Origin of the sequence: Streptococcus oralis (assembly GCF_004127215.1) — a bacterium.
Taxonomy (GTDB): domain Bacteria; phylum Bacillota; class Bacilli; order Lactobacillales; family Streptococcaceae; genus Streptococcus; species Streptococcus oralis_BD.
The window spans coordinates 114,647-157,195 of record NZ_QEWJ01000003.1; the positions used below are offsets into that span (position 1 = coordinate 114,647).

The 42,549-nt window shown below is 41.0% G+C and carries 43 protein-coding genes and 2 pseudogenes (1 of these 45 running past the window's edge); 8 read left to right on the top strand and 37 right to left on the bottom strand.

Going from position 1 to position 42,549, the window contains the following annotated elements; genetic code table 11:
• Positions 1-19, bottom strand: partial view of a homoserine dehydrogenase gene (locus DF216_RS03955; protein WP_125828038.1) — the 5' portion only. It extends 1,268 nt beyond the left edge of the window; the window shows 19 of its 1,287 coding nt (coding positions 1-19); its start codon is at positions 17-19; the stop codon falls past the left edge of the window.
• Between the two features lie 148 nt (positions 20-167).
• Positions 168-908, bottom strand: a complete 741-nt coding sequence (gene mecA, locus DF216_RS03960; RefSeq protein ID WP_084972572.1) for an adaptor protein MecA — start codon at positions 906-908, stop codon at positions 168-170.
• A 122-nt stretch (positions 909-1,030) separates the two neighbouring features.
• Here mecA and DF216_RS03965 point away from each other — a divergent pair, with 122 nt between their 5' ends.
• On the top strand, positions 1,031-2,509 hold the full coding sequence (locus tag DF216_RS03965) for an oligosaccharide flippase family protein (RefSeq protein ID WP_125828039.1): 1,479 nt from the start codon (positions 1,031-1,033) through the stop codon (positions 2,507-2,509).
• A gap of 49 nt (positions 2,510-2,558) precedes the next feature.
• Here DF216_RS03965 and DF216_RS03970 read toward each other — a convergent pair whose 3' ends face one another.
• From DF216_RS03970 to DF216_RS04045, 16 genes are all read right to left on the bottom strand, one after another.
• Positions 2,559-5,084, bottom strand: coding sequence for an MBL fold metallo-hydrolase (locus DF216_RS03970; protein WP_129326051.1), 2,526 nt, complete (start codon positions 5,082-5,084; stop codon positions 2,559-2,561).
• 36 nt (positions 5,085-5,120) lie between these two features.
• A complete protein-coding gene (locus tag DF216_RS03975; RefSeq protein WP_125448559.1) occupies positions 5,121-5,933 on the bottom strand; it encodes a LicD family protein in 813 nt (270 codons plus the stop codon).
• Positions 5,934-5,975: 42 nt separating this feature from the next.
• Positions 5,976-8,150 carry a LicD family protein gene (locus DF216_RS03980; RefSeq protein WP_129326052.1) on the bottom strand — a complete coding sequence of 725 codons (2,175 nt, stop codon included), beginning with the start codon at positions 8,148-8,150 and terminating at the stop codon, positions 5,976-5,978.
• 21 nt (positions 8,151-8,171) lie between these two features.
• A complete protein-coding gene (locus DF216_RS03985; RefSeq protein WP_129326053.1) occupies positions 8,172-9,143 on the bottom strand; it encodes a glycosyltransferase family 2 protein in 972 nt (323 codons plus the stop codon).
• Positions 9,140-9,976: a LicD family protein gene (locus tag DF216_RS03990; protein ID WP_125828043.1), complete on the bottom strand. Its 837-nt coding sequence runs from the start codon at positions 9,974-9,976 to the stop codon at positions 9,140-9,142. The genes DF216_RS03985 and DF216_RS03990 overlap by 4 nt, the downstream gene beginning before the upstream one ends.
• Before the next feature lie 146 nt (positions 9,977-10,122).
• On the bottom strand, positions 10,123-11,397 hold the full coding sequence (locus DF216_RS03995; RefSeq protein WP_125828044.1) for an LCP family protein: 1,275 nt from the start codon (positions 11,395-11,397) through the stop codon (positions 10,123-10,125).
• On the bottom strand, positions 11,394-12,242 hold the full coding sequence (pheA, locus tag DF216_RS04000) for a prephenate dehydratase (protein WP_125828045.1): 849 nt from the start codon (positions 12,240-12,242) through the stop codon (positions 11,394-11,396). The genes DF216_RS03995 and pheA overlap by 4 nt, the downstream gene beginning before the upstream one ends.
• A complete protein-coding gene (locus DF216_RS04005; protein WP_125828046.1) occupies positions 12,239-12,715 on the bottom strand; it encodes a shikimate kinase in 477 nt (158 codons plus the stop codon). Before DF216_RS04005 ends, pheA begins: the two co-directional genes overlap by 4 nt.
• The gene (gene aroA / locus DF216_RS04010; RefSeq protein WP_129326054.1) at positions 12,708-13,991 is read right to left on the bottom strand and encodes a 3-phosphoshikimate 1-carboxyvinyltransferase; all 1,284 of its coding nucleotides are present in this window, start codon (positions 13,989-13,991) and stop codon (positions 12,708-12,710) included. The genes DF216_RS04005 and aroA overlap by 8 nt, the downstream gene beginning before the upstream one ends.
• Positions 13,992-14,081: 90 nt before the next feature.
• A complete protein-coding gene (locus DF216_RS04015; RefSeq protein ID WP_084972583.1) occupies positions 14,082-14,420 on the bottom strand; it encodes a YlbF/YmcA family competence regulator in 339 nt (112 codons plus the stop codon).
• A 10-nt stretch (positions 14,421-14,430) separates the two neighbouring features.
• Complete coding sequence (locus DF216_RS04020; protein WP_125828048.1) at positions 14,431-15,534, bottom strand: prephenate dehydrogenase; 1,104 nt, start codon at positions 15,532-15,534, stop codon at positions 14,431-14,433.
• Between the two features lie 9 nt (positions 15,535-15,543).
• Entirely contained in the window at positions 15,544-16,710 is a 1,167-nt protein-coding gene (gene aroC, locus DF216_RS04025) for a chorismate synthase (RefSeq protein WP_125828049.1), read from the bottom strand.
• Positions 16,711-16,719: 9 nt separating this feature from the next.
• Positions 16,720-17,787: a 3-dehydroquinate synthase gene (gene aroB, locus DF216_RS04030; protein ID WP_125453416.1), complete on the bottom strand. Its 1,068-nt coding sequence runs from the start codon at positions 17,785-17,787 to the stop codon at positions 16,720-16,722.
• An 18-nt stretch (positions 17,788-17,805) separates the two neighbouring features.
• Entirely contained in the window at positions 17,806-18,660 is an 855-nt protein-coding gene (locus DF216_RS04035) for a shikimate dehydrogenase (protein ID WP_125453415.1), read from the bottom strand.
• On the bottom strand, positions 18,650-19,327 hold the full coding sequence (gene aroD, locus DF216_RS04040) for a type I 3-dehydroquinate dehydratase (protein ID WP_000767776.1): 678 nt from the start codon (positions 19,325-19,327) through the stop codon (positions 18,650-18,652). Before aroD ends, DF216_RS04035 begins: the two co-directional genes overlap by 11 nt.
• The gene (locus DF216_RS04045) at positions 19,324-20,487 is read right to left on the bottom strand and encodes a class I SAM-dependent rRNA methyltransferase (protein ID WP_164978998.1); all 1,164 of its coding nucleotides are present in this window, start codon (positions 20,485-20,487) and stop codon (positions 19,324-19,326) included. The genes aroD and DF216_RS04045 overlap by 4 nt, the downstream gene beginning before the upstream one ends.
• A gap of 272 nt (positions 20,488-20,759) precedes the next feature.
• Here DF216_RS04045 and DF216_RS04050 point away from each other — a divergent pair, with 272 nt between their 5' ends.
• On the top strand, positions 20,760-22,214 hold the full coding sequence (locus DF216_RS04050; RefSeq protein ID WP_129326055.1) for an alpha-amylase: 1,455 nt from the start codon (positions 20,760-20,762) through the stop codon (positions 22,212-22,214).
• A 51-nt stretch (positions 22,215-22,265) separates the two neighbouring features.
• Here DF216_RS04050 and DF216_RS11145 read toward each other — a convergent pair.
• Positions 22,266-22,421, bottom strand: a pseudogene (locus DF216_RS11145) (IS30 family transposase); the annotation flags it as partial.
• A 214-nt stretch (positions 22,422-22,635) separates the two neighbouring features.
• Positions 22,636-22,884, bottom strand: a pseudogene (tnpA, locus tag DF216_RS04060) (IS200/IS605 family transposase); the annotation flags it as partial.
• Between the two features lie 163 nt (positions 22,885-23,047).
• On the opposite strand from tnpA, the gene rlmB reads away from it, so the two are divergent.
• Positions 23,048-23,776 carry a 23S rRNA (guanosine(2251)-2'-O)-methyltransferase RlmB gene (gene rlmB / locus DF216_RS04065; RefSeq protein WP_084972590.1) on the top strand — a complete coding sequence of 243 codons (729 nt, stop codon included), beginning with the start codon at positions 23,048-23,050 and terminating at the stop codon, positions 23,774-23,776.
• A gap of 38 nt (positions 23,777-23,814) precedes the next feature.
• Here rlmB and trxB read toward each other — a convergent pair whose 3' ends face one another.
• From trxB to DF216_RS04100, 7 genes are all read right to left on the bottom strand, one after another.
• Positions 23,815-24,726, bottom strand: a complete 912-nt coding sequence (gene trxB, locus DF216_RS04070; protein ID WP_129326056.1) for a thioredoxin-disulfide reductase — start codon at positions 24,724-24,726, stop codon at positions 23,815-23,817.
• A gap of 65 nt (positions 24,727-24,791) precedes the next feature.
• Complete coding sequence (locus tag DF216_RS04075; RefSeq protein WP_129326057.1) at positions 24,792-25,016, bottom strand: DUF4059 family protein; 225 nt, start codon at positions 25,014-25,016, stop codon at positions 24,792-24,794.
• Between the two features lie 77 nt (positions 25,017-25,093).
• Positions 25,094-25,837 (bottom strand): amino acid ABC transporter ATP-binding protein, encoded by a 744-nt coding sequence (locus DF216_RS04080; RefSeq protein ID WP_129326058.1) that lies wholly within the window; start codon positions 25,835-25,837, stop codon positions 25,094-25,096.
• Positions 25,837-26,637 carry an amino acid ABC transporter permease gene (locus tag DF216_RS04085; protein ID WP_125395389.1) on the bottom strand — a complete coding sequence of 267 codons (801 nt, stop codon included), beginning with the start codon at positions 26,635-26,637 and terminating at the stop codon, positions 25,837-25,839. The genes DF216_RS04080 and DF216_RS04085 overlap by 1 nt, the downstream gene beginning before the upstream one ends.
• 156 nt (positions 26,638-26,793) lie before the next feature.
• Entirely contained in the window at positions 26,794-27,150 is a 357-nt protein-coding gene (locus DF216_RS04090) for an arsenate reductase family protein (protein WP_129326059.1), read from the bottom strand.
• A gap of 12 nt (positions 27,151-27,162) precedes the next feature.
• Positions 27,163-27,678: a methylated-DNA--[protein]-cysteine S-methyltransferase gene (locus DF216_RS04095; protein WP_129326060.1), complete on the bottom strand. Its 516-nt coding sequence runs from the start codon at positions 27,676-27,678 to the stop codon at positions 27,163-27,165.
• Positions 27,675-28,169 carry a GNAT family N-acetyltransferase gene (locus DF216_RS04100; protein ID WP_125828058.1) on the bottom strand — a complete coding sequence of 165 codons (495 nt, stop codon included), beginning with the start codon at positions 28,167-28,169 and terminating at the stop codon, positions 27,675-27,677. Before DF216_RS04100 ends, DF216_RS04095 begins: the two co-directional genes overlap by 4 nt.
• Before the next feature lie 134 nt (positions 28,170-28,303).
• On the opposite strand from DF216_RS04100, the gene DF216_RS04105 reads away from it, so the two are divergent.
• Entirely contained in the window at positions 28,304-28,750 is a 447-nt protein-coding gene (locus DF216_RS04105; protein ID WP_001084369.1) for a DUF1836 domain-containing protein, read from the top strand.
• Positions 28,747-29,394: a PAQR family membrane homeostasis protein TrhA gene (gene trhA / locus DF216_RS04110; RefSeq protein ID WP_129326061.1), complete on the top strand. Its 648-nt coding sequence runs from the start codon at positions 28,747-28,749 to the stop codon at positions 29,392-29,394. The genes DF216_RS04105 and trhA overlap by 4 nt, the downstream gene beginning before the upstream one ends.
• A gap of 19 nt (positions 29,395-29,413) precedes the next feature.
• Here trhA and pdxT read toward each other — a convergent pair whose 3' ends face one another.
• The 3 genes from pdxT to nox all read right to left on the bottom strand — a co-directional run bounded on the left by pdxT (position 29,414) and on the right by nox (position 32,400).
• Entirely contained in the window at positions 29,414-29,995 is a 582-nt protein-coding gene (gene pdxT, locus DF216_RS04115) for a pyridoxal 5'-phosphate synthase glutaminase subunit PdxT (RefSeq protein ID WP_129326062.1), read from the bottom strand.
• Entirely contained in the window at positions 29,996-30,871 is an 876-nt protein-coding gene (pdxS, locus tag DF216_RS04120; protein WP_129326063.1) for a pyridoxal 5'-phosphate synthase lyase subunit PdxS, read from the bottom strand. It lies immediately after the preceding gene.
• A gap of 149 nt (positions 30,872-31,020) precedes the next feature.
• Positions 31,021-32,400 (bottom strand): H2O-forming NADH oxidase, encoded by a 1,380-nt coding sequence (gene nox / locus DF216_RS04125; protein WP_129326064.1) that lies wholly within the window; start codon positions 32,398-32,400, stop codon positions 31,021-31,023.
• A gap of 310 nt (positions 32,401-32,710) precedes the next feature.
• On the opposite strand from nox, the gene DF216_RS04130 reads away from it, so the two are divergent.
• The 3 genes from DF216_RS04130 to DF216_RS04140 are packed head-to-tail and all read left to right on the top strand — an operon-like array spanning position 32,711 to position 35,526.
• On the top strand, positions 32,711-33,640 hold the full coding sequence (locus DF216_RS04130; RefSeq protein WP_129326065.1) for an FAD:protein FMN transferase: 930 nt from the start codon (positions 32,711-32,713) through the stop codon (positions 33,638-33,640).
• An 18-nt stretch (positions 33,641-33,658) separates the two neighbouring features.
• Positions 33,659-34,264 carry an NADPH-dependent FMN reductase gene (locus DF216_RS04135; protein WP_129326066.1) on the top strand — a complete coding sequence of 202 codons (606 nt, stop codon included), beginning with the start codon at positions 33,659-33,661 and terminating at the stop codon, positions 34,262-34,264.
• Between the two features lie 17 nt (positions 34,265-34,281).
• Positions 34,282-35,526 carry an NAD(P)H-dependent oxidoreductase gene (locus DF216_RS04140; protein ID WP_129326067.1) on the top strand — a complete coding sequence of 415 codons (1,245 nt, stop codon included), beginning with the start codon at positions 34,282-34,284 and terminating at the stop codon, positions 35,524-35,526.
• Between the two features lie 85 nt (positions 35,527-35,611).
• Here DF216_RS04140 and DF216_RS04145 read toward each other — a convergent pair whose 3' ends face one another.
• The 7 genes from DF216_RS04145 to DF216_RS04175 form a co-directional block, all read right to left on the bottom strand.
• Positions 35,612-35,869, bottom strand: a complete 258-nt coding sequence (locus DF216_RS04145; RefSeq protein ID WP_000371291.1) for a DUF896 family protein — start codon at positions 35,867-35,869, stop codon at positions 35,612-35,614.
• Between the two features lie 41 nt (positions 35,870-35,910).
• Entirely contained in the window at positions 35,911-37,947 is a 2,037-nt protein-coding gene (glyS, locus tag DF216_RS04150; protein WP_129326068.1) for a glycine--tRNA ligase subunit beta, read from the bottom strand.
• A 211-nt stretch (positions 37,948-38,158) separates the two neighbouring features.
• Positions 38,159-39,076, bottom strand: a complete 918-nt coding sequence (gene glyQ / locus DF216_RS04155) for a glycine--tRNA ligase subunit alpha (RefSeq protein ID WP_000038736.1) — start codon at positions 39,074-39,076, stop codon at positions 38,159-38,161.
• 35 nt (positions 39,077-39,111) lie between these two features.
• Positions 39,112-39,483: a GFA family protein gene (locus DF216_RS04160; protein WP_044754191.1), complete on the bottom strand. Its 372-nt coding sequence runs from the start codon at positions 39,481-39,483 to the stop codon at positions 39,112-39,114.
• Positions 39,484-39,751: 268 nt separating this feature from the next.
• On the bottom strand, positions 39,752-40,594 hold the full coding sequence (locus DF216_RS04165) for an aldo/keto reductase (protein WP_125828065.1): 843 nt from the start codon (positions 40,592-40,594) through the stop codon (positions 39,752-39,754).
• Between the two features lie 79 nt (positions 40,595-40,673).
• A complete protein-coding gene (gene pgdA, locus DF216_RS04170) occupies positions 40,674-42,065 on the bottom strand; it encodes a peptidoglycan-N-acetylglucosamine deacetylase PgdA (protein WP_125828066.1) in 1,392 nt (463 codons plus the stop codon).
• Between the two features lie 121 nt (positions 42,066-42,186).
• A partial coding sequence (locus DF216_RS04175) for an IS3 family transposase (protein ID WP_164978999.1) occupies positions 42,187-42,549 on the bottom strand: 363 nt, incomplete at its 5' end.

A 42,549-nucleotide genomic window follows, 5' to 3' on the forward strand; every position in this document is an offset into this window, starting at 1 on the left:
AAGCAATTTTAACTGTCATGTTTGTCTCCTAGAAATTTTCTGATATAGCCATTATAACAGAATTTTGTGAAAATTCCTAATATAGTAAATCACTATTTCAGTCTGGTAAAGAAAAAACGAATCCCATGATTCGTCTTTCCTGATAAATGAAAATTGATTTCTAAAAACTATGAATGAATTTTTTGCAGACCGATAACTGCATCGTGGTTGATCAAGATTTGCCCATACTCTTGCAAGACTGAGCGACTGATGTCACTATCATCTGCAAATTCACGCATACGAGCCAAGAGCCAGGCTGGGTATGGACTAGGATGATTTTCAATATCGACTAAAATTGTCAAATAATAGTGTCCGTTCATCTTGTAGAGTTCAGATGTTTCCATCTGGTAGTTAACCGTCTTTGCAAAAGCAACTAGGTCAGAAAGGCTTGCAAAACGCAAGATATAGTAGATATAAGGTTCCTTCTTGCTCTCAGTCTCCTTGTTCGCTTGCTCCAGTTCCTCTTCCTTAGCCTCGACTTGCTCTAGGGATTGAATAGCCTCAATATCATCCTTGGTCTTTTCTGCGATACTCTTTTCCAAGGTTTTGAGAAATTCATCTGGTGACATTTGGGCTAATTCTTCCATGTCAGGTAGATCCGCCAAATCTTCAAAATCTAGGTTTTGGTCAATCTTGGACTTGGTTACAAAGACGTCCACCTTATCTGGTTTTGGCGTCACACGGAAACTCAGCATGCCACTATCCAAGAAATTGTCTGGCATCTCTAATTCATCTAAAATAGCATAGAAAAATTCTTCGGTTTTTTCCTGAGGAACGAGAAAATCTGCAATCTCCATTCCCCGATCCATCAAATCATCTAAAGTCATCGTGATTTTCAGTGTCGTATCACTAATTTGTTTCATCTTCATATCTAGTAACCTCATACTTTCAGTCTATCTATTATACTAGATTTTTACGATTTTATCAAAAGAATAAAGCTGGAATGTGATATAATACTAGAGATGATTTTAGATTTAAGAAAGAAAGTTCAATGAAAAATATAAAAGTTAATGCATTGGCCAGCTTGCTGGTCAATATTCTCAATATCGTTTTTCCCCTGATAACCAACCCTTATCTGACTCGGATTCTCAGCAAATCCAACTACGGTTATTTCAATACCGCCAATACCTGGGCTAGCTTTGTCGTTCCACTAGCAGCCTTTGGAATATACAACTACGGGATTCGTGCTATCAGTAAGGTTAAGGACGACAAGAATAAAATCAACTACGTCTTTTCTAAGTTGTTTTATATCTCGGTTTTCACCTCTCTCCTGACGACTGGTATCTACTTCCTCTTTATCTTCTTTGACACCAGCATTGAGAACCTGAAAGTCCTTTACTACATCCTGGGAGCTCAGGCACTCTTCCAATTCCTCAATATCGAATGGATGAATGAGGCTTATGAAAACTATGCCTTCATCCTTTACAAGACATTGATTATTCGGATTACCATGCTGGTCGCCATCTTTGCCTTTGTCAAAACTGCTGATGATATTGTCCCCTACGCTATCGTCATGACTGCGACAACTATCCTCAACTATCTCCTTAGTTTTCTTTGGATCAAGAGAGAAGTTTCCTTTGTCAAAATTGGTTTCATCGAGTTAGCTAAGGCTTCTAAACCACTCTTTACTATGCTTCTCTTGGCAAATGCCAATATGCTCTATACCTTGCTTGATAGAATGTTTATCACCAAGGGACCTGATGAAAACTATATTTCTTATTATACAATTGCCTATAGCATCGTCATGCTAATTGCTGGTGTCTTAAGTGGAGCTATCAGTGTCAGCATTCCACGTCTCGGCTACTACCTCGGGAAAAAAGATTACAATTCTTATAATCATCTTGTAAATCAAGCGGCATCATTATTCTATTTTCTCATGATTCCAACTAGTTTTGGGATTATGATTTTGGGAAAGTACGCAACGGTTATCTACTCTTCTGAAAAGTATCTTGAGGCAGGTATCGTGACCAGTGTCTTCGCCTTTCGAACCATTATCTGGGCTATTGAATTGATTCTTGGTAAGCAAATTATCTTTATCAATGACCACGAGAACCGCTTGACCACTTTCTACTTTGCTGGTGGTGGAGCAAATCTCCTATTAAATAGCATCTTGTATTTCAATAATATTTTTGCCCCTGAGTATTATATTGCTACTACCATTATTGCAGAAGCCATCGTTGTTCTCTTAGAAATTCATTTTATTAGGAAACACCAACTGATTAGTTTAAAAGAAATTTTTGTGACCTTAATACGTTATGGTCTCATATCCCTTGGATTTATCCCAATCTTCTATATTTTCAAGATGATTTTCCAAATCAGTTCCTATACAGTGAACCTCAGTATGATTTTCATGGTTCTCTCTACCATAGCTACTTGTGGAATCTACTATCTCTTAACACTCTTTCTCACTAAGGATAAAACACTTCACTATGCACTGAACCTAATATTAGCTAAGATTAAAAGAAACTAAAAGAACACCCTACTGATAAACGAGCGTTTACTAGTAGGGTGTTTCTTATTTATTCTTTTTCTTTCTTGTCAGAAGCATTCGCTTCTAAATTTGAATCTTGTTTAGGTTGTTCAACAATAGAGGAATTAGCTTCTTGTTTCTTTTCTGACTGATCTGCTTCGTCATTGACAGCAGCAACAGCCTGTCTCCAAATGCCTTCCTCGTTTACCTTATAACCATCCGGTGTGGTGGCATTTTTCAACAAGGAACCATCTGTTTGGAAATAGTACCAATTACCGTCAAGCCGTTTCCAACCAGTCTGCATAGCTCCTGATTCATCAAAGTAATAATGATCACCATTTACTTTATGAAGGCCAACCAACATGATGCCATCTTCATGATTGAGATAATACCAGACTCCTTTATCCTTTATCCAACCTGTCTTCATAGCTCCACTTGCTTCAAAGTAACGATAATGATTATCAAACCATTTCCAGCCTGTTTGCATAGCTCCTGATGCACTAAAGTAATACTGCTTACCATCTACTTGTTGGAAACCGACCAACATGGTACCTTCCTGATCTTCAAGATAATACCATGTTCCTTGTTCTTTCAGCCAACCGGTCTTCATAGCCCCTGAGTCAGCGTAGTAATGCCAGTGTTTATCAAGCCACTGCCAGCCTGTTTGCATGGCACCGCTGGTATTCAAATAGTAACGAGAACCATTGATTTCTTTTTTTCCGGTTTGCATAATACCATCTTGGCTTAGGTAATACCATTTCTCATTATCCTTAATCCAGCCTGTTTTCATAGCGCCTGAGTTCGCATAGTAATACCAATTATTCTCTAGCCATTTCCAGCCTGTTTGCATAGCACCACTAGCATTCAAATAGTAACGAACACCATTGATTTCTTGTTTTCCAGTGAGCATGATACCATCTTTATTCAGATAATACCAAGTATCTTGATCCTTGATCCAGCCTGTTTGCATGGCGCCTGAGTTCGCAAAATAGTTCCAGTGACCATCAATAAAGGCCCAACTCGTTTGCATGACGCCTTCTTGATTAAAGTAGTAAGTGGTTCCGTTGATGTTCTTTTTACCGACAGTCCGAAGACCATCTTCGTCATAGAAATACCAATCTGAGGAAATCTTTTGCCAAGTTGAAGGCTTACCAGCTGTTTGTAGTGCTCCACTGTCTGCAAAGAACATCTTCTTTCCATTAAAGACTTGATGTCCTGTTAGCATCTTCCCATCTGCTGCAAAGAGATATTTATTCCCTCCAATTTCAGAGAGTTCACTAAATCGTCTAGCACCATTTGATTGGATATAATACCAAAAGCCATTCAGCTTGAACCAACCACCTGTTTGCATTTTACCATTTGAGTTGAGATAGTAATCATTCCCCTTAGCATTTTCTCCCCAATCATCATTAAGGTGAAGCCAACGGCCTGCCTGCATTTGCCCTTTTCCATTAAAGAAGTAAGTGGCTCCGTCAATCTCTCTCCAACCGATAGCCATTTCCCCATCACGTAAACGATATTTCCAGTAACCACCTTCTTGATACCATTTTTCGTCAACTACGGGGATGTCTGGGAAGAGATTAGAAACATTAGCAAATCCTTTATCGCTAATATCAAAAACAGTTGCATCCTGAGTTTGACTAGAAGCTCTGAGAACTTGAATATTTTTCTTTTGGAGATATTCTCTGGTTGAAGCAACATTAATGTCACCTCCAGTTGTTTGAATAATCATCTTTGGCGATAGGTTTTCAAGAAAATTAATCGTATTTGAAATTGTCGCATCATAATGATGGTTCCATTTCATCATATCAACCTTACCAATAACAGGACCTAACTTATCTTCTGCTCCTTCTGCGTTATCCAAATCTCCACCAAGATAGATTCTCTTTCCTGCCACAGTCACCACTGAAACGATTGAGTTTGAGTTATCATCTCGAACTTTTTTCAGGTTACCGTCAGCATCATATTCATTTTTATAATTATAGAGTTGGATATCCATATCACCTAATTTAAAGTGACTATCCTCATCTGTAATATTCTGAATCAGAGTAACTCCTCGTTTTTGTGCGGCTCTCAAAGCATTATCGTAATTAAAAAGATTATCCCAGAGTCCCCAGTGTGAGGTAATCCGTTCATCTGAATATTTTTTCAAATAAAACTTATCAACCTGGTAACGATTAAGTATTTCGTCCGCTCCACCAATATGGTCACTATGTACATGGGTTCCCAAAATAAAATCTAATTTTTTAACACCAATCTGATCAAGATGGCGAATCAAACGGTCTTCCAAGACTTGATAATTTCTCATGGAAATTCCCCAGCGGCTTGGATAGCGTGGGTCACTCCCATCAGGAAAGTCATAATCTTCCCCCATATCAATCAAGGCATAATGACCATTGCTTTCCAGAAGGATAGCATCACTCCCGGATTTTGCTTTAGTATTTATGAAATGGATACGATTACCTGAACCAGCAGTAATGGTGTCTGCATCAACTTGTTGCGATAAACCAATCAACACAAAAAGGAAAGCAAATAAACTATAACTGACTGATTTAACTAATCTTTTATTCTTCATCTTGAACACTCCTTTCTCGATGAAAACAATCTCTTACTAATCAATCCAATAATTCTTATCAGTTCCTGGAACCTGTTGTTCAACAGGTGGTGGAGTCATATAATCTGATCCAAATTCGTAGACAAGAATTTCATGGTATTTTCTCGGAACTTTCACTACGATGTTTTCGTATGGCATATCAATCAGATCATAGAGCCATTCTTTTTTGATTCCCTCTGGAAAACTTGGATCAAATATCGTACAGGTAAGATCTGTAGCTTGATTTACACTATATTTCAAAGCAAGATTCTCTAATTTTTGATTCCAAGTTTGTGGAGAACTTAGGCGAAAAATAGCCGATCCAATATAGCGAGGCAGATTTTTTACCCCCCCATTTTCTAATTTAATTCCTTTGAAATTCAAAGAAGAAAGGCGGACAAAGTGTTTATAGAGCTTCATTTTCTTACAATCACTTTCCTCCGTCACGACACCATCGTATGGAAAAATGTCAACGCAAGTTCCCAATACGACTGTCGGGTCCAGAAGATTGGCATCTCTACGTGTTCTAATGTCATGAACACGCATATAACTGTAAGGATAGCCTTTTGTTTCTCTAAATGAAATCAATTTATAGTAAGGATGATTCTCATTTTTTAAAACCTTATAAAGCTTTTCAAATTCATCACGCGCCAAGGAAATATCCGTATCATCATCCCAAGGGATAAATCCTTTATGGCGAACAGCTCCTAGTAAGGTTCCAAAATCAATAAAATATTTAATCTGATGCTGTTCACATAGTTCATGTAGATACTTTAAAATATCCAACTCCACTTGTTTTATTTCTTCAAGACTTAAAACTCTCTCAGACATACTTTCTATTCTCCTAATTTTGACTAATTTTTTAAACGATTTTTAACTGCGATTTGCTTGCTTAGAACTTTTAGTGATTTTCCACAGTTTGAAATCATGGTGAGATACTCTCTGTTCAAGAGGGGGCAATTGCATGTAATCCCCATAGTCAGAGGTCAAAATTTCATGGTAGTGTTTTGGAATCATAAACTCCTTACCTTCAAATGTTCCCACAATCACTTGTTCTAACCACTCACGTTTCCAAACTGGCTTATTCATATCCTTGTAAATCAAATAGTCAACTTGCTCATAGTCAGCAACTGCTCTAGATTTAGCAAGCTCATCAATTTGCTCAACATACTTATTCGTATTTGTAAAATAGAAAATGACAACAGAGATATAACGGATCAAAGAATTTAGTAGACTTTTCGTGTTGGTAATTCCTTTAAAAGTGTAACAACTCAATTGACGTTTCTTTATGAGTTTCGTCATCTTGTTTTTAAAGTCCGCATCATCTTCATAACCATCTACAGGGAAAATATCCACATAGATTCCCATATTTGAATCAATTCGTACATCTTCTTCTAGCAAGTAGGTATGGTTATCCTGCACTTTCATAAAAGGATAGACATAGTTGAGATTATTTTTATAAGACATGACTTCATAACGTTCATCAGGATGAGCGATGAGGTAATCTTGTAGTTTCTCATAGTCTTCTCTTAGCATGCAAATATCCATATCATCGTCCCAAGGGATAAAACCTTTATGGCGAACCGCACCAATTAGACTTCCATATGCTAGGAAATACTTGACACCAATTTTCTGACAAACCTCATGAATGTACTCCATGATTCCAAGTTCCATCTCTTGAATTTCACTGACATCTGTTACTTCTTGATACCGAACTCCTTCATCCCGTTTGCAAACCACTAGTCCATAACCAATTGCTAACCAGAAGATGATATTAATAAAGTTGGTTGAATACATAATCTGACTCTCAAATAATTGACCAAACAAGATACCAAAGAAAAGGATCATAATCAATTTATCAGTATTTTTCTTGGAAACAATCAAATACGTTAAAAAGCGCTTGATGACATAAGCCAGTATAAGAAGGAAGGATACCAAGCCTAGAACTCCCGAACTGACAAATATAGTCACAAAAATGTTATGGAAATTCCCACCGATAAGGGAGTTTTGAATCTCGAATTTACTGAAATATTCTGTATAGTAATCTGGAACATTCCGTACACCATAACCAAAAATTGGTTTGGCACTGCCCATCTTGATGGCGTTTTTCCAAATATAGGTTCTACCACTTGGTGTTGTTTCAATCAGATGGAGTTCACCATTCTTCTTGGTAACAGACGAATCTGTCTCAGCGTAGGACTGTCCTTTGTTTAAGTCAAAAACAGTCGCAGTTTCAGATGCGATATAGATTGAGGTCGCATAGCTTAATCCAATGTTGGTTGCAGTAATAAGCAAACCAGCAACTATAAAAGTGAGGAATCGTTTAACGATACTTCCTCTAGTAGCAAAGAAACTATAGAGTCCAATCATGAGAAGTAAAGAAAGTAAGGCTCCTCGACTTTGCATCGTAGCGAAGTAAACGAATTGAATCACATTGTTCAGTTTTAGATAAACAGAATATTTACTTCCTTTATGGATCAAATACATAGCCAAAATAATGCTAATGTATGAAAATATCGCACTAGCATTAGGATTAACAATCCCCCACAGACGTCCATTCATGACACCATAGTAATAAGATTGCTCGCCAATCTTAAATAGGATAAGGACTCTACTTACCAATAAACCAAACGCAAAAATTGCTGAAGAAAAAGATACAATTTGAACCGTATAGGCAATCCAGTCAAATAATTTTTTAAGTTGCCCTGATTGTAACATGGTAAATAATAAAACATAGGTTACCATGAAGAGGATTTCAATCACATTTCCAATCAAATGTCCGGAACGATTGAAAATAGCAGATAGCAGATGGCTTCCAGCTAAGAGTCCAAATAAGGATAGAAATTTGCGATCTACTGTAATCTGTTTCCACTTAAACAACAGTGTGTAGCAAATATAAAGTACAACAATCGCTGACAATCCCTTATAGATTGGATTTGCTGCCTTATAAACTAGTGAACTCATACTTAAAATCGAAATGAAAACAAATAGATATGAAATCCATAATTTTGATTTTTCAAAGTATTCATCCATTTTTGAAAAATTCATTTTCAACTCCTTCTCATAATATTAGTTTCTTAACCCAACAATTTTCTTATACATCCATGGAGAAAATACAAGTGATAGAACTGCTATCTTGCGAAATGTAGTGAAATAAGCATCCTTCCAAATTTCGTGTCGATGCTGAACAATCCAAGACCTCAACTCAGCTTTCTCCTTTTGATACTGTTCAGATGAAGTAAAGATAATTTTATCGTAAACTGTGATATATGACCAACGTTCTCTATTTTTTAATTCAGGTTTTAAATCAGGAAAGGCTTGTGATACTTTAGCGATTATGTGCTTATAAACTTCTATCGTGTCAAATACATGCTGATTAACAGATGTTGTCGCACTTCCCTCACGATGATCATAATAATAAATTGGTTTGTCAATAAATACGCTACTGCATCTTGTCTTTAGTAGCAATTCAGTTAAGAACAAGGCATCTTCAGCTAGGTGATAATCTGTATTAAACTTTTCATCCGCTAACAGATCTCTCTTAAACAGTTTTGCGACAGGAAAAAATGACGTCCTAGTGGTCATCAGTAATTCCTTCATGGTTTCTTCTGTTGACCAGATTTCTTTTCTTCCAGAATGAGGAGGTAAATCTGTCACAATTCCATTTTTAATATGGTGCAGAGGAGCGATTGTAAATCCTACGGTCTCCTCATCATCAACTGCACCAATCAAGGTTTCCAGATAGTCTTTCGTAACGAAATCATCGCTATCAATAAAGGTGATCCAAGCACCCGTCGCTAGCTGAATTCCTGTATTTCTCGCATTTGAAACTCCAGCATTTTCGATATGATAAACCTTGATATTCTCATACTGAGATGCTAAGTAATCACAGATCTTTCCGCTGAAGTCGGTAGAACCATCATTGATTAGGATTAACTCAAAATAGGCATACGTCTGTTGAAGAATCGACTCCACACATCGCTCCAGATAGGCTTCTACATTGTAGACCGGAACGATAACGCTTATTTTTTCTCCCATCATGCTCCGTATTCTCCCTTGTACTCTGTGTAACTCTTGTCCATGTCTGCTATGATGGCATCATGATGCGGTACTTGCTTATCCGCTGGTGGTGGCGTCATATAATCCCCAAAAGCAGTGCTGAGATAGGCATCATAGCCGACTGGGATGGGCATCTCAGTATCTTCAAATGGCAAGAAGAGATTGTCTTCAAAGGATGCGATTGGGTACTTGTTTCGCATGTAGCCAGGACCTGAGCATAATTCCGTAATGCCATCGCTCTCAGCTAGACTGTACTTGGTCATTTCTTTCTCAGCTTTTTTCCAAATGCGATAACGTAGACCTTTGGGAGTCAAACCGAGTAAAATGCGACTCCCCCATTTCATGATAGCACCATGCTTTTCTGGAATAGTTTGGGCGCAAAAGAGTGAATAAATCAAGGCCCAGCGGACTTGTTTCTTACGTTCAGCTGGATTTTTCGGATAATAATCTAAAGGTAAAATATCCAAGGCTAAACCGTGTGGCAAATCCAAATCCTGCTGATAAGGCTTGATACAGGTCGTTTCCTTATCTCGAATGGTAATAAAAAGGTTCCGATCGACAAAATCCTTCTTGCTTTTTGAAAGAAAATAACGCTCATCTGCATAACGAGGCCATAATTCTGCCAACTTTTCATAGTCCTTGCGAGGCATAAAAAAATCTAAGTCATCATCCCAAGGAATGAAACCCTTATTACGAAGGGCACCGATAGCTCCTCCACCACAGAGATAGCACAACAAATCATGTTCTTTACAAAATGCGACGAAATATTCAGCCATTTCCAGACTACGAGCCTGAATCGCTTTCAAATCACTCATGTCTCTCCTCTTCTGTCCAATAACGAGTTATATCGTTTTATTATACCATAAAAAAGCCTTAAAAATCCATCAGATACCGTAAAAATCAAAGCTTCATCTACTCTTTTTATTAGTGAATAAAGCTTTGATTTTTATTTATATACATCTTATCTCATTCCCATTTGGGCGAGTTTAGTCCGGTATTTGTTTTGGTCGACAAGTAGACCTTGTCCTCCGTAGACATCATAAGCGTCTACCCAATCGCCAAGTTCTGGCACCGTCAACCTTTCAATACCATTCTGTGCGCCTTCGATAACTGACAAACCATTGGTCAATAAGAAGCTATACGGTAGATTGGTTGAAGTCATTCCAAAGACCTTTCCAAGCGCCTCTGAACCTGTAAAGAGTTTGGTCGGGTCTTTGATTTGCTCAAGAACAGCTGACATGACCTGCTGTTGACGTTTGGTACGGCCATAGTCTCCTTCATCATCATCACGGAAGCGGGCGTAGTTAAGCAAGGTTGAGCCATTCATTTGTTGCTTGCCAGCACGAATCGTTTGAGTTGGCGACTCTGTTTCTGTTGCATGAAGATCATCTCCAACTGCAACTTCTGTCAGAGACTGACCATTCAATGTTGAGAATTGAGCATCGATGGCCACCCCATCAGGAAATAGAGTATCAATAGCAGTTGCAAAGGCCTGAAAATCCACTAGAGCATAATACTTAATGTTCAAATCAAAGTTATCTTTTAAAACCTTGCGAACCATTTCTGCTCCTTTTTGTCCCTCCTGCTCCCCAAGTTCATAGGCTACGTTGAGTTTGTTATCCCTCTGCTTCTTTCCATTCACAATCTGGCTGTAGCCATCAATATAGACTAGGTTGTCACGCATGAAGCTGACTAGCTTGATCTTCTTATCTGATCCGCTAACGTTTAGTACCATGATCGTGTCAGTACGGGTCTCTGCACTATTTTGACCGATACGGCCATCTGTTCCCATGACTAGGATGTTCACACCATCTTTGGTATCCTGACCATTAAAGACCTCTACTTGAGCTGCCTTGGCGTCAGCTGGCTTATTGCTAGTAGTTGCCGACTGGAAACCTCTAAGGAACATAATAATCATGCCCGCAGCCACACAGGTTATCAACAGTAAAAGCCAAATTAGAACTCGTTTAAAAAATCTTCTTGGTTTCTTCTTTTTTACTTCTGGAAGAGAGGAAAATTTCTGATGTCTATTCGAGCGACTTTGATTGGAATATTGTGGAATTCCAATGTCCTTCCCTAGATTTTTTTCCCTTTCATTAGAGGGTAATTCGCCGTCCATTTTTCTTTTCAGATAGTCAAATTCTCTCTTTTCTCTGTCATTTAGGTAATGAATATTCTTAAAAAGGTAGTCATAACGTAACTGCTCATGATGACTTAAAGGGCTTTCTTTGCTCATAGGCTCTCCTTTCCTAAATCTCTAATGGTGAAAATAGGGTAGGTTCCCAATATCTTGTACTGGATCCCAATTGTTTCGAGTTCTTGTCTGGCAAAATGAACCAGCTCTTTGGCACCATAATCCACATCAATAATGAAAAAATATTCTCCCAAGGCTGTTTTCAAAGGACGGCTTTCTATCTTGGTTAAGTCAATACCTCGCCAAGCAAAGGTTGAAAGAGCCTTGTAGAGGGCACCAGGAAGGTTGTCTGGTAAGGTTAGGGCTAGACTCATTTTTTCATTTTGTGATTGCAGAGGGATAGTGGGAATCTCGGACCCTAAAACCCAAAAACGAGTGAAATTGGCTTCCATTTCTTGGATATTTTCTGCTATCAACTCCAAACCATATTCTTCAGCCGAACTTTTAGGAGCAATGGCTGCATAAGGCTGGTCTGGGTGTTCAGCAATAAAGCAGGCTGCATAGGCTGTACTTGCCGTCACTTCAAGCTGGGCTTCTGGATAATACTCCTCTATGAATTTCTTTCCTTGAGCCAGAGCTTGAGGGTGGGAAAAGATTTTCTCAATTTTTAACTGACCAGGAACTGTCATCAGTTGCTGATGAATGGGTTGTACTATTTCTGCAACAGCCTGAATGTCCGTCTGATGAAAAAGATAGTCCAAGCTTTCATGCACACTTCCCTCAATGGAGTTTTCAACTGGCACCACCGAATAGTCCACCAAGCCTTGTTCATAGGCCTTGATAACATCTGTAATATTGGCAAAGGCTTGTAATTCCTCATTAGGAAAAGCAGTTTGCACAACGTGGTGCGAAAAAGATCCCTTAGGACCTAGATAAGCAATTTTCATCTCAGCTCCTCTATAATTTCCTCTGGACTTAGCTTGGTCACATCTAGAACACGACTGGCTACTTCCTCGTACCAAGCCTGTCTTTCTTGAAAAATCCCTCGCAACTCTTCCTTACTGTTGTTGAGAAAAAGTGGACGCTGATTGTCCTTATCTGCTGCGACACGTTGATAGAGAGTGTCAAAATCTGCTTTCAGATAGATGTTATCAGGATTTTGTTTGAGCAAGTCACGATTTCTCTGATAAACGACTACTCCTCCACCAGTTGACACAACTCGGTCTGTTTTTAGTAAGTCCGCTAAAACTTCTGACTCCACCTGACGAAAGGCCGCTTCTCCTTTTTCAGCGAAAAAATTTGCAATGGACATGCCTAAGCGTTCCTCGATCAAGGCATCCATATCTAGGTAGTCTGGATCTAAGCCTCTTGCGATAGTCGATTTGCCAGCTCCCATAAATCCGAGTAATACCTTAACCATGAATCAAGGTCTCCAAATCATCAAAGAAGCTTGGATAGCTGGTATTGATGGCTTCGGCACGGTCAAGTTCCACCTCTCCATCTGCAACCAAGAGGGCAGCAATAGCAGTCATCATTCCAATACGATGGTCACCAAACGTATTGACTCTAGCACCATGAAAAGATGATTTCCCCTTGATAATCATCCCATCTGCTGTAGGTGTGATATCCGCACCCATGCCATTTAAGGCGTCAGCCACCACCTGAATACGGTCGGTTTCCTTGACCTTGAGTTCCTCAGCATCCTTAATAACTGTGACACCTTGTGCTTGGGTCGCTAAAAGGGCAATAATGGGCAATTCATCAATCAAACGTGGAATCAAGGCTCCCCTAATTTCTGTTCCTTTCAAGTCAGAAGACTCGACAGCTAGGGTTGCAGATTTTGCGACTGGATCGATTTCAGTTATTTCTAGTTTTCCACCCATGGCGCGAATGACATCAATGATACCCGTACGCGTTTCGTTAATGCCCACATTCTTCAGCACCACACGAGAATTTGGAACAATCAATCCAGCGACTAACCAAAAGGCCGCACTGGAAATATCTCCTGGAACGATAACCTTTTGTCCAGTCAGTTTTTGCGGTCCTTGGACTGTGATTTTCTTTCCGTCCACACTTAAATGACCACCAAATTGCTGTAGCATATCTTCTGTATGGTTACGAGTGCATTCTTTCTCGATAATAACTGACTGACCCTGAGCCTGCAAGGCAGCAAATATCAAGGCAGACTTGACTTGAGCAGAGGCGATTGGTAACTCATAGTGAATGGGTGTTAGGTTTTTAGTACCTTTCAAGTGAAGAGGGGGCAGGTCTCGCTCTGTTTGACCAGAAATGCTGACTCCCATTTTTTTCAGTGGAAGGGTCACACGGTCCATAGGACGTTTGGATAGACTGTCATCTCCAAACATCTCTACTTCAAAATCTGCCCCAGCAAGGACACCTGAAATCAGACGAATCGAGGTTCCAGAATTCCCCATATCCAAAGCATTTTTCGGGGCCTTTAAGCCATCCATCCCAACACCTTGAATGGTAATAACTCCGTCTTTGTCCTCAATCTCAACACCAAGAACACGAAAAACTTGGATAGTCGAGAGCACGTCCTCACCACGCAGAATATCATACACCTTGGTCTCACCCTCAGCCAAACTTCCAAAGATAATCGAACGATGGCTGATAGACTTGTCACCTGGAACCCGGATACTGCCATGTAAGTGGCGAATGTTTGTTTTTAGCTTCATAGTTGACCTCATACTTGCAATACTTTTTCTTATTTTATCACAAAAAAGCCAGAAATTCCTGAAATTTCTGGCTTTTATACAGATAAAATACTATTTCAACAATTCTGAAACAGGTTCAAAGACAATTTTTTCAATGTCCGAAAGGTAAATCGATAATTGTTGCTGTTTGGCAAAGAAATCTGACAAAAGAGTGTTCTCTTGGATCTGCTTGCTGAAGGACTGCATCTTTTCTTGGAAAGAGGCATCTGGCATTTGTCCAGTTTGCGCCATGACTTGGATTTCTTGCTGGAAGGCGAGGTAGTCTGCAAAAATCTTGCTAGCTTGTTCATCAGCTTGGATAGCATCTTTGGCTGACTTAACCGCCTTGTATTCTGGCAATTCGCGTAACCCGCGACTGAGTTCATTTGCACTATCGTAAATATTTGACATGATTTTCTCCTTATTTGATGACAACTGTGTAGTCCGTATTTTCTGAAATTAAGCGCTCAGCTCGTTCCAGATCCTGAGCATTTTTAAAGGAAATTTGTAGAATCCCGTGAACATCCTCACGGTTTTCTTCGTTGATGTGGATATTGACCAAGGAAGTTCCTCGTAGCAATTCCAAAATCCTCAAGATAACATCTTCTTCATCGGGAACATCAACATAGAGGTCATAAGAGCTATCCACTCCTCCACGTTTATGGATTTCCATAGCCTGACGTTGCTCACGCGCTTGGTTGAAAAAGTTCCAAATCTGCTCTTCTTCCCCCTTGCTAATAGCCTGACCAATCTCATCTAAGCGTTCCTTAAAATCCTCAATCCGCTCTAGGATAGTCTCACGATTGGATAAGAGAATAGAAGCCCACATACCTGGTTCACTCTCTGCAATACGGGTCATATCTCGAAAACCACCCGCCGCAAAGCGCCTTGCCATCTCATGTTCTTGAGCATAGACAGCTGTTTGCTCCATGAGACCTGACGCCAAGATATGGGGAAAATGGCTAACCTGTGAAGTTACTCGATCGTGCTCCTTGGGATCAATCTCGATAAAACGAGCATGAAGACCAGACAGTAGGTCCTTCATTTCTGAAAGAGTTTCTGGAGTGGTCAAACTCGATGGAGTAAAGATATAGTAGGCATTTTCAAAGAGATTGACATCAGCAGAGGCAGCTCCTGTCTTGTGGCTACCAGCCATAGGATGGGCCCCGACAAAACGAACAGACTTACCAGCCAAATACTTCTCCGCTGCATCCACTATGTCTGACTTGGTCGAGCCAGCATCCGAGATAATGACGCCTTCTTTCAAGTTCAAACCTGCCAACTCCTGAATAAAAGCAATGGTCTGCTTGATTGGCAAGGTCAAGATGATGATATCTGCCAGAGGAGCAAAACTGGCAAAATCATCCGTCGCACGGTCAATCATACCTTCTTCCAAGGCAATATCTCTAGAAGCCTGACTGCGATTATAACCTAGAATTTCATAATCAGGATGATCACGCTTGATACCTAGGGCCATAGAGGCTCCAATCAATCCAAGACCTGCTATATAGACTGTTTTTGCCATAGGAACTCCTTAATAGTTCTTTGTATAGTCACGGTGTTTGGCTACCGCTTCTTTTAATTCCTCTAGGTTGTCTGATGAGAATTTCTCAAGGATTTCTTGTGCTAGAACCGTTGCTACAACGGCTTCCATGACAACACCTGCTGCTGGAAGAGCGGTCGGATCACTTCTCTCCACAGTTGCCTTATAAGGTTCGTGAGTCTCGATATCTACACTCATCAGAGGTTTATAAAGGGTGGGGATGGGTTTCATGACACCACGGACAACAATTGGTTGCCCATTGGTCATGCCTCCTTCGAAACCACCTAGATTATTGGTACGACGAGTGTAGCCGTCTTCTTTAGACCAAAGAATTTCATCCATGACTTGGCTACCTTTTCGGTAACCAGCCTCAAACCCAAGACCAAACTCCACCCCTTTAAAGGCATTGATAGAAACAACAGCTTGGGCCAGTCTAGCATCCAATTTTCGGTCCCATTGGACATAGGATCCGAGTCCAACTGGAACGCCTCCGACCACTGTCTCAACAACTCCACCGATGGTATCACCGTCACGCTTGATTTGGTCAATATAATCCTTGATTTCCTGTTCTCGTTCTTGGTTGACAATAGAAACTTCTGACTGGGCAGCTCTTTCCTTAATCTCAGCGACCGTCAGATTTTCAGGGACATCGATTTCCTTGCCACCAAAGACCACGACATGGTTGGCAATTTCCATATCCAGCTCTGCCAAGAGGCGTTTAGCTACTGCCCCAACTGCCACTCGCATAGTTGTTTCACGAGCAGATGAGCGCTCCAAGGAATTTCGCAAATCATCAAAACGGTACTTGATACCCCCAACCAAATCGGCATGACCTGGCCGAGGATGAGTGATTTTCCGTTTGCTTTTAAGGCGGTCTTCAATGTCCTCAGCAGACATGATATCCAACCATTTTTGATGGTCCTTATTGACGACATCCATAGTAATGGGAGCCCCAGTCGTCTTCCCATGGCGAACACCCGAAGTAAAGACAACCTGATCACTCTCAATCTTCATACGGCCACCACGACCGTAACCACCCTGACGGCGTTTCAGATCCTCATTGATGTCCTCTGCTGTCAAAGGAAGTCCAGCAGGAATTCCTTCAATGATAGCTGTCAGACGGGGTCCGTGTGATTCTCCTGCAGTTAAATATCTCATAGGCTCTCCTTATTTTACCAAGTAGTCTTTCATCTCTTCTAAGGAAACAGGGTGAATGGTCGCTGAACCAAGATCTGGCACCAAGACCAATTTCAAGGTGTTTCCACGCGCTTTCTTATCATGAGTCAAAGCTTGATAAAGTTTGTCAACATCCCAGTTTTCATAGTCAATAGGAAGTCCAAATTTCTGACACATTTCAGTGATGGACTGAGTCATTCCTTCTGGCATAAGACCTTTTTCCTCAGCAACCTTGGAAATCTGCACCATTCCCATGGCTACAGCTTCTCCATGCATGACTTTTCCATAACCTGCCGTTGCTTCTATGGCATGACCAATAGTGTGGCCAAAATTGAGGTAAAGGCGGACACCATTGTCCAATTCATCCTCAACTACCATCTTGCGCTTCACCTGACAAGAATGTTCGATCAAAGTTTCTGCATGTTCCAGAATGCTCTCCACAGAACCATCCAACTCTGTCAGTAGAGCCCATAATGCTGGATCCTCAATCAAGCCATACTTGATAACCTCACCCATCCCTTCTATCAACTCCCTTTTCCCGAGTGTTTCAAGGACAAGCGGATCAATCAGAACCCCGTCAGGTTGGGCAAAAGTTCCCACCATATTCTTAGCAAAAGGGGTGTTGACACCTGTCTTTCCACCGATAGAAGAATCAACCTGGGCTGTCAAACTAGTCGGAATCTGAACAAAGTGAATGCCCCGCATATAGGTAGAGGCAACAAAGCCAGCAAGGTCCCCAACGACACCACCACCAAGAGCTACAATTCCATCGCTACGAGTCAGACCTTGCTTGACTAGAAATTCATAGACTTTCTGAACTGTAGTTAAATTCTTTCGTTCTTCACCTTCTAAAAAGTCAAAAACAGCTACCTGAAAACCAGCATCTTCTAGGCTGAGCTTGACCTTCTCCGCGTAGAGTGAGGCCACATGGTTGTCTGTTACGATAACCACTTTTTGCGGTTGCCAGAGTTCTCGCAACCATTGACCTGCTTGCGATAGACAACCTTTTTCAATCTGAATATCATAAGGATGATGTGGAATATCGATTCTGATTTTCATAGTAGGGTCTCCTTTTCATTATTGATATTTTTCTGTTAAGGACTGCCAAATCTCTTCCGTCGGCATTTCTTTACCTGTCCACAGTTGAAAAGCTTCAGCAGCTTGATAGAGCAACATTCCCAGACCATTGACAGCTGGATTGCCCTGACTTTTAGCCCATTTCAAAAATGGTGTTTCAAATGGTTGGTAAATGATATCTGCCACCAAGAGAGTTTCTGGCAAATTGATGCTTTCTGGAACTGGAGACGACTGGCCATCCATCCCCACACTGGTCGCATTGACGAGTAGATCCGACTTGGCAATCTTTTCTTGCAGTTCAGAAATATCCTCTAAAGCATACAAGTCCACTTTAAAGCCTGTCTGCTCCTGTAACTTGGTCAGGTAAGGTCTTGTTTTTTCCATGGAAACTGAACGAACAAAGACTGAAATCTGACTGACGCCATCTAAAATAGCCTGTGCCAAAATGGACTTGGCCGCACCACCTGCTCCCAGAATAGTCATTTTCTTATCTGAAATTGTAAAAGAAGGCAAGCTCTTAAAGAATCCCTTGCCATCTGTATTATATCCAATTAACGTTCCGTCTTGATTAACAACTGTATTAACTGCCCCAATCAAACGAACCTCATCACTCAACTCATCCAGATAAGGAATCACTTGCTCCTTGTACGGCATGGAGAGATTAATCCCAAACATCTGGTAACGGCGAATATTAGTGACTGTTTCTGCCAGATCACTCGCTTCAATTTCCCAAGCCACATAAACACCATTGGTAGCTGTCGCCTCAAAGGCACTATTGTGGATGAAGGGTGAGATAGAGTGTTTAATGGGATTTGCAACGACAGCCGCCATACGTGTGTAGCCATCAAGCTTCATCCAAGATCTCCCTGATTTTTTTCATGTTTGATAGAGAAATCTGACCTGGAGCACTCGCTTCATCAAGACTCGCAAATGACCAACTTGAACCCGTCACATCTGAAGTGATACGAGATACCTTGCCCATTTTCCCCATGGAAATGGTCACGTACTCTTGCTCAGGGTTGAGTGTTTTAAATCCTCGTGTGTAGTTCATCAAGTCTAAAACATCTTGCTCCGTATGGGCCATGACAGATACCTTAACCACTTTTGGAGAGAGACTGGTCAACTCAGACAGGATCTCCATCATGTTTTCAGGTGTTTCCTGGAAATTATGGTAACTCAATACAAGATTTGGAAAATCCAACATCTCCTCAAAAACGTCCTTGTAGCTGAAATACTCAAAATCAACGTAATCTGGTTGATAGAGCTGGGTAACTTCCTTGATGATTTGAACATACTCTTCGGAAGACAGCTCAATTTCTCCTCCCTCTGCGCGAGTCCGAAGAGTAAAGACAAGTTCACGTCCTGCGAATTTCTCAAAGATAGCGGGTGCTACCTGTAAAATAGCGTCCTTGGCAAGAAAGTCCGCACGCCACTCAATGATATCGGCATCTTCATACCGTGTGGCATCCAGCTCTTGCGCTTCTTCTAAACTTCTTGGCATCACTGAAACGATTAATTTCATCTACTAACCTTCATACTAATCACCTTGAGGTAATTACTGCTTTCATCTTTTTTATTATAGGCAAAGTCTTCTGGAAGTCCATATTGGTTCAAGACTTGATACCTTCTTCCTGCAAAACCTTTATCAATTTGTTCTGTAAATTTCTGACGGGAAACATTGGCAGCATTCGTACTAGCAATGATAATGCCTCCCGGATTTAAAATCTCTAGACTTTGGGAAATCAACTTGTGATAGTCCTTAGCTACAGAAAATGTTTGTTTTTTATTGCGAGCAAAGCTCGGCGGATCCAGGACAATCACATCGTAGGTCAAACCTTTTCGCTTGGCATACTTGAAGTACTCAAAGACATCCATAACGATAAAACGATGGTTGTCTGTGCTGAGTCCATTTGCCAGAAAATGAGCTTCTGACAGCTCTCTCGATCGTTTGGCCAAGTCGACAGAAGTCGTCTCACTCGCGCCTCCCATAGCTGCAGCAACTGAAAAGGCAGCTGTATAGGAAAACATATTGAGCAAGGATTTGCCCATGGCTAAACCGTCTACCAAACTACCACGAACCTCGTGCTGATCCAAAAAAATACCTGTCATCAAGCCATCATTCATAAAGACCTGATAGAGTACGCCATTCTCAAGAACAGTAAAGTAGTCTGGCGCTTTCTCACCATAGACATGAGCAGACTCGTAATCTAGACCTTTAAAACGAATCTTCTCATAAGCCCCCAAGACCTCAGGAAAGACTTCCTTAAAAGCCTTTATAATCAACTTACGAATCTGATAAACATAAGAGTTGTACCAAGAAAAAACCACATAATATCCGTAGAGATCAATAGTCAGACCCCCAAAATCATCCCCCTCTTGGTTAAAAAGGCGAAAGGCAGTTGTCAAGTCATCCTGATAATAAGACTTTCTAGCCTCCTTAGCCTTACGAAACAGAGCCTCAAAAAAGGCTTGATCGAAAGAAACTTTTTCCTTGCTGATGAACCAGCCAATGCCCTTGTTCTGCTGAGAAAGATAGGCAGTCCCTAAAAACTTCCCGTCTTGACTAAGAACTTCTACTGCCTGATCCGTCAGATCAATATCTGTTAAATCGCTTGCTTCCAAAAGAACTAGACCCTTAGCTAGCTTTTTTTCAACACGTCTGCTGACTCTAATTCTATTCATAGCTACTATTATAGCAAATTTTGTGACAATTCTCAAAAAAGAAACCGTTTAACCATCTATACTTTAGTTTACTAAGTGTCACTTTTGTTAAAAAGTTTAGTCATATTATTCTTTATCCTAAAAACCCTTTTCCCAGCAATAGAGAGAGGGGGAGCAATCTCTAAAAATAGACAATTCTAGAAAGGGGGATAGAAAAAATTGCGCAAACGTTTGCGTAGTTCTGGACTTTATGGTAGAATATAACACATCATTGATAAGTAAGAGGAAAAACTATGCAAAATCAGACACTTATGCAATACTTTGAATGGTATCTGCCCCACGACGGACAACACTGGACGCGATTGGCAGATGACGCTGAACACCTAGCAAATCTTGGTATCAGTCATGTCTGGATGCCACCTGCCTTCAAGGCGACCAATGAAAAAGATGTGGGCTATGGCGTTTATGATCTTTTTGATCTAGGAGAATTTAATCAAAAAGGGACTGTCCGTACCAAGTATGGTTTCAAAGAAGACTATCTTCAAGCCATTCAAGCCCTAAAGGCACAGGGAATCCAACCTATGGCCGATGTGGTTCTCAATCACAAGGCCGCTGCCGATCACATGGAAGCCTTTCAGGTCATCGAAGTCGATCCTGAGGACCGTACAGTTCAACTAAGTGAACCCTTTACTATCAACGGATGGACCCACTTCACTTTTGATGGACGTCAGAAAACCTATAATGACTTTGAATGGCACTGGTACCACTTTACTGGTACTGACTACGATGCCAAACGCCGTAAGTCTGGCATTTACCTGATCCAAGGAGATAATAAAGGTTGGGCAAATGAGGAATTAGTCGACAACGAAAACGGCAACTACGACTATCTCATGTACGCTGACCTGGACTTTAAGCACCCTGAAGTCATCCAAAATATCTATGACTGGGCTGACTGGTTCATTGAAACGACTGGTGTGGCAGGTTTCCGCTTGGATGCCGTTAAGCATATCGATTCCTTCTTTATGGGCAATTTCATCCGTGATATGAAGGAGAAATACGGTGAGGATTTCTATGTTTTCGGGGAATTTTGGAATCCAGACAAGGAAGCCAACCTAGACTATCTCGAGAAAACGGAAGAACGCTTTGACCTTGTCGATGTTCGTCTCCACCAAAACCTCTTTGAAGCCAGCCAAGCTGGTGCAAGCTACGACCTTCGTACTATCTTTACTGATAGCTTGGCTGAACTCAAGCCTGATAAGGCTGTCACTTTCGTTGATAACCATGATACTCAAAGAGGACAGGCACTCGAATCAACCGTCGAAGAATGGTTTAAACCAGCAGCCTATGCGCTCATTTTATTACGCCAAGATGGTCTTCCATGTGTATTTTACGGAGACTACTATGGTATTTCAGGAAAATACGCCCAAGAAGATTTCAAAGAAATCCTTGACCGACTCCTCGCCATCCGCAAAGACCGAGCCTATGGAGAGCAAACAGACTACTTTGACAATGCTAACTGTATCGGATGGGTTCGTTCAGGTGCTGAAAATCAATCCCCAATCGCAGTTCTCATCTCAAATGACCAAGAAAACAGCAAATCCATGTTTGTCGGCCAAGAATGGGCTAACCAAACATTTGTAGATTTACTTGGAAACCACCAAGGTCAAGTTACAATTGATGAGGAAGGTTATGGACAATTCCCTGTCTCAGCTGCTTCGGTAAGTGTCTGGGCAGCCAATACTATCTAAAAAACTAAGCCAAGTCCACTAGGATTTGGTTTTTTAAAATATCTTGAATTATCAAATTAAGTACACATTTTCTTCATAGAAAACTTCATAAGGTGTTTTCCAGTTAAGATATTTTCGTGACCTATTATTAAGTTTGTTCTCCCACAGCTAAATGGTTTGTTCATCAACCAATGTTATATCACTTCCTTTTGGAAAATATTCTCTTAGATGTCGCTTCCATTCCCGACTAATGCTGAAAGGGTGACGATGGAGCAGCTTAGCATTTAGGCCTTGTATATGGTAAATGAGAATACTTTCACGCTCATCTATGGTAAAATGATGGGAGCTCATAAGATTTCCTTTAGTAACTAGTTCGTTCAATTCTATTTTATTAGAAAATCTTATGAATTTTTATTGTGCACTGAATATTGTATATTCAAACTTTTAAATAACCCATGGAACTAGAAACACTTATCCTTGGTGGAATACTTACTAACATATGTACATGGTCTGGCATTAAGTGACCCTCTATAATTTCAACACCTTTATAATTACACAAGCAATGAAATATTTCGCCTAAACTACTCCGATATTGATTATAGATGACTTTTCGTCTATACTTAGGGGTGAACACAATGTGATACTTACAATGCCACTTTGTGTGTGATAAACTATGAGCCTTTTGTACCATGGTTTTCTCCTTTCACTTTACAATTGGTTTGAACACCTTTATTGTATGGCGTTTGGAGTTTTTTTTGGTATAACCTTCGACGCGCACCTACATAGCGAGTGGTTGATTTGTCTAACTTTTGGGGTACTGTTCACAAGACGGGGTTTTGTGTTATAATAGTGACATGAAAACAAATGATATTGTCTATGGCGTCCATGCCGTTACTGAAGCCCTGCTTGCAAACACCGGAAACAAACTCTACCTCCAAGAAGATTTAAGGGGGAAGAATGTTGAGAAAGTCAAGGAACTGGCTGCTGAGAAAAAGGTGTCCATCTCTTGGACCTCAAAAAAATCCCTCTCTGAAATGACCGAAGGCGCTGTCCATCAAGGATTTGTCCTTCGAGTTTCCGAATTTGCCTATAGCGAGCTCGATCAAATCCTTGCCAAAACGCGGCAAGAAGAAAATCCTTTGCTATTGATTCTGGATGGGTTAACTGATCCTCACAACTTAGGTTCTATCTTGAGAACTGCGGATGCGACCAATGTTTCAGGTGTCATCATTCCCAAGCACCGTGCTGTCGGAGTTACTCCTGTCGTTGCCAAAACGGCCACAGGTGCCATTGAGCACGTACCGATTGCCCGAGTAACCAATCTTAGTCAAACCTTAGATAAACTCAAGGATGAAGGTTTCTGGACCTTTGGAACGGATATGAACGGTACTCCTTGCCACAAGTGGAATACAAAAGGGAAAATCGCTCTCATCATCGGAAATGAAGGAAAAGGCATCTCTAGCAACATCAAAAAACAGGTTGATGAGATGATTACCATTCCCATGAATGGACATGTCCAAAGTCTCAATGCCAGTGTGGCTGCAGCCATTCTCATGTACGAAGTTTTCCGAAACAGACTATAAAAAGTTTCCAATCAACCTGATTGGAAACTTTTTTATGATTAACTATGTTCGGTAATAAACTTGTAGGCTTCTTGCCCAGCGATAGCCCCATCACCAACTGCTGTTGTCACTTGGCGAAGGTCTTTCTGACGAACATCCCCAACCGCAAAGATACCATCAACTGTAGTCTTCATGTGATTATCTGTTACAATCCAGCCTGACTGATCTTGAATATTCAAATCCTTAACAAAATCACTAACAGGGTCTAGTCCAACATAGATAAAGACACCTCCAAAGGCTTGCTCTGTCACTTGACCAGTTTTCACATTTTCAAATACAACTGACTCTACTCGGTTTTCACCTTTAATTTCCTTGACTACAGAGTCCCAGATAAAGTTGACTTTCTCATTTGCAAAGGCACGGTCTTGCAAAACTTTTTGAGCACGAAGTTCATCTCGACGGTGAACAATAGTAACAGTCTTTGCAAAGCGAGTCAAGAAGAGAGCTTCTTCTACCGCAGAATCTCCTCCACCAACTACGAGCAAGTCTTGGTCACGGAAGAAAGCACCATCACATACGGCACAGTAAGAAACGCCTCGGCTATTTAGTTCTTCTTCTCCAGGAACACCCAAAAGACGGTGTTTAGACCCAGTTGCCACGATGACAGTACGGGTTTCATAAACTTGGTCATCAGTGATGACCTTCTTATAGTCGGCATGATTTTCAATCTTTTCAACAAATCCATAAAGGTGCTCTACTCCAAGATTTTCAAGAGGTTCAAACATCTTCTCTGCCAATTCAGGTCCACTGATATTGGCATATCCAGGATAGTTCTCAATATCAGATGTGTTGTTCATTTGCCCACCTGGCAGACCACCTTCAATCAAAGCCACTTTCAGATTGCTTCGAGCAGCATATAAGGCAGCTGTCATTCCCGCAGGTCCAGCACCGATAATAATCGTATCGTACATTTTGATTCCTTCTTTCTTGTTGTAACTATCTTTATTCTAACTTATTCTTGCTAGTCACGCAAGGATTATGCCTTGAAAACCAAGAGCAAACTCATAACGGCAAAGGATAATACTGGAATCACCAAAACCCCAATCATGATCATATCATAGAGATGAGCTTGACGGGCCTTGGCCGTCTTGTCCACACCAGACATGGCTCTCAATCCAATCCAAATCCCCAGAAAAATCACGACAAGAATGGTTGTTAAGATCAAACTCTCGAAATACAAAGAAAATAGTTGCAGCAGCATGATCTCTCTCGTTTCTATCTTTTTTAAAGAGTAAACCCAGCTAGTCCAACTAACTGAGTTTTCCTTTTTCTATTATATCAAATATAAGTCCGTTTGTAACTAGCGAAGAATTCTTTTGTCCGTTCTTCTTTCGGATGATTGATGATTTCATCCGGTGTGCCTGACTCGATAATTTTCCCCTTATCTAGGAACAAAACCTTATCTGCCACTTGGGCTACAAAAGACATATCGTGACTAACCAAGATCATGGTCTGACCAGACTTGGCGGCGTCTGCAATAGACTTTTCCACTTCTCCGACCAATTCTGGATCAAGAGCTGATGTTGGTTCGTCCAAGAGCAAGACGTCTGGTTTCATAGCGAGGGCACGCGCTAGGGCAACCCGTTGCTTCTGCCCACCTGACAAATGGCGAGGGTAATGTTGCTCCCGGTCAGAAAGACCGACCTTAGCCAACTCTTCCTTAGCGATTTTGGTTGCTTCCTCGTCCGATAGTTTCTTAACAACAACCAAACCTTCCTTAACATTGTCAAGGGCTGTTCGGCGTTCAAACAAATTAAACTGTTGGAAAACCATAGACAACTTGCGACGAAGGGTTAGGATCTCTTCTTGGCTAATCTGAGAAAAATCAACTTTGAAATTGTCAATCTGAATCGTTCCACTATCTGGTGTTTCAAGATAGTTGAGGCTACGCAAGAAAGTTGATTTTCCAGCTCCAGATGATCCAATCAAGGCCACTACTTCTCCCTTTTGGATATCCAAGTCCAGATGATCCAAGACAGTCTGTCCTGAGAAGGATTTGCTTAAATTCGAAATCTTAATCATTAGCGAAGGTCTCCTTTCACATCTGTAGTTACTCTATCTGGCGCTGAAATAGCCATTTTTCTCTCAATGAAACGACCGAGGCTCTCGATTCCGATATTGACTACCCAGTAAACAAGGGCAACAGAGATGAAGCGCTCAAAGTAACGATAATCTGCTCCACCTAAAATCTGAGCTTGGGCAAAGACTTCCACAACACCCGCACTAAAGGCTAGTGAAGTTCCCTTGGTCAAACCGATAAGGGAGTTAATCAAGGTCGGTGTTGCTACCACCGCTGCATTTGGAATAATCACACGACGATAAACTTGCGCTCGTGTCATACCAAGACTGCGTGCTGCCTCAATCTCACCTGGATTGACAGAAAGGATGGCTGCACGAATGGTTTCACTGGCATAAGCCGCCTCATTAAAGGCAAAGGCCACAATCGCAAAAAGTGCCGCTGGAATCGCATTGATATTCAAACCAGTTCCCCATTGTTGGTTGATAGCTTTCAGTGCCAAAGGAATTCCGTAGTAGGTCAACATGAGTTGAACTAGGATTGGGGTACCTTTTAAAAAGCTGACAAAAAAAGCCTGCAAGGGATACAATATCTTAACACGATTGATCTTAACAATGGCAAAAATCAAAGCCAGGACCAAACCAAAAATCGCACCTCCAAGAGTCAACATCAAGGTTGTAGGCAGTTGTTGGACAATCCTTGGAATCCCATCAAAAACCGAACGCAAGCTAAAAAGCTTACCGTCTGGAATCAGCTGCATCAAACTTTGGTACCAATCTGATGCTAAAAATGTTGTAACAGTCATAAAAACATCCTCTCCTGATAATGATTCATTCTATCATACTTCTGCTCGCAAGCAAATTATTTGCTACGGGCTAATCATACTTTGTCTATCTTCTAGTTTATCACACTTTAAAACAGGGATGCTATATATTTTACCTATCAAGGAGATAGATAAAAACTATCTCAAACCTAAGTCCTCATAGCTTTTTCTATAGCCGATTTGTATAACAGCACCATTCTCCACCAAAATTGGACGTTTTAACAACATGCCATCACTAGCCAGAAGCTTAGCTGCTTCTTGTTTTGACAAGCTTCCCACCTTATCTTTCAAGCCCAGTTCACGGTATCTAATCCCGCTGGTATTGAAAAATTGTTTCACTTCAAAACCAGAAGTTTCCAACCAATTCAAAATCACTTCTTCACTTGGTGTTTCTTCTACAATATGGACGTCTTGGTAGTCAAGTCCGAGTTGGTCTAGTTCATTTTTTGCTTTCTTACAAGTTGAACACTTTGGGTATTCGATAAATTCTAACATCTTCTTTTCTTTCTATTCTTTATTTTCTTGAAATGCTACACCTTCATGTTGCAAGAGCCAGGCTTTCTTTTCGACTCCCGAAGCATAGCCTGTCAGACGATTGCCTGACCCTAGCACACGGTGACAAGGAACGAGGATGGACCAAGGATTACGTCCCACGGCTCCACCAATCGCTTGGGCAGAGGGCACCTGCAAGTCTTGAGCAATTTGACCGTAAGTCACTGTTTGCCCATAAGGAATGCTCTGTAAGTAGGTCCACACTCGCTTTTCAAAATCCGTCCCAATGGAAGCCAAGGGCAAGAGAGATAAGTCTTGATCCTCCCCATCGAAATAAGCATCTAAATAGGAAATAACTTTGTCGAGGACAGGATGTTCCTTAACGATTTCTATCCCATCTGTATCGATACCTCTCTCAAAATGCTTCTGGTCCTGCACCCAAATTCCATACAGATATTGCTCGTCAGCAACCAAGGACAAGGTTCCAATTGGCGACGAGTAGAGCATTTTTACGTACTTTTTTTGCTTCATTTTTTTAATTTCTGATAGGCCAAGCGTTCCCCATCAACTGGAACTTTTCCGACCTGACTAAATCCAAGTTTTTCAAAGATATGCTGCATGACCTTGTTTTCTGCATGCGTATCTGAACGAAAATCTAGGTAATCAAATCCTTCAATCAAGCCCTCTAGGAAAGTCTGAGCAACTCCCTTCCCTTGGACATCTGTTGCTACAGCGATACGGTGAAAGACCAGATATTCTGACTCTCTCCCTTGCCAATTCCCTTCATAAATGGCTTCATAGGCTTCCTCTGGGCTCTTGGTCACAGCAGCATAGGCTAGCAGTTCTCCCTCTTCCAAGGCCACATAGGCTTGACCAGAGATGATATCATCAATAATGATGTCGGCATTTGGATAGCCATTTTGCCACTGGTCACTACCAGACTTGGCTAAACACTTTTTGGCATCCTCCATCACCTGCATGATTGCATCTACTTCGTTTGGAAAAGCTAAGCGAATCTCCATCTTTTCCCCTCATTTCTAACTAGTTTCTCTCATCATAGCATAATTTAGGGCTTTCTACAAGCAGTTGGAACTTGACTTTTGTTTTTTATTATTTTATAATCTAGTTATAAAAACTAGATAAAAAGGAGTTGGAAATGAATTCTATCTTTTCCTACCCAAAATGGGAAGACATTCCAAACATTGACCTCTATCTGGATCAGGTTTTGCTTTATGTCAATCAAGTCTGCGCCCCCATTTCTCCAGATAAAGAAAAGGGCCTGACCGCATCCATGGTCAATAACTATGTCAAACATGGTTACTTGACAAAGCCTGACAAGAAGAAATACCAACGCAAACAGATTGCCCGTTTGATTGCTATCACTACTCTCAAATCTGTCTTTTCGATCCAAGAAATCGCTCAGACACTTAATACTCTACAAACTCAAGCGAGCTCAGATCAGCTCTACGATGCTTTTGTGGATTACATGAACCAAGGAATCGATCCAGAAAATCCAATTATCCAAACCAGCTGCCAAACGGTCAAACTCTATCATCAAACTCTAGACTTAATCCTTAGCAAAGAAGAGGAGGAAATCCAATGAATACCAGCTTAAAACTCAGTAAAAAACTCAGTTTTGGAGAAGAAATTGCCAATAGCGTAACCCATGCTGTGGGTGCCGTTATCATGCTCATCCTACTCCCCATTTCATCAACCTATAGTTACGAAGCACATGGGTTTTTATCATCTTTTGGTGTTTCTATCTTTGTTATCAGTCTATTTCTCATGTTTCTCTCGTCAACCATTTACCACTCCATGGCCTATGGTTCGACCCACAAATACGTCTTACGAATCATCGACCATTCTATGATTTATGTGGCTATCGCAGGCTCTTATACGCCAGTCGTATTGACTTTGATGAATAACTGGTTTGGCTATCTGATTATTGCCATTCAGTGGGGAACAACCATTTTCGGCATCCTCTATAAAATCTTTGCTAAAAAGGTCAATGAGAAATTCAGCCTTGCCCTTTACCTGATTATGGGCTGGTTGGTTCTGGCTATCATTCCTGCCATTATCAGTCAAACAACACCTATCTTTTGGAGTCTCATGGTAACTGGCGGACTCTGTTATACAATTGGAGCTGGATTCTATGCCAAGAAAAAACCTTATTTCCACATGATTTGGCATCTCTTTATCCTAGCCGCATCTGCACTCCAATATATTGCTATTGTTTATTACATGTAAAAAAGTTGAGAAAAGATTCTCAACTTTTTTCTTTACACATATTGATAAAATACTGGTGCAAGCGAACATCATCTGTCAATTCTGGATGAAAAGAGGTCACCAACATATTTTTTTCTTGGGCTGCAACGATTTGGTCATCTACGGTTGCTAGTATTTCCGCATCTTCTCCAAGACTACTGATAATCGGTCCGCGAATAAAGATCATCGGAATCTTGCCAACTCCCTTACATTCTGCCTCTGTATAAAAACTTCCTAGTTGGCGTCCGTAGGCATTACGCTCAACCACTATATCCATGGTCGCTAGATGACTTTCTTCCTGAGAAGTGATTTCCTTAGCCAGCAAAATCAAGCCCGCACAAGTACCAAAAACTGGAAGGCCAGATAAAATAGCTTCTCGGATGGGAAGCAACATCTGCTGATCACGCAAGAGTTTGCCCATGGTTGTGGATTCCCCACCAGGCATTATCAAACCAGACAAGTCACTCTGATGCTGTTGAAAATCATCTAAATTTCTGATTTCGACACTTGTGACACCTAATTTATCTAGCACTTTTTCATGCTCTTCAAAGGCACCTTGCAAGGCTAATATTCCGATTTTCATCTATTTTCCTCGCTCAGCCATGAGAATTTGGATTTCATTCTCATTGATACCAACCATGGCTTCCCCTAAGTCTTCAGAGATTTGAGCCAAAATTTGAGGATTTTGGTAGTTGGTTACGGCTTTGACAATGGCACTTGCCCGTTTAACAGGGTCGCCTGACTTGAAAATACCTGATCCAACAAAAACACCTTCTGCTCCCAGTTGCATCATTAAGGCCGCATCTGCTGGCGTTGCAACACCTCCAGCTGCAAAATTTACAACTGGCAATTTTCCATGTTCATGGACGTACTGAACTAATTCAATAGGGACTTGCAAGTCCTTAGCAGCAACATAAAGTTCGTCCTCACGGAGATTTTGAATGCGGCGAATTTCCTGATTCATCATGCGCATATGACGAACGGCTTGGACAATATCTCCTGTCCCTGGTTCTCCTTTGGTACGAATCATAGAAGCACCTTCAACGATACGACGCAAAGCTTCTCCCAAGTCCTTAGCCCCACATACAAAAGGTACTTGAAATTCTTTCTTGTCCACATGGAAACGGTCGTCAGCTGGAGAAAGCACTTCACTTTCATCGATATAGTCGATCTCAATGGCCTCTAAAATCTGAGCTTCTACAAAATGCCCGATTCTAACCTTGGCCATCACTGGAATGCTCACCGCTTCTTGGATTTCCTTAATCATCTTTGGGTCACTCATACGGGAAACACCGCCAGCTGCACGAATATCAGCTGGAATCCGCTCTAAGGCCATAACAGCAGCCGCGCCAGCAGCCTCTGCGATACGAGCCTGTTCAGGGTTCTGAACGTCCATGATAACCCCACCCTTGAGCATCTGCGCCAAGTTTTTATTTAGTTCATAACGATTTTCAGTCATTTCTTTATCCTCTTCACTTGTATTGGTAGCTACCATTCCATTTTAAGCCAGAAAAGAATGAACCTCAAGATAAAAAAATCATAATTGTATGGGTACAAAATGATTAAAAAACTATCTGACCTTAACTTAAGGCCAGATAGCTCATTTTTTTATTTTTCAGCTGTAAGTGCAGCCATTGTGATGTAGTTGTAAGGTTTGTTAAAGTGTGGCAAGAAGAATAGGTCTGTCAAGGCCAACTTGTCAATTGTCACATGTTCTTGGATAGCAAGTGAGAACATGTGGATTCCCATACTGATAGCAGAATCACGTGATACCATTTGAGCACCAAGAATTTCACGGCCGTCTTTGTCAAAGACAATCTTGATAGCAACTTCGTGGTTGTCATGTTTGATAAATTCAGGTTTTTGAAGATCGTTAAAGCCAGTTTCAGTTGCGTTATAACCAGCAGCTTTTGCTTTCTCAAGAGTCAAACCAGTTGAAACCATGTGAAGACCATAGATAGAGATACCGTTTGATCCTTGTACACCGATTCCTTCCAATTCATGTCCACAAGCGTTGTAAGCACCAACGATACCAGTGCGTACAGCATTTGAAGCAAGCGCGATGTAGCTAGTGTCTTTACGAGCGTTGTCATAAACAGTTGCACAGTCACCAACAGCGTATACACCTGGAATAGATGTTTCTTGTTTCTTATCTACAAGAAAGGCACCGTTGCGGAAGAGTTCAATCTTACCATCAGCAAGGGCCGTGTTCGGACGGAAACCAACTGCAAGAACCACCATATCCACATCAAATGTTTCTTTGTCTGTTACCAGGCGTTCAACTTTGCCATCACCTTGGATAGCTTTTACTGTTTGACCAAGTGCCAAGCGGATGTTATGTTCTTCCAAATTCTTCGCCATCATTTGAGTGAAGTCTTTATCGTAGTAGCCGTTCAACACAGTGTCTACGATATCTACTAGAACCACTTCTTTTCCAAGACGCTCGAAGGCTTCAGCAAGTTCAACACCGATGTAACCACCACCGACAACGGCAATGCGCTCAAGGTGCTTGCTCTTGTCTTCAAGTTTCTCAATAACTTCTTCAGCGTTTTGGTACAACTTAACAAATTGAACATTTTCAAGTGTTGCTTTGAATTCGCGGTTACCCTTAACAATTTCAACACCTTCGATTGGAGGCAAGATTGGAGTTGAACCAGTCGCAAAGATTAATTTGTCGTAAGATTCTTTGTGTTCTTGACCTTCAACTTCTGCAGTCACAACTTTATTATCGTAGTCAATTGAAAGAACTGGTGAGTTCATGTAAACTTTAGCACCTTTTGCTTCCAATTTTTCTTTATCAGAGTAGAAGAGACCTTCTGGGCCATCAATTTGTTCCCCGATCCAAAGCGCCATTCCACAACCAAGGAATGAAATATTTGAGTTTTGGTCAAATACAACGATTTCATTTTCATGTCCGAAGTTGTCCAACATAGTATTGATACATGCTGTACCAGCGTGGTTAGCACCAACTACAACGATTTTACTCATAGAAAAATTCCTACCTTTAATTTATGATTTACCTTTCTAGTATAACATTTACTGTTAGCGTTTACAAGGAATTTGCTTAGATTTCTCTTTTTTTCAGTAAAAAGATCCTTATTATATTAATTGTTTTGAGTTCCTATCCCATATTTTATATTTTTTAAGCATATTTCTTGACTTTTTGTCAAAAATTATTTGTGAAAACGCTGACTTTATGTTATGCTAGAAACATGGAAAGAAAATGTAAGGGGTTAAATCATCATAGAATTTAACATAACTTAGAAGATTTCCTATGAAGTAGAAAGGAGTTGGTAGCTTGCCTCTTCGTTCACGTTCTGAACGGCTAATGGGAACAACTATCACCATTTCATTAGTAGATGAACAGGCCGATTGCCTGCTTCAAGGAGCCTTTGATTTGCTCAAAGAGCTCGAGTACCGCTTCAACGCCAATAGTCAAGAATCCGAACTGATGGAAATCAATCACCAGGCTGGAATTGCATCTGTAAAGGTTCATCCTGACCTATTTGAACTGATTGCTCTTGGACTAGAACACAGCCTAGCTCCATCTAGCCACCTCAATATCAGTATTGGCCCCTTGATTCAAACTTGGCGAATCGGCTTTTCAGATGCCCGACTCCCAGGGCTAAATGAAATCGAAGCTGTCTTGCCCCTAGTTGACCCGCATTTTATCAAGTTAGATCCCGCTAGCTCTACTATATTTTTAGAGAAAAAGGGAATGAAACTTGATTTAGGTTGCTTAGCTAAAGGCTATAGTGCAGATAAGGTTGCTCAGTATTTAAAAGCACACGGAGTCACTTCTGCCTTGATCAATCTCGGAGGAAATATCCTCACCATCGGGAACAATCAAGCCAAAGAAGGGAAAGCCTGGCAAATCGGTATTCAAGATCCGCGAAATCCTCGTGGCAATCATCTCCTAACAATTCCTGCTTCTAACAAATCCGTCGTCACTTCAGGTATCTATGAACGCCACCTGACAATAGACGGAAAAGACTATCACCATATTTTCGATAGTGAGACAGGATTCCCTGTCGAAACAGAGCTCGCTAGCCTAACGATTATCTCAGATAAATCCGTCGATGGTGAGATTTGGACAACCCGCCTATTCGGAGAACGTAGCGCTTCTATTCTCTGGCAAGTCGAAAGTTTAGATGGTATCGAAGCCATCCTCATCGACAAAGAGGGACGCCTTGCTTGTTCTTCAGGCCTTCAAAATTGTATTATGTAAAAAGAGAAAGGAAATCTCATGCTAAAACTTATTGCCATTGTTGGAACGAACTCTAAACGTTCTACAAATCGCCAATTGCTCCAATACATGCAAAAACACTTTGCTGATAAAGCTGAAATTGAACTCGTTGAAATCAAGGACATTCCTGTTTTCAACAAACCAGCAGATAAACTTCTTCCTGCTGAAATTCTTGAAATTGCTGCTAGAATTGAAGCATCTGATGGTGTCATTATCGGTACTCCTGAGTACGACCACTCAATCCCTGCAGTTTTGATGAGCGCTCTTGCTTGGCTATCTTATGGTATCTACCCACTTTTGAACAAACCAATCATGATCACTGGTGCTTCTTACGGTACACTTGGTTCATCTCGTGCCCAATTGCAACTTCGTCAAATCTTGAACGCTCCTGAAATCAAGGCAAATGTTCTTCCAGATGAATTCTTGCTCTCACACTCTCTCCAAGCATTTAACCCAAGTGGCGACTTGGTTGACCTTGATGTCATCAAGAAATTGGATGCCATCTTTGATGACTTCCGTATCTTCGTGAAAATTACTGAAAAATTGCGCAATGCACAAGAATTGCTTCGCAAAGATGCCGAAGAATTTGACTGGGAAAATTTGTAAGATAGGAGACCGAAAGAATGAAATTTGTTGGACTTGTTGGATCAAACTACGATCAATCATATAACCGCAAACTCTTAGAATTTATTCGTCGCAATTTCAAATTCAAATTTGAATTAGAAGTTCTTGAAATCGACGAAGTTCCAATGTTTAACCAAGACGAAAAATGGGACGAAAGTTTCCAATTGCGATTCTTGTACAACAAGATTACACGTGCTGATGGTGTCATTATCGCAACTCCTGAGCACAATCACACTATCTCAGCTTCACTCAAATCTGTACTTGAATGGCTTTCATACGAAGTTCATCCATTTGAAAACAAACCTGTTATGATTGTGGGTGCATCATACTATGACCAAGGAACATCACGTGCCCAAGTTCATCTTCGTAAGATTCTTGACGCTCCAGGTGTCAATGCCTACACGCTTCCAGGTAACGAATTCCTTCTTGGTAAAGCCAAGGAAGCTTTTGATAACAATGGAAACATCACCAACGAAGGAACTGTTAAATTCCTTGAAACTTGCTTAGATAACTTTGTTAAATACGTAGGAGTCGTTTCGAAATTGAAAAAACCAAAACCAATCGAACCAGAAGACTTGGATTGTGGAAGACCAATTGCTACAACCATTACAGAAGTTGACCCTGACGATCCAGAATGGGTAGAAAAAGTTGCAGCAATCACTGGCGCAGTTTCTGGTGATACTTATGTCAAACTCGACCATGGTATCTTAACTGTTAACCAGATTGATATGTTCTTGAAAGCTATGCCATTTGAATTGACATACGCTGACGATAATAACCAATTCCTCTACTACAACAACGCTCACCAAGATCCAGACACCATGTTTGCCAAACGTGTACCACCTCAATCAGGTAACCGTATGTCAACTGTGCATGGTTCTCTTCCACCAGCACGCATGAAGAATGTAGAGTGGGTTATCGGAACACTTCGCAACGGAAACCAAGAATACGTCCGTACAATCGTTCCAGGATCTCCTGCAGGTGTTATCAACACTCACAACTACCAAGCCATGTACTATCCTGACGGATCATACGCTGGTATCAATGAAATCGTCTTTAACTTCCAACCATGGCTTGACTGGTACCTAAAAGAAACTGGTCAACGTTTGGTAGGTGGTAGCGGACCATTTGCTCCTGCTGCTGGAGGACATGGAGACGCTGATGCTACTTCTGGCGCTTCTGATTCAGGTGACGCCGGAGGCCACGGTGGTGGCGCAGACGCTACTTCTGGCGCAAGTAACTAAGAAACCAAAAAGGAGCCACTTGGCTCCTTCTTTTTTGTTATTACTAAAAAAGGGTTTTGTAGATGATCTACAAAACCCTAGAATTTTATGAATTTGGATCATCAAGACTACGGCCGTGCAAACCTTTTTCACGTTGTACTTGACGTAGTTTTTCTGGTGTGACGTCGTTGCCTTCTTCGTCCACGATTTTAATTCCTTCAATGTGGTGACGAACAGAACGACGATAGCCTTCGATGTATTCCTCACGAAGTTTAGCTTGTTCCACTTTTTCAGCAGAGGTTAAACCTTCTGTTTTTTTCTTTTTGGCAAGCTCGTTGATACGAGCGATTTTTTTCGGATCCATTTTTTCTCCTTTGTGATAAGATACAGTTCGTTTGACTGAGTTTATTTAGTATTGATTTGGTTAAAACGAGCGAGCTTAGCTGCTTTCTTGGTTAGTTGTGACAAGATGGCCAAACGATTTTGACGAATATCTTGATCTTCGGCCATTACCATGGTATTTTCAAAGAAAGCATCAATAACTGGACTGAGCGCAAAGAGTTGTTCTAATTGCTGGCTTGCCGTTCCTGATAAAACTAATGATTCTACTGCCTCTGCCAAAGCTTTTTCTTCCTCATTCTCAAAGAGGGCAGGATCAATCATGTCAGAACCTTCTGCCTTCTCAGCCAAGTTAAAGGCACGTGAGAGAGATTCAACTGACGATTTGAAATCTTCTTTCTTGCTTGCTTCTACGAGAGCATTTGCCGCTTCCAACATATCCGCCACAACAAAATTTGAACTTGCAAGGACTGCTTCCTTAATGTCTTTTGGAGTAGAACCCATCATCTTATCGACACGAGCCTTGATAAAGTCCATGACCTCTGCTTTGTTTTCATAAGTCAAGCTGTCGAATTTCAAAGCATAAAGGCTATCAATGAGCTCATCCATGGCAATGTGCCAACCAAAGGCATCCAAGATACGAACAACACCTTGAGTCGCACGACGAAGAGCATAAGGGTCATTAGAACCTGATGGAATCAAACCTACTGAGAAGAAACTCAAAATCGTATCCAATTTGTCTGCAATGGCTAGAATGGCTCCAACCTTGCTCTCTGGAAGTTCACCTTCGGCTGATGTAGGCATGTAGTGTTCACGAATAGCAGCTGCAACTGCTGGAGTTTCTCCAGCAAGAAGGGCATATTTCTCACCCATAATTCCTTGAAGTTCATCAAACTCACCAACCATCCCCGTCAACAAGTCAAACTTGTAAATGGCTGCTGCACGAGCAAGGTCAACCGTTTCATCCACTGACAAACCAGCTTTTTCTGCCAAGAGAATAGCAATCTGACCAGTACGAATCATGTGTTCACGAAGAGAACCAATCTTTTCATGGAAGGTGACGTTGTTTAATTTTTCAACAAGGTCAGAAATAACCAATTTTTGGTCCTCACGCCAGAAGAATTCCCCGTCTTCTAAGCGGGCAACTAAGACTTTTTCATTTCCTTTGATAACATTTTCCAAATGCTCTGCGTTTCCGTTACGAACAGAAATAAAGTTTGGCAAGAGTTTTCCATCTTGATCACGGACAACAAAATAACGTTGGTGTTCCTTCATCGAAGTCACCAAAACTTCTTCTGGAACGTCAAGGTATTTGGCGTCAAAACTTCCCATGAAGGCAGTTGGGTATTCAACCAAGTTCAAGACTTCATTAAGTAAGTCTGCATCAATGTCGATACGTACACCATGTTTTGCCTCGATTGCTTTGATTTGGTCAACAATCATTTGCTCACGTTCACGTGGATCTGCGATTACAAACTGTGCACGAAGGTCTTCTTCGTAGCTCACTGCTGACTGAATCTTGGTTTCTTGTCCCAAGAATCGATGACCACGACTCACACGCCCCCCCTTGATATCAAGGAAGTCTAAGTCAAACTCTTGCTCGTCCAAAAGTACAGTCAAAGTGTGAACAGGACGGATGTATTCAAAGCTGTTGTTTGCCCAATGCATGCTGACAGGGAAAGTTAGGGATTTCAAGACATCCACGACACCAGGAATGATAGATTCAACTGATTGACCAACCTCTTCCTTGGTAACATAGACATATTCTTCACCCTTGATTTCACGGAATTCAATATCTTCAACCGTCAAGCCTTTCCCACGGACAAATCCTTGAGCCGCTTTGGTGAAGTTCCCATCACCATCCAAGGCAATTTTCTTTGCTGGTCCCTTAAAATCTTCTGTCAAATCAGACTGTTTATCTGCAAGACCAGTCACACGAACAGCCAAACGACATGGTGTTGAGAATGTCTGAATAGCTTCAAAAGACAGACGGTTTTCCTTGAGGAAGGCTGCCATTTTTTCACCTAGTTGTTTTTCACTTGGAGTTACTACGTAGGCTGGTAACTCTTCAAGACCGAGTTCTACTAATAAGTTTTTTGTCATGTTTTTTCTCCGAAAGGTATCTTTTTATTTTCCAGTTTGCCTTATGTGATTGGCACGCAAGCAACCGACTTCGTCGTTTCATTGCTAAAATTGGAGCCAACAGTCTCCAATTTTGCCTAGTATCCTTAGCTTCACTAAGGATACCTTCATCACTGCGGCAACTGGCTCAGGGCTTACTCTGTTCGCCCATTTTCGTAATTTGTCACTCTCTTTATTCTGCGTCTTCTGCTAAGAGTTTAGCTCGTGTTTCTTCATCTAATAGCGGGTAGCCTAGGCGTTTGCGTTCTGCGACAAAGGTTTTGGCTACGACACGGGCCAAGTTACGGATACGAGCGATATAGCCTGCACGCTCTGTTACAGATACCGCACCACGCGCATCAAGCAGGTTAAAGGTGTGTGAACATTTGAGAACATAGTCATAGGCAGGGTGTACCAAGCCTTCTTCTAAGGCACGACCGGCTTCTTTTTCAAACTTATCAAAGTTTTCTAGCAACATTTCTTGGTCCGAAATTTCAAATGAATATTTTGAATGCTCGTACTCAGGCTGGATGAAGATTTCTCCGTATTTTACACCATCAGCCCATTCGATATCATAGACAGAATCTACTTCCTGAATATAAGAAGCCAAGCGTTCCAAACCATAAGTAACTTCCGCAGTCACAGGACCAGTTGCCAATCCACCAACTTGTTGGAAATAAGTGAACTGAGTGATTTCCATCCCATCAAGCCAAACTTCCCAACCAAGACCAGCTGAACCAGTTGATGGATTTTCCCAGTTGTCCTCAACGAAACGAATATCGTGTTCCAAAGGATTGATGCCCAATTTTTCCAAAGACTCAAGGTAAAGTTCTTGAATGTTTGATGGAGAAGGCTTCATCACTACTTGGAATTGGTGGTGTTGGTAAAGACGGTTAGGATTCTCCCCATAGCGACCGTCAGCAGGACGACGTGACGGCTCTACATAAGCCGCATTCCATGGCTCAGGTCCGATAGCACGAAGGAAAGTGTACGGACTCATTGTTCCCGCACCTTTTTCATTGTCATAAGCCTGCATGAGCATACAACCTTGGTCATTCCAAAATTGTTGCAAAGTCAAAATAATTTCTTGAAATGTTAATTTCTTAGACATTGTTTACTCCTTTAATTTATATTATCTTCTTAGGTTTATTTATCAAGCAACCAAGAAAATGCTGGGTCCTGAAAAATATGACGTTTGGGAACAGTTTGTAAATTCTGATCGCATTCATCTATTGTTCCTAATTTCAAAGCGCAAACTTCTGGTATATTTTCTTGAGTAGTGAAAATTTGACTATGACAGTTCTGGCAATAATAACGTTGTTTCCCTGGAGATGAACTATAGGTAACCAAATTCTCTTTTCCATACAATGCCAGATTTTTGCTGCTAACTTTGGCATTAACTGTGTAGGCCGACGCAGTTGCTTTCCGACAGAATGAGCAATGGCAAAAAACTATTTCCGATAATTCTTCATCTAGAGTGTAGGTGACTGCTTTACATAAACAAGATCCTTTAATCATTATGTTCCTTTCCTCTTGGGTATTTGACGAAACTCAAAAAAACCGAATTTCAACACCCAAGTCTTGCGACTAGGGGCGTCAGAAACGCGGTTCCACCCTAATTTATTACTTCATTGTTTTTAAAAATACGACAGAAAGTGCCAGTTTCTTACCTTGTCCTACTTGGCTCCCACTATCCCAAGCTCGCTTGAAGAACGCCATAAAACTTTCTTTCCTGTTGAATATTATATCAGAAAGGTAAGAAATTTACAATTCTTTTTCTTACTTTCTAAAAATCCATCTCATCCACACGTGGTGCGCCAGAAGTTACCGAGATAGTCTTTAAGATTTCTCGCTCTTCTTTGCTGAGTTCAATCCCAAAACAGTCAAGATTGCTCTGGATACGAGAGGCAGTCACGGACTTAGGTAGAGGTAAGAATCCTTCTGCCAAACTCCAAGCCAAGGCGATTTGAGCCACTGATTTCCCATGCTTAGCAGCAATTTCTTGGACTTCTTTCTTGTCAAACAACTCTCCTTGTCCAAAAGGTCCCCAGGCCTCTAGGAGAATGTCTTTCTCTCTACAGTAGTCAACCACTTCCTCTTGATAAACTCCTGGTGCCAAGCGCACCTGATTGACCGCTGGAATGATTCTTGCTGTTTCTAGCAAAGCATCCAAATGCTTGGGAAGGAAATTACTAACTCCGATAGCACGGATTTTGCCTTCTTGGTAAAGGTCCTCCATCGCTCTCCAGACTTCAGCATTGCGAGTTTCCCATGCGTCATTTTCTCTTAGTGGTTTTGGATTTGGCCAATGGATAAGGTACAAATCTAGATAGTCCAAGGTTAGTTTTTCCATTGATTGCTCAAAAGCTTGGCGAGCTTCTTCATAGCTGTGATTGGTGTTCCAGAGTTTGGTTGTTACAAAGATTTCTTGGCGTGGAATACCGCTATCTCGAATAGCGCGACCAACACTCTCCTCATTTTTGTAGATAGCTGCAGTATCGATATGACGGTAACCAGCCTTCAAAGCTTCTAAAACAGCTTGGTAGGCCACTTCTCCATTTTCAGCTTTCCAGGTTCCAAATCCTAAAACTGGGATTGAAACTCCGTTATTAAGGGTATAAGATTTCATCGTTTTTCCTTTCCATGTGAAGAAAATCTAAAGAAACAAAGCCAGATTAACAGAGGCATGTCTCTTTAGATTTTGATAGTTATTGATCACGGTCATAATACATTTCGTGAGCTTTCAATCGAGAATTCAGCAATTCCGGAACAGTCACAAATGTATAACCTTGCTCTTTTAGATATTCTATAATCTTTGGAAGAGCATTAACTGTAGCGCCATGAATATCATGCATAAGAACAATCGATCCATTACGAACTTGATGCTGAATCTCTGTTAAAATAGCTGTTTCATTCTTACTCTTCCAGTCCAAACTATCCACATTCCACATAATAAAGCTCAAGTCCAGACTGTTACGGATATCATCAGTAATGGCACCATAAGGCGGACGCATGAGTTTAGAACTCGATCCTAAAACCTTGGTCAAGGCATCTTCTGTATCCGTGATTTGCTTTTTAGCATCTTCAAGAGTCAATTTTGAAAGCACTGGATGATCCCAGCTATGGTTTCCCACAACATGTCCTTCTGATTTCATTCGTTTCAGAAGATCCTCATTTCCTGCGATGTTTTTGCCAAGTACAAAGAAGGTTGCCTTTACACCGTACTTAGCCAAGGTATCCAAAGCTTGTGTAGTTGTAGATGGATTTGGGCCATCATCAAAAGTCAAGGCTACAACTTTTTTATTTTTTTGTACAAAGTAAGCTTGGTAGAGCTCAGCATCCTTTTCTAATAGATAAGAAGACTCCAATACATCAAAGAAACTGGATATTGGTAGAGCAATTTCCTCCAGAGTCTCTCCTGGATTGGCAGGATAAAGGATGATTTGACTATCTTTATAATCAAAGCTCCATGATGCCAGATCTTGGTCTGTAAAGTTTTTTAGAACCTGATCAATTTTTGTCTGGTCAAGTTTCTTATCTTCTAGAGTTGATTTGATTTGACTCAGCAGGAGTTCCTTAGCTTTGCTAGCATCTTTGAAAAGTTGACTAAGAGTAAAAAGTTTACCATCTTCTGTCAAGTAAACTTTCCCCAAAGACGTCTTTTCTTTTTCTTCAACCTTTGTTGCAGACAAATCGTAGACTTGCTTAGTAATATTACGAGCAACAACTCCCTTTAAAACAGGATCTAATTGCTCGGTATAATAAAAGACCAAATCTTCTTTATCTTCCAGCTTTTCTTTAATATCCTGGTTGATTTTTTCTCTAACAGGCGCAATGACTTCCTCTCCTTGAAGAGGATAATAGGCAATTACCTCAGCTTGACCTTTTCGGAAATGGTCTTTCTGACTGCCTGCGTTGAATTGTTGGTCTTTTTCGTTTTTTAAGGCTTCAATTTTTTGTTCATAGGATTGTTTCTGTAGAATCTTGTGACCAATCACGCCACCTAGGCAGATCATAACAAGACTTAAAATACCTACTAAAACAAGTAATACATTTCTCTTTTTATCGTGGGAAGCACGCTTCTCTCTATTTTTTCTCATATTCTTATCATATCAAATCCAGACCATAATTTCAATGATAAACAGGTATTCTACTCTTTAAAAAATGATAACAAAAAAGCCTAGACAATCTGTACTGACCCCAAAAAGTTAGACAATTAATTTATCCGAAGGATTTAGTTCTGTATTGCACAGGACTGAGTCCTTTTAGTTTTATCTTAATTCGTTTATTGTTGTAGTAATCAATGTAGTCCACAATAGCTTGTTCCAATTGGTTAAGCGACTGAAATGACTTCTCATAACCATAAAACATCTCAGACTTAAGAATACCAAAGAAGGACTCCATCATACCATTGTCTGGGCTGTTGCCCTTGTGTGACATGGATGCTTGAATTCCCCTACTCTCTAGGAACCGATGATAAGAATCGTGTTGGTATTGCCAGCCTTGGTCGCTGTGTAAAATAGTATTCTCATAGTGTTTCTCTGTGAAGGCCTGTTCCAACATGACTTTCACTTGTTCTAAGTT

Coding starts and splice junctions, on each gene's coding strand:
- mecA (WP_084972572.1), bottom strand. CDS start 908: ATGAAGATGAAACAAATTAGTGATACGACACTGAAAATCACGATGACT.
- DF216_RS03965 (WP_125828039.1), top strand. CDS start 1,031: ATGAAAAATATAAAAGTTAATGCATTGGCCAGCTTGCTGGTCAATATT.
- DF216_RS03970 (WP_129326051.1), bottom strand. CDS start 5,084: ATGAAGAATAAAAGATTAGTTAAATCAGTCAGTTATAGTTTATTTGCT.
- DF216_RS03975 (WP_125448559.1), bottom strand. CDS start 5,933: ATGTCTGAGAGAGTTTTAAGTCTTGAAGAAATAAAACAAGTGGAGTTG.
- DF216_RS03980 (WP_129326052.1), bottom strand. CDS start 8,150: ATGAATTTTTCAAAAATGGATGAATACTTTGAAAAATCAAAATTATGG.
- DF216_RS03985 (WP_129326053.1), bottom strand. CDS start 9,143: ATGATGGGAGAAAAAATAAGCGTTATCGTTCCGGTCTACAATGTAGAA.
- DF216_RS03990 (WP_125828043.1), bottom strand. CDS start 9,976: ATGAGTGATTTGAAAGCGATTCAGGCTCGTAGTCTGGAAATGGCTGAA.
- DF216_RS03995 (WP_125828044.1), bottom strand. CDS start 11,397: ATGAGCAAAGAAAGCCCTTTAAGTCATCATGAGCAGTTACGTTATGAC.
- pheA (WP_125828045.1), bottom strand. CDS start 12,242: ATGAAAATTGCTTATCTAGGTCCTAAGGGATCTTTTTCGCACCACGTT.
- DF216_RS04005 (WP_125828046.1), bottom strand. CDS start 12,715: ATGGTTAAGGTATTACTCGGATTTATGGGAGCTGGCAAATCGACTATC.
- aroA (WP_129326054.1), bottom strand. CDS start 13,991: ATGAAGCTAAAAACAAACATTCGCCACTTACATGGCAGTATCCGGGTT.
- DF216_RS04015 (WP_084972583.1), bottom strand. CDS start 14,420: ATGTCAAATATTTACGATAGTGCAAATGAACTCAGTCGCGGGTTACGC.
- DF216_RS04020 (WP_125828048.1), bottom strand. CDS start 15,534: ATGGCAAAAACAGTCTATATAGCAGGTCTTGGATTGATTGGAGCCTCT.
- aroC (WP_125828049.1), bottom strand. CDS start 16,710: ATGAGATATTTAACTGCAGGAGAATCACACGGACCCCGTCTGACAGCT.
- aroB (WP_125453416.1), bottom strand. CDS start 17,787: ATGAAAATCAGAATCGATATTCCACATCATCCTTATGATATTCAGATT.
- DF216_RS04035 (WP_125453415.1), bottom strand. CDS start 18,660: ATGAAGCTTGATGGCTACACACGTATGGCGGCTGTCGTTGCAAATCCC.
- aroD (WP_000767776.1), bottom strand. CDS start 19,327: ATGAAATTAATCGTTTCAGTGATGCCAAGAAGTTTAGAAGAAGCGCAA.
- DF216_RS04045 (WP_164978998.1), bottom strand. CDS start 20,487: ATGAATAGAATTAGAGTCAGCAGACGTGTTGAAAAAAAGCTAGCTAAG.
- DF216_RS04050 (WP_129326055.1), top strand. CDS start 20,760: ATGCAAAATCAGACACTTATGCAATACTTTGAATGGTATCTGCCCCAC.
- rlmB (WP_084972590.1), top strand. CDS start 23,048: ATGAAAACAAATGATATTGTCTATGGCGTCCATGCCGTTACTGAAGCC.
- trxB (WP_129326056.1), bottom strand. CDS start 24,726: ATGTACGATACGATTATTATCGGTGCTGGACCTGCGGGAATGACAGCT.
- DF216_RS04075 (WP_129326057.1), bottom strand. CDS start 25,016: ATGCTGCTGCAACTATTTTCTTTGTATTTCGAGAGTTTGATCTTAACA.
- DF216_RS04080 (WP_129326058.1), bottom strand. CDS start 25,837: ATGATTAAGATTTCGAATTTAAGCAAATCCTTCTCAGGACAGACTGTC.
- DF216_RS04085 (WP_125395389.1), bottom strand. CDS start 26,637: ATGACTGTTACAACATTTTTAGCATCAGATTGGTACCAAAGTTTGATG.
- DF216_RS04090 (WP_129326059.1), bottom strand. CDS start 27,150: ATGTTAGAATTTATCGAATACCCAAAGTGTTCAACTTGTAAGAAAGCA.
- DF216_RS04095 (WP_129326060.1), bottom strand. CDS start 27,678: ATGAAGCAAAAAAAGTACGTAAAAATGCTCTACTCGTCGCCAATTGGA.
- DF216_RS04100 (WP_125828058.1), bottom strand. CDS start 28,169: ATGGAGATTCGCTTAGCTTTTCCAAACGAAGTAGATGCAATCATGCAG.
- DF216_RS04105 (WP_001084369.1), top strand. CDS start 28,304: ATGAATTCTATCTTTTCCTACCCAAAATGGGAAGACATTCCAAACATT.
- trhA (WP_129326061.1), top strand. CDS start 28,747: ATGAATACCAGCTTAAAACTCAGTAAAAAACTCAGTTTTGGAGAAGAA.
- pdxT (WP_129326062.1), bottom strand. CDS start 29,995: ATGAAAATCGGAATATTAGCCTTGCAAGGTGCCTTTGAAGAGCATGAA.
- pdxS (WP_129326063.1), bottom strand. CDS start 30,871: ATGACTGAAAATCGTTATGAACTAAATAAAAACTTGGCGCAGATGCTC.
- nox (WP_129326064.1), bottom strand. CDS start 32,400: ATGAGTAAAATCGTTGTAGTTGGTGCTAACCACGCTGGTACAGCATGT.
- DF216_RS04135 (WP_129326066.1), top strand. CDS start 33,659: ATGCTAAAACTTATTGCCATTGTTGGAACGAACTCTAAACGTTCTACA.
- DF216_RS04140 (WP_129326067.1), top strand. CDS start 34,282: ATGAAATTTGTTGGACTTGTTGGATCAAACTACGATCAATCATATAAC.
- DF216_RS04145 (WP_000371291.1), bottom strand. CDS start 35,869: ATGGATCCGAAAAAAATCGCTCGTATCAACGAGCTTGCCAAAAAGAAA.
- glyS (WP_129326068.1), bottom strand. CDS start 37,947: ATGACAAAAAACTTATTAGTAGAACTCGGTCTTGAAGAGTTACCAGCC.
- glyQ (WP_000038736.1), bottom strand. CDS start 39,076: ATGTCTAAGAAATTAACATTTCAAGAAATTATTTTGACTTTGCAACAA.
- DF216_RS04160 (WP_044754191.1), bottom strand. CDS start 39,483: ATGATTAAAGGATCTTGTTTATGTAAAGCAGTCACCTACACTCTAGAT.
- DF216_RS04165 (WP_125828065.1), bottom strand. CDS start 40,594: ATGAAATCTTATACCCTTAATAACGGAGTTTCAATCCCAGTTTTAGGA.
- pgdA (WP_125828066.1), bottom strand. CDS start 42,065: ATGAGAAAAAATAGAGAGAAGCGTGCTTCCCACGATAAAAAGAGAAAT.